Here is a 56,827-nt window from a genome sequence, read left to right on the forward strand (position 1 = left end):
GAATCGAACCCGCATCATCAGCTTGGAAGGCTGAGGTAATAGCCATTATACGATGTACGCACATCGTCTTAACGAGAGTGATAATGCCACATCTAACTGAAAACGAAACCTTTTTCTTTCATTTTTATTCTAAGTGCTCGCATAACCACCACTCCGCTAGTTTTTCAATCATGTTCGGCGTTTTAAGAGTGAATAAAATGTGACTGAACTCTCGTTAAACGGAGGGCGAGAAACAATGGAAAATCCCCCGCTATTTCTGTGACAAATTCGGTTTGATTTATAAACCAGTTTGTTGGTGTTAGCTTGTCATAAAACCCATACAAATTAAGGAATTTGGAGTGTTAACATAAACTGATTTTTAATCGTGTTTTGGCGTCCATTAATAACAATCTGAATGCATAAATTTAACTTATTAGTCGGTCAAAACATTCAGTAAACTAATCCAAAATGAGTAGAGTTATAGAGACTTCTAAGCCTTTGCAGAAAAAAGTAACGAGTTCAGTTGATAATTCACGCAAAAGCCTCGTCATTCCGTCTGTCGTTTGGTACATTTGCCGCACATTTTGTCTCCCCTAAAATACCCATGCCTTCTCAGTTCCGAATTAACAAAATTGTTGAAATTGGTGATACTCTTCACCGCAGTGGTTGCGCTCCGTATAAGCTTGAAAAATATACACAATATTATGCTAAAAAGCATGGTGTGGATGTGATGATCCAAGCAACGCCAACCGCGATTAATTATCAGTTTCCAGACGATAACAACGCTGTGATTCTAAAGCGTCTAAAGCCTGCGTCGATTAATCTGAGTTTGTTGGCCAATACGATCATTCGTATTAACCAACCGAGTAGTGAGCCTGTACCAGAGCCTGTCGGTTACTCTAAATTCGTGACTGCACTTGCCAATATGGGTATTCCGCCTGCTTATTTGATGCTGGTGGGCAGTACGTTGGAAGCGGTGGGCTTTTCTGCGTTATTGGGTTTGATGGTGTGGGTATGTCAGCAAGTTCTTCATTCACGTCGTGCTATCGCGGTTGAGTTCATCTCGGCACTGCTAACCGGTATCTTCGTGGCGTTTCTGGCGAGCACAGGGTTGCCGATTCCGGTGTGGGCGTTGTGTATCGCCTCGATTGTCTTGTTTGTCCCCGGGTTATCCATAGCTAACGCATTAGAATGTTTGGCGTTTAATGACTTGGTTTCTGGTACCAGCTTGCTAGGGCAGAGCGCCTTAACCCTGATTAAGCTGTTTGTCGGGATTATCATGGGGCTCAACATCGGTGAAGCGATATGGGGACAAGCGGTCTCCATCGACTATACCAACGCGGTACCGATGTGGATGCACATATCTGGCTTGGTGCTGATCTCTGTGTCTATCGGTGTGATGTTCAATGCTCGCCCTAAAGACATCTTACTTGGTTTGCCAGTTGCCGTTCTCGGTATGTGGGGCCCATTCTATCTAGGTTTTGATAGTGGTTGGGTTGTCGGCACTTGGGTGACGACGGTTCTTATTACTTTGTACGGAACTTGGATTGCCAAGAAGATGGAGCTCACGGGTTCTATTTATATCGTGCAAGGGATCATCATCTTGGTTCCGGGTAGCCGAGTATTAGTGAGTGCCAGCCAGTCGGTGTTTGAACAATCGATTTTGCCTATCCCGAGTATTGGTTTATCGGCGTTATTCATGTTCTCGGCAATCGTGGCAGGGCAAATTACCGCTTACTCGATTTACTCACCAAAAGTCGAACGTTAAGCCGTTCCGCTTTTCAAACCTTTAAACAAACACAGCTTAGCGGCTGTGTTTGTTCGTTTTAGGTGCTGCTCTTTTTTTAAAGACAATGAGCTCTCCGTAAAACTTGTTAGATTTATGCTCGCTAAGCCTGACAAGAGCCATTAAAATGGAACAAATTCTATTTAAATTAAGTATTAACGTATGTCTCTACCTCCTTGCCCGCAATGCCAATCTGAATATGTTTACCCAGACCAAAACAACCTAATCTGCCCTGAGTGCGCCTACGAATGGAACCCAGAAGAAGAGCGTTTAGAAAGAGAAGCCGCGCGTGTTAAGGACGTGAATGGCGTTGTATTGGAAAGTGGCGATAAAGTTACCTTCATTAAAGATCTAAAAATTAAAGGCAGTTCTAGCGTATTGAAAATTGGTACTAAAGCTGTGATTCGACGCATCAATGAAGGCAAAGATCACCAACTAGATTGCAAGCTGGATGGTGGCGGTGAAATGCTGGTTACGGCGAAGTACGTTAAGAAGCAGTAGTCGATAATAGGTCAAAATTGCGAGTCGCTCCTGAACTAAATAGCGTAGAAGCCGTTGGAGAATCAACATCATATGGACATGGTTAAAGCTGCTATTTCACATTCAACGGCCTTTCATTACTATGTGAACGCTTGCGCTGAGGATGGGGTAGATATTTACACGGGGATTTCCGATGGCAGTGATGCCTATTTAGAAAGACGAATTGCTTATTCAAAAGGCGAGGGTTTGCCAGAAGGGTGGACGCCTGCTTCTACTTATTTTTGTTTCGAGTCTGGACGTATTCTTGGAGTGATAAGAGTTCGTCATGGCACCAGTCCGTACATTCACGATGTCATCGGACATATCGGCTACGAGACTTTGCCACAAGCGAGAGGGCGGGGTATCGCAAGTCATATGTTGTCTTGGGTTCAACGGTACGTATTGTCCGAAAGCGCTATTATTACGTGTGAGAGGGGCAATATAGCTTCGCAAAAGGTCATTGAGAAGTGCGGTGGACAATTCCTGAGTACCTTTTATTCAGAGCAAGATAAACACGAAGTCTTACGTTACCAACTAGAACCAAAATGAACATTTAAGCGTGGCATCTTTTGGTTTGATCGGGGTTACTATGTCCCGGTTTAAACGAAAATGAAGCCATAGCCAATTATTGTTGGAGGTATTTTGAAGTATTCAACAAGACCTGCTCAGTCATCAGATTATGAATTTCTGTTCGAGCTTAAGAAGGCCGCTGAGTTTGAACCAATCAAGGCCGTATTTGGCTGGGATGAACAAATTCAACGAGATATACACGCCGAAGAGTGGGCAGAAGAACGCCCTGAAATCATTGAATATCAAGGTAAAGCGATTGGTAGTGTGTTGTTGCAAGACAAAGGCGAGCACTTCTATTTTTGCCGATTCTTTCTACTGCCTGAATATCATGGCAAAGGTATTGGCAGCCAAGTTTTAACGGATTGCTTAGCTCAAGCAGCCAAACTCAATAAGCCTGTGGAGTTGTGTTATTTACAAGGTAATCGAGTTGGGGAGTTGTATTTAAGGTTTGGCTTCGAAATCACCTCGCAAAACGATCAGTTTGTCTATATGTGGCGTGAATAGACACTCATTCAAAATGATCACACCGTGTCGGTAACTTGATAGGCACCTGACACTTATCTAACGTAAAACCTTGTAAAGCTCCCTATGCTTGATGACTAAGCGATTACACTTAGAAAAGATCGAGCGTAAGGGAGTGTGCAATGAATTATTACCCGACTTCAAAAATCGTGGGTGAACAAAGGTTTGGCTTTGGGCCAAAACTAGGTCAAACAACCTATTATTCTCCTGTAGAACAGTTGGATAAAAAGCCATTCGTTCACCAAGCTATACAAGACTTACCGAGTACTGAATCTACTCTGATTAAAGTAGGAGAGAATCGTGTACAACGAATGAAGGCCAAGGGTGACGAACAACAGATGCAAGCCACGAAGAAAGAAGCGCAGTCTTTTCTTCGAACGCAGTATCGACAACAAGCTCAAGCTCGCCACCTACAAAGTGTTGAAACTCCTTATGGTTTTCAAGAGCGCATCATTCAGTTTTGGAGCAATCACTTCGCCATCTCGGTCGATAATCGAAAACTGATGCCCTTGGCCGCCAGCATTGAAAACGATGTGGTTCGCCAGCATTGGAATGGTAACTTTGGCGAGATGCTGATGGCTTCTTCTAAACATCCTGCGATGCTTCTGTATCTCGATAATCAACTCTCGATTGGTCCCAATTCAAAAGTCGGAAAGCGCCGTAATAAGGGGCTCAATGAGAACCTCGCTCGTGAGATCTTAGAACTCCACACTCTTGGCGTTGACGGTTCTTATACTCAGCAAGATGTTATTGCTTTAGCAAAAGGCATTTCAGGCTGGGGCATTAAATTCAAATCTCCTGATGCTGGTTTTCGATTCGCTAATAATCTGCATGAACCCGGAAGTATCACACTGCTTGGCAAGTCCTATTCTCAATCCGGCGTCTCGCAAGGAGAGTCGTGTTTACAAACCTTAGCGACCCACAAAGACACTGCTAAGCATTTAGTTGATAAGCTTTGTCAGCACTTCATTGGCGACATACCTAAAGAACTCTCAGAGCAAATGGTTGCTGAATATCTGAAAGGCGAGGGAGATTTACTGCCTATTTATCGCTTGTTATTGAACAGCGCTGAGGCGAGTAAACCTAACCCCAATCGTTTTAGACCACCGAAGGAGTGGCTGTTTGCCGTCCTTCGTAGTGCCGATATTTCTTTAAACGAGAAACAGGCATTCAATGCACTCAACAATTTAGGGCAGCCTCCTTTTAAACCGGGTTCACCTGCAGGGTGGTCGGATCAAGACAGAGACTACAATAGCCCTTCGGCGTTGACTCAACGTATGCAAGTTGCGAATAGGCTTGCGTCTGCTGCAATAAAATCGGCTAAAGCGTCAGGAGTTAAGCCGAAAGCGGTAGTGGATAAAGTGATCGCGGGTTTATATGGCGATGCTATTGATGAACACACCCAAATTGTATTGAACAAAGCCGACAGCGCTGCAATGCAACTTTCCCTGTTGTGGCTAAGCCCTCAGTTTCAATATCGTTAGGAGTGGGTATGAAAAAGCCAGATTGTTCTCAGAATAAAGCGCCACATAGTATTAACCGCCGCCAGTTCATGGGTATTGCGGCGGCTGTTGGCGTCAATGCGATGCTGCCATTTCCAAGCTTTGCCAAAACAGGTTCAGACAATATCTTCATTTGGGTATCACTGCGTGGCGCGATGGATGGTTTAAATGTTGTAGTGCCGCATGCCGATCCTGATTACTCTAATTTGAGACCCAACATCGGATTGAAACCAGAACAGCTACTCAAGTTGGATGATTTCTTTGGGCTCCATCCGTCTCTAAAGCAGTGCCATCAATGGTATAAAAGTAACGAACTCAGCTTTGTACACGCTTGTTCAACCGCTTATCGCGAGCGTTCACATTTTGATGGACAGAAGATATTGGAGAATGGCACTTCCGACCCGTTTAACACCGTAGGGTGGATTAACCGTTTACTCACGTTGAGCTCAGAAAAATACGATGGAATCGCAATTGATTCGGGCTTACCACTCATCATGCAGGGCGAATCGACCGTGGCAAGTTGGTACCCAAACCGCTTAAAAACACGAGATAAACAAACGGAACTGCTGGAACAGTTGTTTCAAAGTGACCAAATGCTGTCTTCAAACTTTGAAAGCGTCATGAAGATAGATCAATTGGTAGGCGACCAAGGTGTCGGCAAACAGTTTAAATCATTGATGGGTAAAACAGGCGACATATTGTCGGCTGATAACGGACCAAACATCGCAGCGTTAGAACTTGGTGGGTGGGACACTCACGCCAATCAAGGCAACGTAAATGGTAGGTTGAGTAATCAACTTAAAACTTTGGATGTTGGGTTAGCGGCTCTCAAGGCGTCACTAGGTGATCGTTGGCAGAAGACAGTGATCATCGCGGCCAGTGAATTTGGTCGAACAGTAAAAGAAAACGGCACTAAAGGCACCGACCATGGCACCGGCAACGTCATGTTTGTTGCGGGTGGTGCGCTGCCATCGTTGAAAGGATCGGGTGGTAAGGTTATTGCTAATTGGCCGGGCTTGAGCCAAAGCCAACGATATGAAGGCCGAGACCTTAATCCAACGATTGATATGCGTTCGGTTATCAAGGGCGTGCTCAACCAACATTTATCGGTAGAAGTGAAACAACTCAACACTATCTTCCCTGATAGTGCCGATATTAGACCGATGAATCTTGTTTAGAGTTTTACCAAGACCCTGTTAGATGCGATTCAGTCGTTTGAATCGCTTTCTATTTGTGACTCGCTTGTTTACGATTTAATCGCCAACAGTGCTCCGAACGTCACTAAGCCAAATCCACATGCTTGATTAAGCCTTTTCTTTGCTCTCAATAGATGCTTTTGCAATGTATTCGAAGTAAACAGCATAGCGACAACGCCAAACCATAAACCGTGAAGAACGATCATGTAAAGCCCATAGCCGAGCGCGACATGCTGGTTTTCTGCATCAGGTGAGATGACTTGGCTGAAGATGCTCAAAAAGAACAACATGGTTTTTGGGTTGAGCACGTTACATAAGAAGCCTTGGGCTAAATAGCTCCAAACACTGGTGCTTTGCTTTGCATCTTCCATCGGTGCAAGCTTGTTGTCCGCACTCAAGATACCTTTTAGCCCTAGATAAATAAGGTAGGTTGCACCTGCGTATCTAATCATGTCAAACAGCTGCTCATTCTGTGAGATTAAATAACTGATCCCAAGCATTGAATAACTGATGTGAGCACAAATCGCTAAACTCACACCGATTGCAGTCCAAATCCCTGCTTGTCTTCCTTGGTTGACACTGTTTTTCAAAACTAAAACGAAATCAGCGCCTGGGCTGATAACAATCAATAGTCCCAATACTGCTAGGATTAACCACTCCATAATGACTCCAACTCTTTATATTTGATGAGCCAGCATTGTATGGTTTTTTATTGCTGCCTATAATCGAAATGAATGCCACCTATCTGTGAGAAAAAATCACACATGAGACATTTGAAAGCATTTCATATTTTCCACGTAGCAGCGCATTCGAGTAGTTACAGTGAAGCGGCGGATAAACTCAATATCACACATGGCGCGGTGAGTAAGCAGATCAAGGTATTGGAAAATCACTTATCTCACGCCTTGTTCTATAAACAGGGCAGGAATGTGTGTCTCACCAAAGAGGGGGAATTACTCAAAGGTTACACAGAGCAAGCGTTCCAAGCCTTGGAAACTGGAGTCCATAAGCTTAATCAGCTGAATCATCAAGCGTTGGAGGTTTCATGCGAACCCACATTGACCATGCGCTGGTTAATGCCTCGACTCGGTGATTTCTATAACGAATCCGGAATTGATGTTCGATTGTCTACCGCAGGTGGGCCTGTGACATTAGGCGCAACTGGATTAGATATGGCCATTCGCCGAGACGACTTCAACGTAACCGAGCATTACAAACAGATACCGTTAGTTGAAGAGTGGGTTGGCCCTGTGTTCTCGCCTGATTACTGGCAACAGGTCAAAGACAAGCTAGCCGATGTAAAATTACTGCACAGCAGCACGCGACCAAACGCTTGGAGCCACTGGGCATCCATCACCAAAGATAGTGAATTTGATCGCCGATTGGTGTCACAAACTATATCAAACCAGACCTTTGCACACTTCTATTTCTGCTTTCAAGCGGCTGTTGATGGGCTAGGAGCGGCTCTTGGTTCTTATCCATTGGTGGTTGATGATTTGAATAGAGGCAACTTAATCGCACCGTTCGGCTTTGTGCCTTCCGGTCATCAGTACATATTGCTCACACAAGATAACAAGCGCGATGAGCCAGAAAGCCCGTTTGTGGTTTGGCTGAAAAATGAGTTATCGCAGTGTGTTCCAACCTTAAAGGAATGACAGTCTTCGACCTAGAAGTTTACTTGTCTTATGTCAGACTCTAGTTCGTTATTGTGGAAATCACTCAATAGGTAAAGACAGCACGCCGCCATTGAGTTCGACTTGGTTTAACCATTCTGTTGGAATCGCTCCGGCTTCTTCATAGAAGCAAGCCGCTAATACCGCGCCAATCACGATCGCACGCCCGCAGCTATCGCCCCCACATAAAATGTTGTCGCGGATACCTTGTTTAAAGCTCTGAGCGCCAGCAATGATGCGAATCAGCAGCGGGAACGCGGCACTCAATTCGCAATGCAACCCGAACTTTTTCGCGGCATCTGTTATTGAAAGCTCAGGCGCTGAGAGGGCTTCATCGATTTGATCGTGTATAAACTTGCTGCAGGTTTGTCGTACCATCTCTACTGATTGTAATGGTGAATTGCCTTGTATCGCGGCTTGAATCAGTAGGGTGATGGCTTGTGCCCACTCTACCGCTTTATCATTATTATTAGTGACTCGTACCGCACTCTCTACCATTGCAGGTAAGGTGTGAGAGGTGTAAGTACACGCCACTAATGGAATGATCTTTGAGACTGCGGGGAGCTGTGTATCATCCGCGCCACAGGCAGTAATCGGGGCATTTGCCAATTCTAATTGATGGATGTTCAACAAGCTCATACGAGTCGCTTTATCAATATAGCCTCGCCAACTACCACCAAAATCAAACCAGAATCGGAAGTGCTTGATGTAGCTCGCTTCATCGTACTGTTGGTTGTCGACTAAACTGTCGACCATCGCCAATAGCTGAGCACCATACTGTGATTGTTCACCTGCGGTTTTACCTTGGTGAGCAAAGTAGCCCTTGTCTTGATAATCGAACTGATTCGGTGAGCGAAATTCTGGCTCAAAACCTGCTACGTGTAAGATCCTCTCTTGGTCATATAGCCAGTGCAGCCCCATTGAAGCAGCGTCTCCAACTAATGCGCCGACAACGGCGTAAAAAGCTCTTTCTTTATGATTGTCCATGCTGAGTGAAGTCCTTGAGAAGATCCAATGGAATTTGATACTTCAAGTATAGTGACTAAATGATGGGTTTGCTGTGTTTCAGTAGAGAGTTTTCAAGCAATTAATCCTGATTGGTCAATGAGTTAAACCAATCAGGGTAAGTGGATGAATATTATGACTTAGGTGGCTATGTTGACATCTAACAGACGCTTGAATACACGTCTAAATAAACAATGACACTAGCGGTTAAGGTAAACACTCGAGCGTTGTTCAATGACTTTGAAAATACGTGAAAGGGTGAAACATAACGCGAAGTAAACCGCACCAACAATCAGCCAGATCTCGAAGATCAAACCGGAAGAGTTCGCCATTTCAGTGCCAACAAATGTCATCTCTTGAATCGAAATCAGGGATACAATCGAGGTATCTTTTACTAGAGAAATTGCCTGACCTGCTAAAGGCGGTGTGATGGCCGTTAATACTTGCGGGCCAACCACAAATCGATACTTAGACAACGCCGATAAGCCGAGTGAATCGGCCGCTTCCCATTGCCCTTTAGGAATACTTTCTAAGCCAGCTCGAATCACTTCTGCGATGTAAGCCGAAGAGAGCAAACCAATACAGATAACACCAGACGCCAAGTTTTCCCAAAGGTTAGCAGGACCAAACAGAAAGGCTTGAACAGCGTTAATCTCGCCGTTGTGTTCACGTAAGATACTTTCCAAACCAAGTAATGGAATCAGTTGGTTAGAAACGAAGAAATAGAATATGAAGACAAAAACCAGTGGTGGAATATTTCGAACCAGTTGGATAAAAATCAGTGCAGGCGTACGAAAGAAAGTGATTTTAGAGTGCCTTGCAACGCCAAGTAATGTACCAAAAGAGAGTGCTAACACCATACTCCAAACACTCAAGCGCAGTGTCGCGATCAAGCCTTGGAAAAAGTAAGGAATATTGCCTTGAGAAGGCGGAATGAAAATCAGGGTAAACGCATCTTCCCAGCGCCACTGGTAGTTAATACCAACAGCGGAACGATAATAAAGCCAGCCTGCAAACACACAAATGACAGCTAGTAACACGCCATCTAAAAGGTTAAGGCGTTGATACCAAGGCTTCATATGAACGTTGGGCTTAGGTGTTGTTAATGCGCTAGTACTACTCACGTCATTCCTGTTTAAACGATAATAATTGATGTGTTGTGAGAGGTGGCTATGAGGTCATAGCTATCTCGTTGTTTTTAACAAGGCAGCGCAAACAATGCACTGCCTCGATTCACTAGCAAAAGTTCTGATTACTGACCTTGAGCAATCTGGTCTTGCCAATCTAGAGTAGAGAACCAGTACTCGTAACGCTCTTTCAACCAACCGTCTTCAGTACGTGCTTTGATCCACTCGTTGAAGAATTCTGTCTTGTCAGTTTCACCTAGGCGAACTGCAAATGCTTCATTACCTTTTGATAGGCGTTCTTCGAATGGAATAAATAGCGTGTCTGCGTTTTTAATCGTTTCGTGTTCTGGTTTCGGGCTAGACGCGATAACCGCGTGTGCGTTGCCGTTTAATACTTCTTGGAATGCTTGAGCATCGTCATCGAACTGTAGAACTTTCGCTTTAGGGAAGGTTTCACGAGCTACTTGCACTGTGAATGCACCACGACGCGCTGCAATTTTTACACGGCGAGAATCAAAATCAGAGATTTGTGTAAAACCTTTTGCTAGCTCTTTATTCGCTGCCAGTTGAACGCCAGAGTGCGAGTAAGGTTCAGTGAACAATACGCTTTTAGCGCGAGCTTCAGTGATAGACATACCGCCAATGATTACATCAAACTTGTTCGAAAGTAGAGAAGGAATAATGCCATCCCATGCCGTCGGTACGAATTCAACTTTCCAGCCAGAATCTTCAGCAAGACGTTTTGCTACATCGATTTCAAAGCCAACAAGATCGCCTTGTTTGTTACGCATCGCCCAAGGAACAAATGTCGACATACCAACGCGTAGAGAGCCACGTTCGTTTATTTTGTCTAGGTTAGGCGTTTCAGAAGCAAGTGCAGGCAAACTGACGGCAAGCGCAAGTAGGGCTGTAATTGCGGTTTTAAATAGCTTCATGCTGATAAATCCTTATTGTGTTCGCCAGTTAGCTCCGAGCTTATGCTCAAGCCAAGCTGCAACGGCAGAAAGTGAAAGTGTAAGTGCAAGGTAAATGATCGCCACAGAGAACCAAATCTCAAATGGCATCGCGGTTTCAGAAACTATGTTTCTGGCTTCGGTTGTTAGGTCAAAGATAGCCATGACACTCACAATCGAAGAGTTTTTGATAAGAGAGATCACTTCATTAGTCAAAGGTGGCAAGGTGCGTTGCACCACCTGAGGAAGAATCACATCCCAGTAAGTATAGGTCTTTGATAAACCCAAAGATTGAGCTGCTTCAAATTGTCCTCTCGCAATACCATTTAAACCAGCACGGAAGATTTCGGCGGTGTAAGCACCTTGGAAAAGTGCCAAGGCCAAAACGGCAGTGCTAAAACGATCCAGCCCTAACACGGGGCCAAACACAAAATAGAGCAAATAAATTTGTACTAATAACGGCGTGTTACGAATCAACTCAACATAGCTGGTGGCCAAGGTGCGTCCAACCACAGAGTTTGAGTTTCTCAATAGCGCCGTCGTTAAGCCGATGATCAGTGTCGCGACCAAAGAAATCAGAGAGATATTGATGGTAACCAGTAGCCCTTCAACTAACTCTGCAGGCCACCATTCGCCATCTTCATAGAAAGCAATATAGTCCGGCACGCGCTCCCATTGCCAGCTGTATCCCATGGTTTGTGCGCCAGAATCGAGAATCCAGACAACAGCGGCCACTAGTACAACAATTTGTATTAGAGCGGAAAGGGCTGGTTTAATAATTCGAATCAACATCAATAAGTCAGGATCTGATTTAGGAACGCTTGAGTACGTTCATGTTGAGGGTTTTCAAAGAGCGCTTGTGGGGTATTCGATTCCACAATTTGTCCTTCATCCATGAAGATAACGCGGTCGGCCACTTGTTTTGCAAAGCCCATTTCGTGGGTGACACACACCATGGTGATGCCTTCGCTCGCCAGTTCAACCATCACATCGAGTACTTCGTTGATCATCTCCGGATCAAGCGCTGAAGTGGGTTCATCGAACAAGAGTAATTCCGGCTTCATACACAGAGAACGGGCGATAGCCACACGTTGTTGCTGGCCGCCAGAAAGTTGCACTGGGTATTTGTTGGCTTGTTCTGCAATGTGCACACGCTCGAGATAGTGCATTGCTATCTTTTCGGCTTCTTGTTTGCTTTTTTTAAGCGTACGAATTGGAGAAAGAGTAAGGTTCTCAAGCACGGTAAGATGGGGGAATAAATGAAAGTGCTGAAACACCATTCCGACTTGGCCCGGTGTGTTGAACTTACTCGGGAGCACTTGTTCTAGCACGGAAAGTTCGCCACTTTCGAAAGGTTCTAGCTGATTGATGCAACGGATCAAGGTTGATTTACCCGAACCAGACGGCCCGCAAATCACCACTATCTCTCCTTGTTCAATATTTAAATCGATACCCTTTAGGGCATGAAAATCACCATACCACTTGTTAAGTGACTTAAACTTAACCATTTCCTTGAGATTGTTCAAATCGTTGTTCATACCTAGTAAAGAGACAGGTTTACCTTAACAATATAGAAATATGATTGCACATAAAATTAGGGACTTATGAGAATTTAATAGCATCTTGTAGGGCAAATTAAAAAGCAGCGCTCAAAATGAACGCTGCTTCTGTTGTACGAAAGAAAAAAGTAATGGGTTCAGTCAGATGTGAAAATTCATCGTTGTATGACCACTATCTTTACTTTCTCTCTATTTTCCCGATTCTTAGTGAATCGCAGACTCTAGAATCTCACGTGTTTTCTCTGGCGTGATTGCTTGATTCTCACCAAGTTGTAGGTAGCCGTGTGATTCAAGTTGAGCGACAACATTGTCAATCGCCGTTGCTTTGTTTGTTTCGTAGCCGTCAAACATGGTTGCTACGTCTAGGCTGTGGTAGAACGCTTCGATTGCAGCGATTGTGCGTTCTGCTAAATCAGCACCCGCTTCTAGGCCAAATACGTTACGACCCATTTGCTCTAGCTTGCCACGTTTTGCTTCGATTTGGTTACGAAGTAGTGAAGGTTGAACAATCGCAAGCGAACGTGCGTGGTCTACGTGCCATAGTGCTGTGAATTCGTGGCCAATCATGTGAGTTGCCCAATCTTGAGGAACGCCAGTACCAATCAGGCCGTTAAGCGCTTGGTTTGCAGTCCACATTAGGTTTGCACGCCAAGCGTCGTTGTCACGCTCGTCGTATTGCTTACCCAGTACAAGTAGGTTCTTAAGCAGTGTTTCTGCGTAACCGTCTTGAACCATCGCGTCTGTTGGCATTGTGATGTATTGCTCACATACGTGAACCCACGCATCAACTAAGCCGTTGATCAGTTGGCGTTCAGGTAGAGACTTCATTACATCTGGATCCATAACCGCGAACTTAGGTTGTACTGCAGGGTTCATGAACGCCAGTTTCTCTTGAGTCTCTTTACGAGTGATTACAGCACCCATGTTAGATTCAGAACCTGTCGCAGGAAGTGTCAGTACCGCACCAATAGGAGTTGCTTCAGTAACTTGGTGTTTGCCCGCTAGGATATCCCAACCGTCGCCGTCGTATTTAGCCGCTGCAGCAACGTATTTAGAACCGTCGATTACTGAACCACCGCCAACGGCGATAATGAATTCTACGTTTTCTTCTTTAACAAGAGCGACGGCTTTATCTAGCGTCTCTTTCGTTGGGTTAGCTTCAACACCAGCGAACTCGATCCAAGCGTGATCCTTGAGAGAAGCGACAACTTGGTCGTAAACACCGTTGCTTTTGATTGAACCGCCACCGTAGATGACTAGTACTTTCTTCGAAGTATCAACCGCTTGGCTGATAGCGTTGATTTGGCCTTGGCCGAAGTGGATAACTGTAGGGTTAACGTAAGTGAATTGCATTAGAGATTCCTTGTGTAAAGCTCAATTTGTTATTTTATTTGATTGCTCAATTTCTATATTTGCATATTAGTACAGTAATCTAGGGTGATGAAGAGCTGATCCTCCAAATAAATTGCCTATTTCTACAAAATTGATATTCTTTCTCTGCTTTAGCTTACTTACTCTTAGCACTTGGAATGGAAAGTCGCCACTTATGAAAACACTCGCTCAGTTATTACAGTCTTATGTTGAACACAAAGGTTGGGATGACCTTGAAGGGATCAGAGAAACTGAAATTAGCGGTGTGTGGTTGTATCGAAGCAGTGGCGGGAATCAGCGTCAGCCATTTACTTACCAGTCTGGCATTATCATGCTCGGACAGGGCAAAAAGAACATCTACATTGGTGAAAGGCCAGTGACTTACGCTGCAGGTGATTATCTTGTGGTGGGTGTGCCAATGCCGTTAGAGTGCGAAGCCTTGCCTGTTAATGGCGAACCATTGCTTGGTTTGTCGATAAGCATTGATTCTCAACGTTTGCATAGCTTAGTCAAAAAGCTCGAAGACCAAGGCTTTCTAGAGAGCTACTGCAACAAGCATAAACAGAACTCGAGTGGCTTAGAATCGACGCCGATGGAAGAGCAAATGCTAGAGAGCTTTACCCGGTTGGTGAAAACGCTGCATTGCGACATTGAAGCCAATATATTGGGCGATGCGATGGTGACAGAGATTGTCTACCGCGCATTAACCGGTTCAGAAGGGCGTGTGCTGTTTGATTTAGCTCATCATGATGGCCATTACGCACGTGTCGCTAAAGCGCTGTCTAAAGTGCATGAAGAATACGACCAAACCATCACTGTTCAATCGCTGGCTGACGAAGCCAACATGAGCGTGTCTGCCTTCCACTATGCATTCCGTAATGTCACTTTTGAATCACCACTGCAATATTTGAAGAAGGTTAGGCTCAACAAAGCGAAAGAGCTGATTCAACTAGAAGGCCTTCGTATTAGTGATGCTGCACGTCGAGTCGGTTACTCCAGCCCATCTCAATTTAGCCGCGAATTTAAGCGCCACTTCAATACTACTCCAAGAGCGGTTTAGTTCTTCTTTCAACGAAACTATGTGTTGAGAGCTATAATGCCAAAAGCTATGGTGACGATTGCTCATATTTGTTGAATTATATGAGTAAATGTATCTAATCATAGGCATTGTCAGATTGTAGGTATTTGATTCTCGAATATATTATTAACGTACTTATATAAAATAAGCTCTCGAAAATAATTAATTAAATAGCCTAAGAGTTTATGCACAGGTATAGGGGAGAAACTCACTAACTTAGCTATTAACGAAGTTTTAGTGTGAACAACCTATCAAACTGCATCTAAATTTCGTAAATTACTTATCACACTACTTGAGAGAGTATTCAGGATTATTGAATAGTTTAAAAATTAAAGAGAATTTAGCAGTTGATAAAGCCAAATGTGACGGATATTTAGTCGTGTGATGACTAATTATTCTGTAACTTGCTGATTTATAGTCACCTTAGAGTCTGACGGGTATCACGTTTACCCTAAAATAATTCACTTAACATGGCGCTACTTTAATCATTCTTCCAAATACGATTGTTAAATATAAATACGTATACCTATTTTATTAAAAGGATAATACCGATGAGTAGCGATATCATTAAAATTTCAAGAAACACTGAAAACGCACCAATTAATTCTGTATCTACACAAACGGTCGCTTTTTCTCATTATAATAACTTTTCTGCTCAACTTCCGATTGACCCTAAAACGGGTGAAATAGTCATCGGTGATATTAAAGATCAAGCAGCACAATGTTTGAATAATATTAAAGCGATTGTTGAAAGCATCGACCATGTTATGGATGATGTCGTGAAGATTAATGTTTTCGTTAAGAATATTTCTGATATCGATGCTATTGATGAAGTTTACAAAAACTTCTTCCACAACAGCCTTCCAACACGCACTGTCGTGGGTGTCACTGCACTGCCAAGCAGCGATGCGCTGGTTCAAATGGATGCTCTCATTTCTAACGGTGAAGGCACTAAACCACAAGCTCCTTGCGCGCTAATTAAGGTCTCAAGAAATACGGATAACGCACCTCAAAGTGCTGTGTCTACGCAGACTGCAGCCTTTTCTCACTACAACAATCTTTCAGCTCAGTTGCCTATAGATGTAGCCACAGGTGAGTTGGTTGATGGTGGTATCAAAGCGCAAACAGCGCAATGTCTATCAAACATCAAAGCTATTCTAGAAAGTATCGGTCATGTCATGAATGATGTGGTTAAAACGACTATCTACCTAAAAAATATCGCAGATGCGGAAGTGGTAAATGAAGTATGTGCTAAATTCTTCCCAAGCTACGTTCCTGCTCGTACTGTTGTTAACGCAGCTGAATTACCAATGGGTGCTTTAATTCAAATTGATACATCCATTTCACATGGCGACGGTACACCGCCGCAATTACCAGAAGACACTCGCTTACTGGTTATTGAAACCAATAATACTGTTTCTGCACCATTCATGCCTTATTCGCATACTGTTGCTTTCTCTCACTACAATCATATTTCAGCCCAATTACCTTTAGATCCGAAAACAAATGAAATCGTTGCTGGCGGGGTAAAAGAACAAGCGGAACAATGTTTAAACAATATTAAGGCGATAATTGAAAGCGTTGACCATAGCATGGACGATACGGTGAAAATTAATATTCAACTTAAGGATATTTCAGATATTGATGTGGTAAACGAAGTCTACACCACATTCTTTAATGCTGAGTTGCCTGCAAGAACGGTAGTCGGGGTTTCAGAAATCCCAATGAATGCTTTAGTACAAATTGATGCTGTCGTTTCTAACTGTGAAGGGACACCTCCACAAGACGTTGTTGCATAAATCAATTGAACCCTTCTCGATAATATCGATCAGATCTCGGTTTAGCTTCCAAATAGGGAGCAAACTCAACAGGCCGAGATCTGATCCGTCACTTCATTACTCAAGTCCATCGAAGCGACACACCTAAGCTTATCCCGTAAACATGGTATTTATAAGGTTGAAGTGTTTTAATATGAAAAACAGACGCTTAACGTAATAAAGAAAACCAGTTTATGCAATTTCGAGCCATTTTACTGCTATGCCTTACCCTAATAGGGTGTTCGTCCAATCAAGAGTTGGTAGCCGACCCAACAACCATCACGCTATTTTATGGTGATACATCCATCGCCGCAGGTGTTTTAGAGGATAAAACATTCAATTCAGTCCTTGCCGATAGGGTTGAAAGCGTTACGTTTTCGGGCTCAATATCAAAGAAAGACTCTGGCTATTTTGTCGATATGTTAGTGATTCGAGAAACAAAAGAGCCACGTTCAACACGACAGCTTAACACCTCGCTTCTAATGAAACCGGGAGAGTTAGTAGATGTTGGCGGCGTGAATAACGATGTGTTCAGGGTAATCCTCGAGTAACAAAAATAAAGTGTTCAATTAATCTGATTTTTTGCTTTACCTCAACCTAACTTCAAGTCTTAAGCTTCTCTTACTGATTAAGAAGGAGCTTATTATGCAAAATAACTACGTAAAAGAACTCGCCGTTAAAACTTACCAAGAAGACCTTCAAAAAGAGTACGTTAGATCTAAAGCTCAGCCATTCCACGCCCCAAGTTTTATCGGTGGGGTGCTGTTGTCAGTTGTGCTGGTGGGACTGTTTTAATTTATGCAGAATTTCTGATCCATTGCCAACTCTCAACATATCTATTTGCTGCACTTTAATGCTTACGGCACAATCTCTTAGGTTGAATTGTGACGCTAATGTCGAGAGGAAGTGAAGTATGGCAAGTCCAAGAGTATTAAAGTCACAGATTACTGATATTACCTGTGGCGAGAATGTCACTATCATCGAGCCAAGTAACGTTTATGGCTGTGAGCTTAAAGATGATGTGTTCGTTGGCCCCTTTGTTGAGATTCAAAAGAACACCGTGATAGGTGCGAGAAGCAAGATTCAATCTCACACCTTTATCTGTGAGTATGTGACCATTGGAAGTGACTGCTTTGTTGGTCACGGAGTCATGTTTGCCAACGACTTATTCAAAGAGGGCAAGCCAGATCCTAATCCTGAAAGTTGGGGGCGTACCTTGATAGCTGACAACGTCACGATCGGTTCTAACGCTACGGTTCTGTCTGTCAGCATTTGCGAAGGTGCAGTAATCGGCGCGGGCAGTGTGGTAACGAAAGACATCACCGAAAAAGGTATCTACGCAGGTAACCCAGCCAAGAAATTGAGAGGTTTACCGTAACCGTATTAATAAGCCGTGGTTCATGAATCATAAGGTGCGGCTTTTTAGGGAAACATTAGAGTATTTGTCATGGATGTATTTTTACACTTACTTCAACCGAATGACGCGAGTGCGCTTTTGGATTTTGAGGTCGAAAATCGAGAGTGGTTTGAGCAATTTATTCCAGTTAGGGGTGATAGCTTCTATTCAAATGCAGGTGTGACCGAGCAAATCACCAGCTTTCTAACTGAATACGAGAATGGTGAGATGATTCCTATGTTGATCAAAGATGCCAATGGCACTGTCTGTGGAAGAATCAACATCCGCGATATCGACCAGATCGCCCATAGTGGAGAGCTAGGGTATCGAGTAGGTCGTTCCTTTGCTTCAAAAGGCATTGCGTCTAACGCAGTAAAGCAGTTTCTACTCTATTTGGAGGAACAGACCAACCTTAAATATGTTGATGCCTATGCGTTAGTGGACAATATCGGTTCCAACAAAATCTTATCCAATACCGGTTTTGAATTGGTCGAGTATGTTGAGAGCTACGCGGTGTTTAAAGGAGAACATCAAGATGCTCATTATTATCGTAAGGTTTTAGCTGACTAGGTGACTATCAGTGCCTTATACATTAGAAGCTGGCAGCGTCCTTCTAGCCAGCTTCGAGCCTTTATTTTCAAGGTTTAAGGTTACTTCTAGGGTTATGGCCACTTCTAGTTATACAGTTACTTCTGAGGTTTATTGCGTTCGATTACGCTAATTGCGATTGCCAAAAACAGGATGTCTTTCACTAGGAAGAAGTTAGTGACTAAGATGCCATCCGATACTTTCCAAGCGTTTGGCGTTGTAATCAGGAAGCTGAGTGTCACAACAAAGATAGCCGCTGCAGCAATGCCTGAGTAGAAGGCAACTGTCGGTTTCTTAAATCCAACGATCAGTCCAATCGCGACAATGATCTCCGCGCCACCCACCATGTTAGACACAGCTTGGACTGAGAACAGATTGTAAAGCCAGTTCATTGCAGGATGGTTTGCGATTAAAGGCTCGATAAGCATTGCTTCGGTTGGCGTAAACTTGTAAATACCAATCCAAGCTAACACCAACGCTACGCCAATCACGCCTAGGTTATATCCCACATTACTCTGTTTTAAATCATAGGTTTGAACATGCATAAAAGTACTCAATTTAATAAACTCCCTGAATATGACCGCAATAGCTCAGATTAAATTTCGCATTGAGAATAATAATTAATATATTTATCTAAAAACTTAATAGGTAGCGACTTATTGTCTCGATAGGAACTCAAAGGCTAGTGATGTTGAGAACCAAAGCAATGGGTAGGCGATAGTGCTGTTCAAAAGGTAACGCGAGCTTTCTAATTTTTGTTTTCAATATTCATGATTTGGATTAGATTACGCTGATGTTCACCCTAATTATAAGAAGAGTATAACCAGTGAAAATTCATAGAATTAACCCGACCAAACGTTGGTCTGATGTAACTGTTTTTAACGGTATTGCAAGCTTTGTGGAAGTGGCAGAGACGGATACAACAGCAGGAATTAAGAGTCAGGTTCAGCAAATCTTCGAACAAGCCGAAGAAATGATGAGTTTGGTAGACAGCGACAAATCTCGCGTATTGTCAGTGACTATTTATCTCACGGATTTCGCTAACTTTGATGCACTCAATGAAGTTTGGGAAGCGTGGTTCCCTGAAGGCTGCGCGCCAAGCCGTGCATGCGTGAAAGCAGAACTTGCTAATCCTGAGCTACTGGTTGAGATGTCGTTTATGGTTGCTGCGGGTGAAAAGTTTCAATAAGCCGAACTATCGATTGAAATAAGCTTCGTAGATAGAAGTAACGAACAGATAAAACAAAGCCACTCAGGTGAATCACTTGAGTGGCTTTTTAGTGTTCTACGCTACCCGAAACTAAATCGGGTCAGGTATTAAGCGATACCTTGATCTCTTGCCATCTGCTTCGCGATCTTCGGCGCGTGCCATAGACACGGGAGCAAGATAAACGATACCGGAACCGCTGTGATTACAATGAACGACTGTAGAGCGGAGATGCCGCCTGAACCCATTGAGATAAGTGCGATCGCTACCGCACCCATGATGATACCCCAGAAAGTACGTACCGCTGCGTTTGGCTCTGTCGTACCCGTCATTACCACACTGATGGTGTAAGTCATTGAGTCACCTGTTGTCACGATGAACGTGGTCGTCAGGATCAGGAACAGAATTGCAATCAGAGTTGGGAACGGCAGTTGCGCGGTAATTGCTAGAAGAACCGCCGGAAGGTTGAAGCCTTCGAACGCACTAGAAATCACACCTGGGTTCTCTAATTCAAACGCTAGACCACTACCACCAACGATGCTGAACCAGAAACACGTTACAAGCGGTGCAACGATGCTAATAGAAACGATCATTTGGCGAATAGTACGGCCACGTGAGATACGAGCAATGAAGATCGCCATCATTGGGCCATAACCTAAGAACCAACCCCAGAAGAACACAGTCCAGCCACCTAGCCATGCTGTATCTTGGCGGTATAGCGCCATTGGGATGAAGTTATCAACCATTTCGCCCATACCTTGCAGGTAGCCATCAACGATGAAGCTCGTTGGGCCAACAAGAAGGATGTAGCCGATTAGACACACAGACAAGATGATGTTGTAACGGCTTACCAGTTGGATACCTTTGTTCACGCCGCTCAAAGCAGAAAGCGTGTACATTGCGATAGCAAAGATAATAACAACACTTTGAGTTGCAAAGCTGTCTGAAATGCCAAACAGTTCGCTCAGTGCGTAGCTGATTTGTAGGCCAAGGAAGCCGATAGGGCCGATAGTACCTGCGGCTACAGCCACGATGCTGCATGCGTCGACAACGTTACCAACCCAACTGTTAATCGCTTTGTCGCCAAGTACTGGGTAAAGCAGAGTGCGAGGCTTAAGAGGAAGGCCTTTGTCGTAATGCAAGTGCATTAACACGATGGAAGACAAACCACCTAAGATTGCCCATGCAAGGAAACCCCAGTGCATGAAAGATTGTGATAGAGCATTGAACGCCATCGCTTGAGGATCTGCGTTGCCATACAGTGGCGGAGCTGAAACAAAGTGAGCGATAGGCTCTGCGGCTGCCCAGAACACACCACCGCCGGCTAGCAGCGTACATAGGACGATAGACATCCATTTAAAGGTGGTCATTTCAGGTAGGGCAAGCGTTCCTAAGCGAACGTGGCCGGTGCGACCTAGTGCAAGCACTAAACCGATAATGAAGTTGAGAAGTAGTAGGACTTGCCAGAAAGCACCGAACCACTTAGTTGAATAACTAAAGCCGATGTTTACAAGTTCGGACAACACGGAGGTGTTGGTGAAGGCTAGGATGACAAAGAGGGTTAAAAAACTGCCACTAAGCCAAAAGACTGGGTTTCCGAGTTCCAGTTTTTCACCCAAAGATTGAGCTTTATTGAAATCGATAGAAGTAGATTCTGCGTTGATGTTTTCGTTGGCGACTTGCGTCAAGTTGGACATTATTTCTTCGCTATATTTGGCTCTTTCGAGCCTATGTATTTCTCCCACACTTGCATTGGAAATGTGAGGTTCGTCAAAAAAATCCGCGATACTACCACAATTGTTAAGAAAAAGTGGGCAAATTTAGAAAAGAAATCAGTTCTACGGCGAAATCAATCCCTTTTGGTTAGTTTTAAAACGAAATTTCAGAACGAACAAATAAAGCAGATATGAATAGAGTTTTGTAATTAAGGATACGAATTAGGCGATATTTTTTAGCGTACCGAAATAAATTTAATATTAGTTGTTCGTGCAAAATAAGTGTCGACTCATTGCATGCTATAAACAAATTAATGCGAGTCATTTTATAAATATCGAATATTTTAGGTGTTAAATTGGCACTGTTACCTACAGTTGTTTTGCGAAGAGATTTAAGTGATGAGAAATATGACACTTAAATTAAGCATCTTGAAACAATAACTTAAGGGACAGCTAACATGCACCTAAACCAAGGAAGAGTGGCCAAGAAAGTTTTTACACTCAGTACTCTCACCGCGTCATGCTTAATGGCGTTCAACAGCTACGCGGCTGTGGATTGTTCAACGTTAGAAGCGTGGGATTCCGCCACGGTGTACACCGGTGGTGATCAGGTTTCACATGACGGCAGCGCGTACTCAGCGAATTACTGGAATCAAAATAACAACCCGAGCCAATTTGAGGGTGACTATGCACAATGGAAAAAGATTGATGTGTGTAGTGGTGGCGGAGGTGGCGGTACGCCAAATGAAGTACCAACGGCTTCATTAACGGCACCCTCTGCTTCTGACGTGATTACTGAAGGCGATAATGTTGTATTGAGTGCAACAGCACTAGATTCTGATGGCAGTGTGGCTTCGGTTGAGTTCTTTGTTGATGGCGCATCTGTTGCGGTAGTCACAGCGGCACCTTTCGAAGCGACTTGGGCTGCAACGTCGGGTAATCATCAGGTTTCTGTTGTTGCAACGGATAATGAAGGCGCAGCAAGTGTTGCAAGTGCGGTTTCTGTTTCTGTTGATTCAGCACAACCAGGGAATGAAGCACCGACAGTTTCAGTTGCACTTTCAGTGACATCTGTTGATGTTGGTGGTGTAGTCACACTGACAGCAACGGCAGCAGATAGCGATGGCACGGTTGATAAGGTTGATTTCTACGTAGCGGGTGCTCTTGTGGGCACTGCTGCAACGAGCCCTTACACGTTAGATTACACAACAACTCAAGCGGGTTCTTTAGCGGTTTACGCGAAAGCAACAGACGACCAAGGTGCGACTGCAGATTCTGCGTTGGCATCTTTGACCGTGAACGGCGCTCCAACAGTGAGCACATGTCGCCCTGATGGCTTATATCAAACTCAAGGTGTCGATGTTCCTTACTGTACAATTTACGATGATGAAGGCCGTGAGAAAATGGGCGCAGACCATCCCCGTCGTGTCATTGGTTACTTCACAAGTTGGCGTGCAGGGGATGACCCACAAGCAGCTTACCTAGTAAATGATATTCCTTGGGAACAACTCACACACATTAACTACGCTTTCGTGAGCATCGGTTCAGATGGCAAAGTAAACGTCGGTGATGTAAACGATCCAAATAACGCAGCGGTTGGTAAAGAGTGGCCGGGTGTGGAAGTTGATCCGGCATTAGGCTTCAAAGGTCACTTCGGTGCATTAGCGACAGCGAAGAAAAAACACGGCGTGAAAACGTTAATCTCAATCGGTGGTTGGGCTGAAACAGGTGGTCACTTCGCGACTGATGGCAGCCGCGTGGCTGATGGTGGTTTCTACACCATGACGACCAATGCTGATGGTTCTATCAACCATCAAGGTATCGAAACATTCGCGACTTCAGCGGTCGAAATGCTGCGTAAGTACCAGTTCGATGGTCTAGATATCGATTACGAATACCCAACTTCTATGGCTGGCGCAGGTAACCCATACGACAAAGACTTCATGGAGCCGCGTCGTCAATACCTGTGGGCGTCGTACCAAGTGTTGATGAAAGTGCTACGTGAGAAGCTCGATGCGGCGTCTGCGCAAGATGGCAATCACTACATGTTAACGATCGCAGCGCCTTCTTCTGGTTACCTATTACGCGGTATGGAAACATTCGATGTAACCAAGTACCTCGATTACGTAAACATCATGTCTTACGACCTTCACGGTGCGTGGAACGATCACGTAGGTCATAACGCAGCCTTGTTTGATACGGGTAAAGATTCAGAGCTAGCGCAGTGGAACGTATACGACACGGCGGCTTACGGTGGTATTGGTTATCTGAACACGGATTGGGCTTACCATTACTTCCGTGGTTCTATGCCAGCAGGCCGTATTAACATCGGTGTGCCTTACTACACTCGTGGTTGGCAAGGCGTAACGGGTGGTGAGAATGGTCTTTGGGGCCGAGCAGCACTGCCAAACCAATCTGAATGTTCAGCGGGTACGGGTGAAGGCGAGAAAAACAACTGTGGCCATGGCGCTATTGGTATCGACAACATGTGGCACGATACCGATCCAAAAGGTAACGAAATGGGCGCGGGTTCTAACCCTATGTGGCACGCGAAGAACCTAGAGAAGGGTATTTGGGGCTCTTACGCTGAAGCTTACAAGCTTGATCCTGTGAATGATCCTTCAGATGTTCTAACGGGCACTTACACGAGAAACTACGACAGTGTGGCGGTTGCCCCTTGGTTGTGGAACGCAGAGAAGGGCGTATTCCTTTCAACAGAAGATAAACAGTCTATCGACGTGAAAGCGGACTACGTTATCGACAAAGAGATCGGCGGCATTATGTTCTGGGAACTAGCAGGGGATTATAACTGTTATGTTCTCGATGCGAATGGCAACCGAAGCTCTATCGATACGACTGAGCAAGCGTGTAACAGCGGTAACGGTGAGTTCCACATGGGTAACACCATGACGAAAGCTATCTACGATAAGTTTAAGTCTGCAACACCATATGGAAACAAAGTAGCGACGGGTGCTATTCCAACAGAAGCGCTAGATATCGCGGTATCGGTTGGTGGCTTCAAAGTCGGTGACCAAAACTACCCAATCAACCCTAAGATCACGTTCACGAACAACACAGGGCAAGCTCTTCCGGGTGGAACTGAGTTCCAATTCGATATCCCAGTATCTGCACCTGATAACGCGAAAGATCAATCGGGTGGTGGTTTGACCGTGATTGCTTCAGGTCATACTCGCGCGGATAACATCGGTGGACTAGATGGAACCATGCACCGAGTGGCGTTTACGTTGCCGACATGGGAAGAGCTTCCTGCTGGCGGTGTGTATGAGTTAGACATGGTGTATTACTTGCCAATTTCTGGCCCTGCTAACTACGCGGTGAATGTCGGTGGCGTTGATTACGCGTTTAGCTTCGAGCAGCCAGATCTACCATTAGGTGATATCAGTTCAGGTGGCGGTAACCCTGGCGATGGTGGCACCAATCCAGGTACATGTGATACGGCAGGTTTAGCGGTTTACCCAGACTTACCTCAGAAAGATTGGGCAGGTAACCCAAGCCATGCAAACACAGGAGACCAAGTGGTTCACAACGGTAGTGTTTACCAAGCAAACTGGTGGACAAGTTCTGAACCGGGTAGCGATGGTAGCTGGACTCAAGTTTGTTCTTAATTTAATGCTAAGCAAACTATTTATAGACAATAGAGTGTAGTAATAGGTAATAAACACAAATGCTTTTAAGTCTATTTATCAGGAATTAGTATCAATTAAGTAATCAATCTAGACGTAAAATCAAAAAGCCGAACTGAATCCAGTTCGGCGTTTTTGTTATAAGTCACAGATTACGTATAGAAACCCTTAAAAATATCGACACTCGTTCAGTAAAAAATAAAAACATGATATAAAACAGTCTGTATATAAGAGAAGTCACAGCGTTACCTGAAATTATAAATCTACGGGGTAATCTTGAAAGTCAGACGTAAATACATTCTTAGTTTCTCAATTGTGCTGGCCGTAGTTTCTCTGATCCTCTCTGCTGTTCAATTCAACCGGACGAAAGAATCATTATTAGATTCCAACCAATTCTTCTTTCGTACTATTGTGAACGCGAGTTACGACATCGTAGACACCACAGTCAACGAAGCGATCAAAACCTATCTAAAAGGTGTGACTGATACCGTCGCCTCTCACGCACTGCGTGTCTCTCCAGAACAAGAAGTTGAAGAAGTCATTCGAATTGCCAACGAATTGGTGATTGGAGAGTCTGGTTATATCTACCTGATGTCACCACAAGGTATTCATCTATATCACCCGTTTTTACAAGGGAAAAATCGCGCGCATTTAACCCATATTCAACAACAACTGAGCTTACAGTCTGGAATGACCCAATACTCGCACGCCAATCCACATGAAGTTGGCAAGCGTGCGAAGGTCGCATATTCAGTGAGGCTACCGAGTGGCAATACATTGGTGGCGACCACCTATAAAGATGAACTGATGTACCTGGTTGATCTCGAAGCACTTAAAGACAAATTGAGAAAGTACTCGTATGGCGATAGTGGCTATGTATATATCGTTGATTTACAAGGCACGTTAGTCCTTCAACCTAACTTTGAACACGAGCACTTAAAAACCTTGATTGATGACTCTTCAGAGTTGCTTATCGATAAAGTCGTCGATGAACCTGAAGGTCACTTTAGTTACTCTATCTCTACGGCAGATGGCACGACGAGTAAAAACATCTTCTACAAGTTTTATCCGTATCTTAATTGGGTTATTTCTGCTGGTGTCTTAGAACAAGAGCTCAACAAGAACCACAGCTTATTGTTGGCAAGTTTGATGACGTTGGTTGTTAGTCTACTGAGTATCATTGTTGTTCTGGTGCTTTACCTGCGGCATCGTCATCTCAAAATATTGGATGTTGCGAGCCTCGATTACCTCACAGGCCTTCCTAGCCGACGGAGTTTTATCGAGCAGCTAAAACTGAAAATTACTCAAAGGTCGCCTTATCCGCTAACAAATGTCGGTGTCATTTTGCTGGATATTGACCATTTCAAGCGGGTGAACGATCAATATGGTCATGCTCAAGGCGATAGGGTTATCTGTGAGGTCGCAAAATCACTGAAGAGATTTGTTAACCGTCGTCGTTTGATTGCACGCTATGGCGGTGAAGAGTTTATTTTGGTGACGTTTGATTGTGATGAACATGAGTTATTCGAATTATCAGAGGCGTTACGGTTATGTGTTGAGCAACTTCAAGGCTTAGTGTCGCCAGTAACAATCAGCGCTGGTTGTTGCCATGCTCAAGCACTGACTGACATTGAAACCGCTATCGATAAAGCCGACAAAGCGCTTTATCAAGCAAAAGAGAGTGGACGTAACAACACTCAAGCGTATCGAGAGAACGAATATCACGTTGCTTACATGTGATCGGTTGAAAGCCTCATTGAATTGAAAAGTTTTGTTCACACAAATCGAGCTCTTGAGAACGACAAACACAAAAAAGCCCAAATAGATCGCTCTATTTGGGCTTTTTCAGAATTATTTGAAAGGCTAATCGTTAATTTAAGCTTTCGCTGCTTTCATCGCTTTCGTTTTTTTTTCCTTTTGCATTTTTGCAAGGAAGTAGATGTTTACACAAGCTATAAAGCCGTTGGTGGCTGCAACTGGCCATGCGTCAATCATGATGCCGTATGCTGTGAAGAGTGCACAGCCAATAAAGTTAAGGACACGCAGACGAACGATATCTTTCATTGTTAATGAAATTGCGACCATAATAGACGCAGCGTAACCTAAAATTTCAACCATATTGAATTCCATTGTTTGACCCTCTTAAATTTGCCGATACTTTGTCGGTACCAATTCTTCTCTTCATGAGATGATTGAGGAAGCTCCGTGCCTCGAATGGTCTGGTTTTGTTTAACGGGGAGAACTATACCAACTCTGTTTTTGTGATTAAACCCCCAAAACAGACAGAGGTGAAGGTTAGCGATTACGCAAACGTTTAATGACCTTTCTATTAACATAATTACTATTTATGTTGGAGGTTGAATTGATAGTTATTCTTATATAGGTAAGGAAGCCTCGAATGATAAAACGATCCATTTGTGCAACAAAAAGCATAAAAAAAGCAGCACTATTGGCTTTGATGGCTATTGGGCTGACCGCATGCTCTACGCAAGAAATACCACCCACACACAATTATGGTGTGGTCACTAGCGGTGACTTTGGTTTCATGAAACACGGCGTGATGACGTACTCCTGGCACCCTGAGTCAGAAAAGGTTTACCTTTCTCAAAAATACGATGAAACCGTGGTAACCGATTTAGTGCGTGATTCGATTCAAGAACAGCTCTCAAGTAAAGGTTATCAGTTAAAGCAGGATGGTGTCGGTGATGTTGTTGTAGGCTTTGGATTAGCGGAAGAATCGGAACTGAACGATGAGTCTATCTTCGATGCGATTAAGCTATCTACTGGTGTGCCATTTTACGATGGTGAAGGTAAAGTCGCGGAGAAAGGGTCGTTGTACATTGCGTTTTTCGTACCTAACTCAGAGGTCGTACAATGGCAAGCATTAGCACAGTCTGGCATCCAACCTGATTTAGAGCCAAGCGAGAGCAAACAGCGTATTACTGGCTTTGTTGAAATGTTATTTAGACGCATGCCTGAGCGATAGCATTAGGCGTTGAATGCATTCGTGGAGTAAATATTAGTTGTGGAAAATATGGTCAGATCGCAGATTATACTTTTTTATTTGTAACGAATGGTACAAATACGTAAAGCAACGTAAAGTTCGCGCTTCTTTTGCTAGCATTTGTCTATACTGCTCAAAACGTTAACTTAGGTTTGATTCAATGAAACTGTTTTCCAAATACTCTCTCCCTCTATTAAGTATATTCATTGTAAGTAACGCCGCGATGGTAAGTAATGCAGCTATCGCAGCACCTTCTATAGTACCAAGCCCACCTAGCCTAGGCGCAAAAGGGTATGTGTTAATTGATTTTAATTCTGGTGATGTGCTGGTAGAAAAAAACGCACATACGAAGTTAAACCCAGCAAGCTTGACCAAACTGATGACCAGTTATGTGGCAGGTCAAGAGATGAAGCGAGGCAACATCTCTGCTGATGATCAGGTACGAATCAGTGAGAACGCGTGGGCGAAGAACTTCCCAGACTCTTCAAAAATGTTCATCGAAGTAAACACCGATGTAGCAATGATGGATCTTTATCGTGGCTTGATTATTCAATCCGGTAATGATGCTAGCGTTGCGATTGCAGAGCATGTTGCAGGCTCACAAGATGCATTCGTTGACCTGATGAACTCTTGGGCTACCTCTCTGAAGCTAGAAAACACCCATTTTGCCAATGCACATGGTTTGGATGCAGACGACCTCTATTCGACTCCTTACGATATCGCGTTACTCGGTCGTGCCATTATTCGTGATTTACCGGATGTGTATGGCTTATACAGCGAACGCTCTTTCAGTTACAACGGCATCACTCAACATAACCGTAATGGCTTGTTGCGTGATAGAAGCTTAACCGTTGATGGCATGAAAACGGGCTACACCTCTGGTGCTGGCTACAGTTTGGCGAGTTCAGCGACACAAGGTGAGATGAGACTTATCGCGGTTGTGATGGGCGCATCAAGCGTTAAGAGCCGTGAATCAGACAGCAAACAGCTGTTGAGCTACGGTTTCCGTTTCTTCGATACACTAAACCCGCATAAAGGCGGCGATCAAGTGGCTGAAGAGAAGGTATGGTTTGGTGAGCAAGACACATTGAAATTAGGTGTGGCAGAAGACACGTTCATTACGTTGCCTAAGTCAGACAGTAAAAAGCTGACTGCATCTATCGAGCTTAACTCTGAACTGAAAGCGCCAATTGCAGAAGGTCAAACTCTAGGTGTGGTTCATTACACCGTTGATGGCGAAGATGTTCAAACTCAGCCTTTGATCGCGCTTGAAGCGGTTGAACAGGGCGGTTTGTTCAAACGTTTAATAGACTACGTTAAGCTGTTCTTCGCGAGCCTGTTCTAAATAGAGCCTGTGGCGATAAGCCGCGCTGAAAAGTCGAAATATTATGGGTGTTGTGAGTGAATCACAGCGCCCTTTGTTATTTCTACATCAATGAAAACGCCGCGCCGCACTATCTTTATTAGCCGTAGCGGGCGGTTTCGATTACTATACGCAAAATTTAGCAGTGTAGTCACTTATGACGATAGATATAAAGAACGTAACCGAACCCGAAGTAACCTGTGCAAATTGTCAGGCATGCTGTTGTCGTTTAGAGGTTATGATCATCACAGATACGGGCGTACCTGAAGAGCACATCGCTTATGATGAATGGGGCGGTGAAACCATGAAGCGCTTAGACGACGGCTGGTGTTCTGCGGTAGATAGAGAAACACTGATGTGTACTATCTACGAAAACCGACCATGGATCTGTCGCGAGTTCGAAATGGGCTCTTTCGAATGTGTTGACCAGCGCAAAGATGTGATGGGCTAGGCGTCTGCAGTATTGAACTCAGTAACTAAAGTACGCTAATGAACTGTGATAATCACATTAAAATTAAATATCAGGGTTCTATACCTTAAGCAGTTGTAGAACCTTGATGCGTTTTATGAGATCAAATATTGAGTGAGATAAGAGTCTTAGCTCGATAAGTTAGAGTTTAGAACTCGGAAGGCACTTCAAACTCCATCCATTCACCGGTTGTCGGGTGAATCAACTTTAAGTAGCCAGCGTGCAGGTGTAAGCGCTCGCGTTTGTATCCGTATAAGTCGTCACCACGAATAGGTACAGCAAGCCCTAATGGATGAGCACAGTGCACTCGCAGCTGGTGGGTTCGCCCTGTTTTAGGGTACAAGTGAACCTTGGTTTTGCCATTGTGAGTGCTAACCACTTGCCAATGGGTCTCTGCATTTCGGCCGTGTTGGTGACAAACCAGTTGTCTTGGTCTGTCCGTGATGTCGCCGCGCAAAGGAAGGCTGATATTGCCAGATTCGCCCGTTATCTCGCCATCTAACAAAGCGGTGTAGCGTTTCTCTACGGTTCTATTAATGAACTGCTTCTGAATATGCTTGTTTGATTCCGCCGTGAGCGCCAAGATCAACAAACCTGACGTCGACATATCCAACCTATGGATAATCAAAGGACCAGTCGCATCCGGGTAACGCGCTTTTATGCGGGTATAAACTGAATCTTCGATGAACTTACCGGGAACCGACAAGAACTCTTCTGGCTTATTGACGACTACGATTTCATCGTCTTCATAAACAATATTAAAAGACTTACCAACCGCAGGGTTCACGATAAGCGGGTTATCTTCTAGCTCTATGCCACTTAACTGGTGTTCGAGGATCTCAAAGCTTTTACTCTGACAAACAGGGTAGAGGTTTGCGTGTTGTCGAATGATGTCTGTAGGCGGTAATCCCCACCAAAATTCAGACAAAGCTAACGGCTTGAACCCGTGTTCAAAGGCGAAGTTAAGCAGCTTTGGTAGGCAGCAGTCACCAGAGCCTTCAAGCGCGTCTTTACCATCGAGCAACTCGAGTAAATTCTTAGATTGCTTGGCTTGATTGATAAAGCGATAGTGAGAGAGGCGTTGAGTTTCCAACTGTTGTGAAACTGCTTGGTGATCTTGCTTACGGTTTTTCAGTTCGCTTTCAATCAAATCAATTTGTGATTGGCGCTCTGCGATCTTCTGTTTCCACTCAATACGAAGTGCTTTTAGGTCACGTTTCTCTTGGCTACTTTGATTGCCCAGTTGTTTGAGCAAATTCGCCGCTGACTCTAGATTCCCTAATGCTTTTTCTTGATTGGCTTGTTCTCTGAGTTCGTTACGCTGAGCTTTGTTTGCGGCCATTGCTAACTGAAAGGCTTCGATAGCTTTTGCTGATTCGATTTTTAACCCTTCAAGCTCGGCCAATAATGTGTCTAGATTGTGCGACTGTTGCAGCTTTTCAATGTCGTCCGAGAGCTGCAATTGTCGAGCAAGGTTCGCACTGTTTTGAGATTGAAACTGTTTTGAATCGAAGGCTGGTGGAACAAAGTGAATGTTGTTTAACTGAGAGACCAAAGCCGGATCTAACTGCAAGCCTGAAAACGCAGAAAGGTAACCTAACCCTTGTGTGGTTGGATTCTGAACAAGAAGCACAGCGTAGAGATTACCTTGCGAGGTTTCATTCACACCACAGTCGACAAGTGATTGCTGAAGCTGCAGCATAGCGAATTCACACACAGGGTGCGGGGTATAGTAATACGGAAACGTAAAACGAGTCGGTAGCGCTAAATCGACATTCGTGTTTGCTAGGTGCAGAGGTGTGTATTGAGCGACGTTTGTTGGCATTAAGATCAAACTCTATGGCTGTTCAGTTAGAGTTCGGTATTGTTGTCGAAATGAAGACAAATGAGAAGCCAAAGCAGAAGATAAATCGGCTTTGGCTTCATTTAGTTTCTTGTGTTTACTCTAGCAAGCACGTGTTTGAGTGAAACTCGATCAGTTCGAGTGTTCTAGCTCTACTTGCTCAGCTTTTTGGTAAGCAGGGTGGCTCTTTAAAAGTTCACCGTATTTAGCGATGTTAGGGTAAAGCGCAGTTGCACCAAAGTTACCAACGATTTCTACGATGAACGACATCATAAAATCTGCACCTGTTAGTGTGTCTGCAACCAAGTAGGTTTTACCTTCAAGTGCATTATTCACGTAAGTTAAGATCTTTTGGTTTTCATCGTCTGCATAACCGCCTAGGAAGTTAGTTTCGCAGCCGTCCTTCATTACAAAGATCTTAAGCAGCATTGGCAAAATACCTGAACTCTCAGCGAAGTGAAGCCATTGCGAATACTCAACGTAGTTTGCGGTGCCGCGTGTAGGTGCGAACTTACCCTGACCGTATTTGTCGATTAGGTATTCCGTGATAGCACCAGACTCAGTGATCACGACGCCATCGTCTTCAATGACAGGAGATTTACCCAATGGGTGAATGGATTTGAGTTCTGGTGGTGCAAGAAAAGTGACACTGTCTCGTTGGTAGGGTTTGATTTGGTAATCTACCCCAAGCTCTTCCAATAGCCAGATGATGCGCTTTGAGCGCGACTTATTCAGGTGATGCAAAGTAATCATGATTCTACCTAGTTAACGGGTTCAGTTTATTGAATTTATTTAGCTTCGTTCGTTTTGATAACAAGCTTACCGAAGTTCTGACCTTCCAATAGGCCCATGAATGCTTGTGGCGCATTTTCTAGACCTTCAACCAGGTGCTCACGATAGTGCATCTTGCCTTGAGACAACCATTCTGTCATTTGAACAGCAAATTCGTTGTAACGGTGTGCGTAGTCATCAAAGATGATGAAACCTTGCATCTTAATTCTTTTAACAAGCAGCATACCCATCAGGCTAGACATACGATCTGGTCCTTCAGGCAGTGAAGTCGCATTGTATTGAGAGATAAGGCCACACACAGGAATACGAGCACCTGTGTTAAGCAGAGGCATTACTGCATCGAATACCTTGCCGCCAACGTTTTCAAAGTAAACGTCGATGCCGTTGTCACACGCTTTAGCCAATTGCTCCGCGAAGTCGTCAGCTTTGTGGTCGATGCATTCATCAAAGCCAAGAATCTCTTTCGCGTACTGACACTTCTCTTGACCGCCTGCAACGCCGATAACACGACAGCCTTTTAGTTTGCCGATTTGTCCAACGGTTGCGCCTACAGCACCTGTTGCTGCTGCAACGACTAGCGTGTCGCCTTCTTTAGGTTGGCCGATATCAAGCAAGCCCATGTAAGCAGTAAAACCAGGCATACCCATGATGCCAAGCGCGTAAGAAGGGTGCGTTGGTTCTTTACCTAGTTTGATAAGGCCTTCACCGTTAGACACACCAAGATCTTGCCAACCTGTGTAAGCCAGTACCCACTCGCCAATTTCGTAATCAGCGTGGTTTGATTCTTCAACCTGACATACGGTTGCGCCTACCATCACTTCATCAATCGCAACGGGATCTGCGTAGGATTTAGCATCGCTCATACGACCACGCATGTATGGGTCTAGAGAAAGGTAAACTGAGCGAAGTAACATCTCGCCGTCTTTGATGCTTGGCGCAGCTATTGTCTCTAAACGGAAGTTGTCTTGAGTCGGTGCGCCAACTGGGCGAGAAGCCAATACGATTCGGCGATTGTCTTGTTGAGTCATTGGATGTCCTTAATTGTGTATTTTATACATTTAGAATTAGACCAGTCGTCTAGTCTTGTTGTCTAAAAATCCCGCCGTCATCAAATTGATAAGAGGGCGGGTGATTTTTTTAAGTTAAAGCCAATAAAGCGCGCTGCGCGTTATTAGCTTTCACCTTTTAAAATTCGTTCGGTAAGGCTCAAAGCTGACTGTAAGCTATGTGAGCTTTGGCTCAGCTTGCTCAATAAGCTGGCGCCTAACCACATTGAGTATAGGTTCTGAGCTGCTTCTTGGCTCTCTTCAACCTTTATGGAGCCATCTTCAATACCGCCGACAATGCACTGTTCGATGGTATTCGTCACTTTTTCTGCACCCTTTAATAGCGCTTGGCGCATAGGATCAGAAAGATCAGAAACTTCCGCGCTGAGTTTAACGACCAAGCATTTATGAGCATTGCAGGTGCCGTTTTCAATCTGTGACCATCGAGTGAAATAACTGACAATTCTCTGGTAATGGTTGCCTTCACCATGAACCAAAATAGTTTCAACTCTGCTGATGTAGGTCTCAAAATAGTGCTGGATCAGAGCCTCGCCAAATTGCTCTTTCGATTTAAAGTAGTGGTAAAACGACCCTTTCGGCACGTCCGCTTCTTTAAGCAATTGCGATAAGCCAACGCCGTTAAAGCCGTTGTTCACTATTAATTGGTAGCCAACATCTAAAACATGCAGGCGTGTGTCATTCGTTTTTTCGTTCATGGGCGGTACTATAAGTTAAATTAGACCAGTCGTCTAGTGGTCGGTTTTCGAGGGTATATTTGGTCGTTGTTACAGTAGCTAAATAGCTAAATAGCTAAATAGCTAAATAGCTCAATATCTAAAGAGGCTTCAAATGTTCAGATATAAAAAAGCCCCGACATAGCGCGTATGTTGGGGCTTAAATCAGTAACTTCGATTATTTGATAGAGATGAGTTCTACATCAAAAATCAGAGTCGATGATGGTGGGATAGGGCCTGAACCGCCTTTACCGTAAGCTAGAGTGCTTGGAATAAATAGACGAACTTTTTGGCCTTCAACCATGTAAGTCAAACCTTCTTGCCAGCCTTTAATTACTTGCTTAAGAGCAAATGAGATTGGCTCGCCGCGCTCAACAGAGCTGTCGAAAACAGTGCCGTCGATTAGCGTACCGTGGTAGTGAACCGTTACTTTGCTGTTCTTAGTTGGGTGCTCTGTGCCTGTACCTTCTTCAAGAATAAGGTATTGAAGACCGCTTTCAGTCGTAATCACGCCTTCTTTAGTGCCGTTTTCAATTAGAAATTGTTGGCCTTGTTCGAAGTTTTCTCCGCCAGACTTATGATTCGTCCAAGTACGGTAAATCATGAAACCCGCCAAAAGAAAGACAATGACCGGGATGACAAATTTAGACATAGTAAAACCTATTTATATTGAGTGCTGAATTTCGTAGTTAATACAAAATGTGTTAATCAGTTGACTAAAGCCGTGATTATGGTTGAGTCAAAAGGTAGTTGATCGTTTTTGCAATGCCAGCAACGTCTTGGTGACCTGCTGTTAGTACTTGGTATTTACCGTTGATGATAAAGGTTGGTACTGAGTTGATCTGACCTTTTACTGAGATCTCTTCTGCTTGCTTAACGTAGTCGAAAAGAGCGACTTGCTGTTCTTTATTCAGCTGGTATGGGCTAACCAAACCACGAGAAGTAAACGCTGTCTCTAGTGCTTGTTGACGCTGCTCAGGTGTTGCATCTGCACCCATTTGAACGGCACCAAATAGGTCGTCCATGAATGCGTGGTCAGGCGTCGCATCAAGCTGCATCACTGCTGTGTAGTAGATCATTGCGCTGATTTGAGCGCTTTCGTTGAACGTCACGTGCATCTTGCCAATAGTTTGGTCTGTTAGAGATTCAATCTCTGGAATGGCACTTTCCATTTGACGGCAGTGACCACAGTTAAGAGAGAAGATTTCAGTGATCGGAGACAAGTTAAATTCTGTTAGAGCAGTAGGAAGCGCTTCGTATTGAACGCCTTTTTGTGGCTCGTCTGTTTCACTACAACCCGCGATAATGAGTACGGCAGCGAGTGCTGTGATGAATTTAGTAAATGGTTTAAACATAATGTTTGCTCTAGCGTTGAGAAGTCGTGAGATTCTAACTATTTAGTACGAATTGGAAAACAATTATAAGGTAAATAAATGCAAACAGTTCGAACTAGCGGCTGAAGACAAGCTAGTAGACGGTTAACTGTGATCAACAGCACTTTTTTGGGTTCTGCTTTCTTTTCGTCTAAAGTTTTTCCCTCGGTGCCGATATAGACATTAGTGAATGGTTTATCTGCATGAGTGGTTGGTGAAGTAATGAGATATTTAGCGATAATGTTAAGCATAGCTTTGGCTGGGTGTGAAGCCACGTCACCAACTGACTTACTTGGCGGTGACATGCTAGAGACTGCACCACAAACCGATTACGACTTGATGCATCCTGAATGGGGTGTGGTTCAAACGACTCATGTAGCAAGTAATCGTGGCTACTCGATTCAGAGCAGCACTCATCAACACAGAACCATCACGACCAACTACGGACGTGGCGTTTCGACTAACGATCCACTGGAAGTCTTTTTAAGACAAAACCGTATCGATTTTGAAGTGTTGCCGGGCAACCATGTGATGGTAAAGCTTGAGCAGCACGTGAACTTTAAAACAGGTTCAGCATTCCCTGAGCCAGCTTATAATCAATGGCTAGATACGCTAGGCAGCTACCTTGCTCAGCGCCAAGATATTGATGTGGTGATTGAAGGGCACACCGATAACACGGGCACAGATCGAATCAATGATCCGCTTTCAGATCAACGAGCAAAAGAAGTGAAGGCTCGATTAGAGAGTAACTATGTGTCGAGTCGTTCTATTTATACTCGTGGCTTCGGTGAGTATGTTCCAGCTTGTACGAACGCTTCTGCGCAAGGCAAGGCGTGTAACCGCCGTGTGGAATTGATGCTGATTGTAGCGAAGTAGTCGTTTGAGTTTTCGCTCCCAATTTGAAGCGATTAACGCCAAATAACAGACATAAAAAATCCCTCACATTCGAGGGATTTTTTGTATCTGACTTTTGTTGCTTTATTGCTTATGCAAACTGCTTTTCTAAGTAAGTCACGATATCTGAAGATTCGTACATCCACTCAGTTTTACCGTCTTTTTCGATACGTAGACAAGGCACTTTCACACGACCGCCGCCAGCTTCAAGCTCAGCACGGTGTTGCTCGTTGTTTTTTGCATCACGAAGTTCAAATTGAACCGACTGACGTTTCATCGCGCGGCGCACCTTCACACAAAATGGGCACGCTTCGAATTGGTATAACGTGTGCGTTTTTGCTTGCTCATTTACTTTGCTTTGTTCTTCTTGAGAACGCTTCACACCACGTGGGCTGAAAACAAAATTCAATAACAAGATGACACGACCTAAGAACCAACGGATAAACTTCATAACTCTCTCTACATATTTAAAATTAGCGTTACAATTTGCAGCATTATATACACAAGTTTTGTCAGATGCTCGCAACAAACCGCTAATATCTATTTTGTCCGTTCGATCGTATGAGACTTAGCCACATTTAGCCCTAAACGCTTAGACAGTCGAGTCAGATTTGCTCGGTCTGTTTTCAGAACTCGCCCTGCTTGTGCCCAGTTAAAGTTGGCATCTTCCAACACCTCAGTAATGATACTGCGTTGAAAATCGTCCGTTGCACCACGTAGCCCTGCAGAAAGGTCGATCGTTGGTGTCGATAATGGTGTGTTTTTCACCTGAGTCGTCGCAATTGGCTGATCTTGGTCTAGAGGACCACAATCTTCCTTGGTGATTGTCACCAGGTTTTTATTGGTGCTGCGCGCTAACGCTTTCAATGCGGAACGACTGATCACATGCTCAAGTTCACGCACGTTACCCGGCCAACCATAACGGTTTAGGAAAGAAAGAACGTCGGAGCGGAACTTAACTTGGTTGATACCAAGCTTACGACGCGCTTGTTCTAAGAAGAAACCCGCTAATAGGCTGATGTCGTCACCACGATCTTTCAGTGCTGGCACCGCGATAGGATACACACTCAATCGGTGGTACAAATCGGCTCTGAATCGACCGTCTTCAACTTCTTGTTTTAGATCTCGGTTTGTCGCTGCCAATACTCGCACATCAATGGTTTGAATGTTGTCTTGGCCAACCGGTTGGATTTCGTTGTTTTGCAGCGCACGTAGGAGCTTACTTTGAGCGGCCAAAGGCAATTCACCAATCTCATCAAGGAACAGTGTGCCACCATCGGCTAAAGCAAATTTACCTAAGCGGTTTTTGTCTGCGCCAGTGAACGCGCCACGAACGTGACCAAACAGTTCACTCTCTACTAAGTTTTCAGAAATTGCAGCACAGTTTACGTAGACGAGTGGGTTACGTTTACGTTGAGATTGGTGGTGCAGGGTGCGAGCCACAAGCTCTTTACCAACCCCGGTGTCACCATGAATCAAGATATTAAACTCAGATGGAGCTACAACAGCGATGTCGTTCTTAAGCGCGACCATGGTGTCACTGTTACCAATCAACTCACCGCCGTCACGTTCCCACGCTTCTACGTTCAATTCTTCGAGTAATTGCTTTGACTGTTTTGCTTGATGCTCAAGTTGCGAGAAGGTCAGTGCCATCTGCATGGTTGAGGCTGCAATAGCTGCCAGTACTTCAAGGTTCCGCGCCGGAATATTCGCGAAGACATCAGGTTTCAAGCTATCTAGAGTCAGAATGCCCAATAACTTGTCGCCAAATAGCAAAGGCAAGCCCATACAAGCATGCATTGGTAAATCGCCATCATGGTCAATAAGCAAACCATCGAAAGGATCGGGTAGGGAGCTGTCAGCATCGAAACGAACAGGAGAGCGAGACGCGCAGATCTCTTCAAATCGTGGGTGTTCTGAAATGATAAAGCGACGACCGAATGTATCTCGGCTGAGCCCTTGCATTGCGATAGGTACTAGCGTGTCGCCTTGAAGGCTTAAAAGCGCGACACAATCACACGTTATGGTTTTGCGAATGGCATCGATCAGGCGATTGAAACGATCTTGATCGTTGACACCACTTGCGAGGCCAATGGTCATTTCCATGAGGGTAGATGCGGAGATATCTTGCATAAAAAACTCTAACTGTGTGTTTATCTACATAATAGAGTCTTATTGACTTAAAAAAAAGGTCTTTTTGACATTTTTATAAGATGAGTTTTGAGAAGAAAACCAGTAATGACGGGGATTGATAAAGTTGGCACTGATTGTGCATAAGATACAGAGAAGCCCAATTATAGCGCTGATTAAACAGACTATTCTTGATCTCAATCAATCAGGTTGCATTAATCAGGTTTCGCGATTTTTTGAAATGAAAACGAGTCAAAATAACTCAGTTTCTAAAAATAACTAAGGTTTCAGAAAATCGATAAGTCATTCTTAATTTTTAGTAGTCAAAATGACATATAGGTCATAAGGCTCAGTGTTCGGAGTAAATTCATGCTTAACAATGCACATATCGAAATCATCAAATCTACTATTCCTCTACTTGAGAGCGCAGGCCCAGCTTTAACTCAGCATTTTTATCAACGTATGTTCACGCATAACCCTGAGTTGAAAGATATCTTCAATATGACTCACCAAAGAACAGGTCGCCAAGGCGTAGCACTGTTTGAAGCTATCGCGGCATATGCAAAGAACATTGAAAATCTAGCAGCGTTAACAACTGCCGTTGAACGTATTGCTCAGAAACACACAAGCTTTAACATTCAACCAGAGCACTACCAAATTGTTGGTTTGCACCTGATTGAGACATTACGTGAACTAGCTGCTGACGCCTTTACTCCAGAAGTGGAAGAAGCATGGACAGCCGCTTACCTATTCTTGGCGCAAGTATTCATCGATCGTGAAGCTGAACTTTACCTACAGCGTAAGCAAGCTGTTGGTGGTTGGGAAGCAGCGCGTGCGTTTGTGATTGCAGACAAAATCGAAGAGTCAGCGCTAGTAACAAGCTTTATCCTTCAGCCAAAAGACGGCGGTGAAGTTCTGGATTACACACCAGGTCAATACATCGGTATCGAAGTGAAACCAGAAGGCTCTCAATACAGCGAGATTCGTCAATACTCACTGTCTGATAAGCCAAACGGCAAGCAATACCGTATTTCTGTTAAACGTGAAGGACAAGGCCAAGAGACACAAGGCGTTGTATCTAACCACCTACACGATACGGTTGCTGTTGGTGATGAGGTTAGCCTATACGCACCAGCGGGTGACTTCATGTATCAAGAGCGCAGCAAGCCAGTAACACTTATCTCTGCAGGTGTTGGTGTAACGCCAATGCAGTCTATGCTTGAGTTCCTAAACACGGAAGATAAAAACGAGCCAGTACTTTACCTTCACGCTTGTGAGAACGTAGGCCAACACTCTTTCACGACTCGTGTTAAAGATATTGTTGCCGACAAAGGTTGGGAAGCGAAAACGTGGTACATGAACAAAGATGAATCTGCATGTGAAAACACGCATCAAGGTCAAATGGATCTAGCGTCTATCTCTGATACTAAAGGCTTTGAAGAGAGCGATTTCTACATCTGTGGTCCTGTTGGTTTCATGAAGAATATCGTAGAGCAGCTAGATGCAATGAAAGTTGACCGTTCACGCGTTCACTACGAAGTATTCGGCCCTCACGCTAACTTCTAATAGGTCTCGGCATTTCTAGTAACACTCGCCTGAACTATTAATACCTTGCCTATTCAAAGGCCTCACAGTGTGAGGCCTTTTTGGGTTTGGTTGGTTTTGTCTGACATCATCGACTACTGCAGAACACGATGGTTCAGCTAAGATCTTTTCGCTTCTATCTAAGAACGTTTCATCTTCTTGGACATGTAGTCGGAATCGAAAAACTCAGGCCAGTACATTTTTACGTAACCACCGGCAACCCAAATCACTAGAATGGTGGCGATGGTTAGCTCAAAGAAACCAAACTTGTGTAGCCAATACCATTGTGGGTATTCCGCGCCGAAAAATGTAGTTAGACGATGCATGGCAATAGCGCTGATCACAGATGGGAAGGTGACGGCAGCAATCGAAGGTTGGAACTTCAAACGCATCAGGCGGATGTAACACAAGTAAATCAACAAAGTCATGGTGATGGCAATGCCCGCCAATGCACCTGTTAGAATCGGGTCTGGGTTGTCGAAGTTAACCAAGTAAGCGGCTAAAGATAAGTTAACCGGAGCTGCCATGATAGCGAGTGTTGGTCTTGCTCGGCGAGGAAGATTGCCTTCGAACACCAAGCGGTACAACACCACTGGCAACATAAGGAAATAGATACCAATACAAGTGACCGCAAGTGTTTCTGAAAATACGGTGTGCCCGAACTGTGTGCCAGCTAAGGAACTGCTGATCAAACCGACCGGATACAGAAACCAACTCGGTACAATGTTCGACATTTTGAAGTTGATGATCTGAAAACTGAAGAACAACACCATCATGGTAAAGTGCAGCAATAGCGCGCAGAACCAAACTGGGTAGGCGATAGCTGGCGATATCTCGGCTAAATAGTCGCACAGAATCAGTAAAGCCATGCTCATTGGTGCCATCAAGCTTCCGCTTAACGGGTGGCGAATATCATTAAGGAAGGTATTAAAGCTCGTTAAATAGCGCAGTAAAACAGGCAGCAATAATAGCGCGCCGAATGCAGCGAGGTAGGGACGAATTATCTCACCAATGCCCGGGATATATAACGCCCAAGCTTGTCCTAACCCAATAACGCCAAGTGCTAAAGACGCCTGAGATGGCGGCACATTTTTTACTTGGGTTAATCTTCTCCAGTTCAACGACTTGCTCCGACTTAGTTAATTACAGAATATTGGACTATTTGCCTTAGTTAGAGTGTGTAGGTCTTCCATCAATAGATTTTGAGGGCACTCAACTAATTTTGAGTGGATGATACCAAGTTTAACGTTTGCTTTTTTGATTTTGATACGGAATCGGGAGATTAAGCACGTTGAATGTGTGCTTTTGTTTCATGAGTCATTTGTAATTAACGTACTTCCTCTTGTTGAGGGAGATCTTGTTGTCTTAGTTTTTCGTTTTTCAGCGTACGGTTAAGCAGTTGACTGTAAATTGGCTGCCCACCTAACATTTGAGCAATGATTACCGCACCTAAGCAGGTGATGATCAACGGCAGGATCAGGTAGTAGTTATTGGTCATTTCGATAACCAACAGTATGCCAGTGATAGGCGCTCGCACGGTGGCGGCAAATAATGCTCCCATGCCAGCAATTGCAAACATACCCGGTTCAATATTCAGTTCGGGAAAGAATGCCGCTGCGATAAGCCCGAACGCATAACCAAAGAGTGTTCCTAGCGCAAGCATTGGTGCAAAGATACCGCCTGGCGCACCAGAGCCGAAACAAAGCAGGGTAGTGAGGACTCGGCCTAAGAAAATCAACAACAACACATTGGCGCTGTAGCTGCCATTCGTGATGTTCGGGATGATACCAATACCACCACCAGTTAATTCAGGTATATAAAGGAGCAACAAGCCAAAGCAACCGCCAAGTAGGGTGCCTGTCATCAAGTAGCGTTTACGGTCATTCTTGTGGATCGCCACAAACAGGTCTTGGGAAAGCGTAATCAGTTTATTGAAAATCACACCAAACAGGCCGAACAACACACCTAATAATAAGAATAACCAAAGTGCGTCGAGTTCAGGCGGCTGGTACTGAGGCATTGTGATAACGGCAGATTGGCCATTGATAGAACGAAATACAATGTTGGCTGAAACTGCTGAGATGATGACAGCTTTGATTGATATGAGTGAGTAGCGAAACTGTGGTCTCATCTCCTCAACCACAAACATGATTCCTGCCAGTGGTGCGTTAAATGCGGCGGCTAAGCCACCAGCGGCACCTGAAGCCAACAGTGAGTGGCGAGTGTCATCGTCTTTGACTCGAAAGATATCAGTGACCATACGACCGATACTGCCGCCCATTTGAACGGTTGGCCCTTCACGGCCTAAAACCATACCAGAGCCTAACGCGCCCATGCCGCCAAAGAATTTTACGGGTAATACTCTCCACCATCGAACAGGGCGCATGCCGTCCATTGCACCTTCGATTTCAGGGATACCTGAACCGGCAGCCTCTGGAGCAAAGCGGTGAACGAGGAAGTAACCAATAAAGGCAAATGCAGCACTAATAAGGAAAGCGGCCAACCAAAGGGGTAAATAGCTACCGATTTCATCTTTAAGCCAATCGGTACGAGTTTCTGTGATGAAATGAACCGCGACTTCGAAATAGGTACCCACTACGCCAGCAAGTACACCTACAATACAAGAAAGAAAGAGAACGGAAGCGGGTGTCTTATCTCTTGAGAGAAATTGATTAATAGCATCCCTTGGCATTTTGGCTAATAAGGATTGCTTAATTTTCTCTCTTCTGATCATAAAGATAAGTTTCCTGAATGAGTTAAGGCGGGGTTGCATTAAATTATACGCTTCCTCTGCATATCCTATAGCAACAAAGTTGAAAAGTTGAATTTCATTTATGGAATGTACGTGTTACATAAATAGAATATATGCTCAATAGTGGAATCACCGTCACAGTTTTGATCGATTCTCTGGCGGCGGCTTGAATATCCCCAAAAATGAACCATAGTTAAATCGTAAAGCAACATAACGAACCGCAAGGAGAAGTGAGGTTTTACACACAATTTGGATGGATTCAGAAACAAAGTTTTAGTTCCTCGTTAAATGTTCAGGTCGATATTTAAGGCTTCCTGATTCGCGAACTCACGATTGAGTAACGAGGGTGAGGCGTACTGAGTAAGTACGCCTTTAGTTCGTCTGGAGCATCCCATTTCCACATTCTGCCTCTACTGTTTATCTCTTCTGATTATTTTCGCGCCAACCTCTATTAACGAATCTCAGTGTAAACAATCGATTGGGGTCAACTTTTTGGTGATTGAGTATATACTCCCTTAAAAAGGAGAACTGATATGACTAAAAAAGTTCCTACGAACATCATTACGGGTTTCTTGGGTGTTGGTAAAACGACAGCCATCTTGAACCTGCTAAAAAATAAACCTGAGAATGAAAACTGGGCTGTTCTGGTTAATGAGTTCGGGGAAATCGGTATTGACGGTGCATTAATGACAGATCAAGGCGCTTTGATTAAAGAAGTGCCGGGTGGATGCATGTGCTGTACTGCGGGCGTGCCTATGTCAGTGGGTATTAATGCCTTACTTCGCCAAAAGCCAGACCGTTTATTGATTGAGCCGACAGGGCTTGGTCACCCTAAACAGGTTATAGCGACACTGACTTCCGATCAGTACACACCATATGTCGATTTAAAAGCGACGCTTGGTTTGGTTGACCCACGAAATCTGTCTAATGAAAAGTACACCTCGAATCAGAGTTTTAATGATCAACTAAATAGTGCAGATGTGATTCTTGGTACTAAGGTTGACCTTGTTCATTCTGAAGACATCGATGTGTTCAATGATTGGGTGACGGATCAAACGCCAGCAAAAGTCTTCCATAAGCTAATTCACGATGGTGAAGTGCCATTGGAAGTGTTAGACATTGAAAGAGTATACGGCAGTGCTTCCTCTCATATTGAAGCGCATCATCACGATCACGCTGAACAAGAGCCTCAATTCCAACTTCCTCCTGGTGAAGCTTTCATCCGTAAAGAGAATAAAGGACAGGGCTATTTCAGTTGTGGTTGGTTGTTTGGCGCAGAGCATAAGTTCGACTTCGATGCGCTATTCTCTATGTTGTCGGATCTAACGGCCGAGCGTGTAAAAGCCGTCGTGAACACCGACCAAGGTTGCTACGCATTCAATGTGGCGAATCAAGTCGTGTCTGTGAACGAAATTACACTGGATGGCTTTGAATCTCGATTGGAAGTGATCGACTCGCAGCTCATGCCATGGGGCGATCTAGAGCAGATTCTACTCAAGCTGTGTGGCATCAAATAGCCCAGTTTTTGCTGTTTGAACCAAGGATCTTGGTGTTTACTTCGTTGAAGGCGGGATAAACACCAGATTAAATGAGAAAGTTTGCGTTATATCACGATAAATGTGAGATAAATCACTCTAATTACTTTATAGTGCTCGGCTGAAATAAGAATGTAGGCTGTCTGCTTAAGGAACCCGTAACAATGTCATTTTCCTCTCAAGGTTTTGCTCCTGAATTAGTCAAAGCGTTGACTGAGTGTGGTTATGAAAAACTCACTCCAATTCAACAAAAAGCGATTCCAATGGCTCGTAAAGGCCATGATATTTTTGCTACTGCTCAAACCGGCACGGGTAAAACAGCGGCATTTTCATTGCCTGTTATTCAACACCTTTTGAACAGCGGTAAAAAAGCGTCTAGAGGAACGGCTCGCGGCCTTATTCTTGCTCCAACTCGTGAGCTTGCTGCGCAGATCGCTCAAAACATTAAAGACTACGTTAAATACACGGATCTAAGCGTTTCTGCGGTTTACGGTGGTAACAAGATGTCTTCACAAGTTCGTCAACTAGAACTGGGTGTGGATATTTTGGTTGCAACCCCTGGCCGTTTAGAAGAGCACTTAGAAGCGGGTAACGTGTCTATTGCTAACCTAGAATTCCTAGTATTTGATGAAGCTGACCGTATCCTTGATATGGGCTTTATCAATGCCGTTCGTAAGATCATGTTGGATGTAGAAACATCACCGCAAATCATGATGTTCTCTGCAACGACTTCTACTCAGTTAAACCAACTGTCTGTTGATATTCTGCGTAAACCAAAACGTATTAGTGTTGAGCGCGAAAACTCTACGGCTGCTACTGTTGGTCACGTGGTTTACCCAGTGGATCAAGAACGTAAAACTGAACTGCTTTCTGAGCTTATTGGCCGTAAAAACTGGCGCCAAGTGCTTGTGTTCGTGAACTATAAAGAAACAGCGAATGATGTAGTTAAAGAGCTTAAGCTTGACGGTATTAAAGCGGTACTTTGTCACGGTGATAAAGCGCAAAGTGCTCGTCGTCGTGCTTTGGATGATTTCAAAGAAGGTAGAGCACGTGTGATGGTAGCAACCGACGTTGCAGCTCGTGGTCTTGATATCGAAGACTTACCACACGTAATTAACTACGACATGCCTTTCCTAGCAGAAGACTATGTTCACCGTATTGGCCGTACAGGTCGTGCAGGTAAGCAAGGTCACGCTGTCTCTTTCGTTAACCGCGAAGAAGAGCTGACTGTCGTTCAAGTTGAAAAACTGATTCAACAGCGCATTCGTCGTGTTGAACAACCGGGTTATGAACCGAAGAAACGTGATGCTTACATCGAGAAGCTGAACACTAAATCGGCTTACAAAAACCGTCAGGGTCGTAAGAACAACGCGAACGAAGAGCCACAAGATCAAGCAAGCGCTGAACGTCGTTTGACTATGATGAAGCGAATTAAAAACCGTCGTAAGTAATTACGGTTGGTGATTGAAAAGAGCCACTGTTATGTGGCTCTTTTTGTTTGTATTGATCGCAATATTGTTTATTGTCATTACTGCTTCGTTTCAACCTCGCTTCATTTCAAGCCCGATCAAGAAACAAGAACTAATAAATAAAAACAAGTCGATAAGGTAATAATATGGATAGCGCACTACTTTGGGCTTTTATTCCCACGTTTTTCTTCGTGTCAATCACGCCCGGTATGTGTATGACTTTGGCGTTGACACTTGGAATGAGTGTTGGATACAAGCGTACATTATGGATGATGATCGGTGAACTGGCTGGTGTCGCTGTGGTTTCTATTGCCGCGGTATTGGGTATCGCTTCGATCATGTTGAATTACCCATGGCTATTTACGGGCTTTAAATTTGTTGGTGCGGGTTACCTGTTTTATTTAGGCGTTCAGATGTGGCGTTCGAGAGGCAAACTGGCGATCAGTACTGACAACCAAACAACAAAAGTCAGCAATGATTGGGACTTGGTGGTTCAAGGTTTTGTCACTGCAATTGCGAACCCAAAAGGCTGGGCGTTTATGATTTCTTTGCTGCCTCCTTTTATTAACAGCAATAAAGACTTAGCACCGCAGTTGTTCATTCTCGTGTCAATCATTCTGGTTTCTGAGTTTGTTTGCATGACCTTATACGCGACAGGCGGAAAGAGCTTAAAGCATATGCTGGGCAAAGCCGACAATGTTAAGTTGATGAACCGCATTGCAGGTACGTTGATGATGGGCGTTGGTGTTTGGTTGTTCGTGAGCTAATTCTGGTTAGCCTACAACGAGCAGAGATCCCCGACTCAGTCGTTCCTCCTTCTCGAGGGTGACGCGTACGTGGGATGATGACGACTTAGGATTACGGTGAGTTTTGAAAATTCGGATTCTTACTTAAACCGAAGAATGCATAGAATATAAAAAGAGCGATAGGGCATTTGGCCTTATCGCTCTTTTTGATTTTACTTAGCTAGCGAACAGAGACTAGATAACAGAAATGTTTCTGATCTTAGCCTGCGTTGTATATTTAAACCGCGATTTCACCGCCGTCTTCTCGACGAATCACAACCGTAGATGCTCTTGGGCGGACTTTGCCTTGAGTTTGTGCGGTTGCATCTTCAGACGATGGCCAGTTTGCCGGGTGTTGAATGTTCACAAACAGTGACTTGAAATCTGGGCTGATGGTAAAGCCAGTCACTTCACAACCGTTTGGACCCACAAAGAAGCGTTTAAGCTGTGCTTGGTTGTTTGCATCAATCACCGCACTGTTGCCGTTGTCATCCGTTAACTGAGATGGAACCACTGCCAGCATTTGGTCATTGGTGTAGCCAGTTACTTCGTCTGCGCCGTTATCTGTCTGAATCCACAAGATGCCACGAGCATCAAACGCTAAGCCGTCAGGGCTCGCGAACTGGTTCATGTCTGTTAGACCAGAGCGGTTAATAGACTTGTCTTCCACTGCTGGTGAACCAAATACGAAGATATCCCAATCGAACTCGCCTGCCGTTTTGCCTTCATCCCAACGGATAACATGACCGAACTTGTTGTCTACGCGAGGGTTCGCAGAGTTCGCTTCTTTACGCTTGTTGTTATTAGTCAGCGTTAGGTAAGCCGTACCCGTCATTGGGTCAACAGAGCACCATTCAGGGCGATCCATTGGCGTTGCACCAACAAGGTCGGCAGCGCCCGCTGTATTGATGATAAGCGCTGCTTGAGAGTCAAATGAATCACCTAGCTTGCCGCCGTTTGTAGTCTTGCTGCCCAACGTTAGTGGTAGCCACGTACCTGAACCGTCATCGTTGAACTTAGCCACATACAGCGTGCCTTTATCCATGTACTTGTCACCCGCACTTAGGCGATTACTCGGTTCTGCGTCACGCGGGTCCCATTTCTCTTCAGAAACAAATTTGTATAGGTATTCAAAGCGAGAATCGTGACCAGAGTAGAATACGATTGGCTCGCCTTCGGTCAACTTACCAAACGTACAGCCTTCGTGACGGAAACAACCCAGTGCAGAACGTTTCTTAGCGCGAGAGTTTGCTGTGTATGGGTCTATTTCAACAATGTAGCCGTGACCGTGTGCTTCGTTACGGTAATCGTCCATTGCTGACTCACCTGTTGGTGTTACGTCAAAGCGAGCAAATTCGTCTAGGCGTTCTTGTTTGTTACCTGAAAGCGTGTCCCAACCGTAACGTGTTTTGTCAGTAGCGATACCAATACGTTCTTGCGCTGGTGTTGTCTCGCCTTTGTTAACGAAATAACCCGGCCAGTTTTCTTCACACGTTAGGTAAGTGCCCCATGGTGTGTAGCCATTACCACAGTTGTTCAACGTGCCACGAGCTTGGCTGCCGTCTTGTGAGAACTTGGTTTTGGTAAATTCACTGTGTGCAACAGGACCAGACAGATCCATTACGGTCGCGCCTGTGTAGCGGCGGTTCAGAGGATCGTTATCGACCATCACCCATTGGTTGCCTTCAAGTTTTACACGAACCACACTCACGCCGTGTGCGTTGATCTCTTTACGTACTTCATCAAGGCTAGGGCGGTTGCCTTCATCGTATGTAGGACCATTAGCGTGCAGTGCTTTTTGGTCGATGTATTCGTGATTAATCACCAACAAACCGTCGTTGCTGTTGCCATTAAGCGGGAAGAAGTGCATGCCGTCGTGGTGCATGCCCAGTGAGTTTGCTTGATCTTGTGCGTTGTTGGTTCCATCTTTTAACCAAGCATTGCCTTGCTTGTTAAGTGGAGTACCCCAAGGAACCAATACTTGTGCTGTATAGCCTTTTGGCACAACGACACTGTCTGTCAGTGAGCCTTTAACCGATTCGAATGCAAGTGTAGCAGTGCTTTTTTGCGGTGCGCTAGATGATGCTGTCGCCGCGTGCGCTGTGCTGTGGCCTGCTAAACCAAAAGCACCAAACGCCGTCATTGCACTGATGCCTAAACCGCCTTTGAGAACATTTCTTCTTGAAAGGTTCGCATCTAAAACTTCTTCGAAGGGTTTGTTTTTGCTCTTATTAAAACGAGTGCTATCAAATGTTTCCTTGCTCATCTTTACTGCTTCCTATTGGCTGATTTTATTATTCGTTATTCATGAAGTACCCACCTACTAACTAATTGGTTAATAAGTTGGGTCAATGTGTGACTAATCGTGAAGCAGTTAAGTGACAGATTTTTATAGATTTGATTAAGGTTTTGTTTCTGTAGCACGATTTTTGCCATTAACACCCTTGTGTAATACAAAACTCTTGGGGATTGATGTGGAACTGTGTATAAATGCTTTATCAAACGAAAAGAGAGGCAGTTATGAAATTAGATAAAATCGAAAACAAAAATCGTCGCCTACGCAAAAAGCTATACCTAGGTGAATTCGCGATTCTGGGTTTTGAAGTAAGCTGCAAGACATCGATTACTGATTTTGATCAATACGATGTGTTCATTGATGAGTTCATTGATTTCATCGACAGCATCGGTCTGTGCTTTGGTGGCGGCGGCCTTGAGCTGTTTGAAGGTTTCTTATGCTCAATTGAGCGCTACCGTTCAGTAACAGAAGCAGAACAACTGCAAGTTGCTCAATGGCTTGAAGCTCGTGCTGAAGTAAGCAAAGTGGAAGTTAGCGAACTGATTGACGCAAACTACGCGTTCTAATTTGATGTTGTGTTGTTAGCTCGATTGAAAGGCCAAATACGGCTTAGGAAAGAGTAACAACAGTACGCTAGAATAAAGGCCGAATCGTTAAATCGATTCGGCCTTTTTGCGTTTTATTCGTTCCATTTCTATTCTTTATCTTCTTTTCTATCCCTTCTGACGTAAATGATAAATTGATATTTTTCGATTAAATATTAGTACTTTATCGCTATTTTTATTTGCAGTAATAAGTTTGGATAAACTTGTGAGAGTTTTATGAGAATTCAATGAAGTTGCTGATAGATTTGATCGTCATTCTTAGAGTCAACAACACCACAGTTCGTTCTGGCAAAGGTAACGGTATATCGCTGTTATTCGTTTTGTTGGCAACGATAGGACTCGATAAAGGATGGAATCAAAATGAATAAACGTACTCAAATCAGCTTAGTGATCAGCTCGGCTATGTTGGCCTTCGGAGCGGCTCAAGTTCAGGCTGCTGAGCTTGAAGTCACTGTCACTAATGCAACGAAAGGGATCTACTTTACGCCTATCTTAGCGGCGGCTCATGACTCAAGCTTGTTCATGTTTAGAACGGGTGAAACGGCTTCTTCGGAACTAGAGTCCATGGCCGAAGGAGGCGATATTTCAGGTTTATCTGGTGTCATTGCCAACGCGGGAGGCGTGGTGGTTGAGAACCCAGCGGCCGGCATCCTCAATCCAGGCGTCGCAACTACGTTTGATATCAGTACTGGTGATTTAGAGTACCTATCATTGGGTGCAATGTTGCTGCCGACAAACGACGGCTTTGTTGGTCTAGATAGCTGGAAGATCCCAACTCAAGCGGGCACCTACAAAGCGACTCTAAATGGTTATGACGCAGGCACAGAAGCCAATGATGAGCTGGCGGGCAGTATGCCGAACCCTCCATTCATTACCTTTGGCGCTGGTGGCACAGGTGTAGAAACGGCAGTATCAAACGCTAAGGTTCATATTCATCCAGGTAACATTGGTGATGGTGATGCGGCGGGCGGCATCAGTGACCTCGATAGCAGTAGCCATCGATGGTTAAACCCTGTTGCAACTATCACCATTGTTGTGAAGTAAGGGGGATGTATGAAAGCTAGAATTCTATTTATCGCTGCATCAGTAGCTGTGTTAGCGGGTTGTCCGGACGATGACGACGATTACTATCGCTATGATGTGAGTGTTACTAACCTCACCCCCAATCAACCAATGTCACCACTCGCGGTGTTGACTCACAATACGAATTTTGATCTGTTTGAAGTTGGGCAAAGTGCCTCTGTCGTTCTGGAATACTTGGCGGAAGGGGGTAGTAATGCACAATTGCTTGCGCTCAGTGACAGTGACGCCAATGTTTATCAAGGCATCTCAGGCAATGGACTGATTCTTTCAGGTGAGCAAGACACGGTGTCGATTCGTGTCGACCCAAATCAAGAAGGGTATATCTCAGTTGCTTCGATGTTGGTGAACACCAATGATGCGTTTGTCGGCGAATCCGGATTATCGCTCAAGTCATTAGCGGTGGGTGATACCTTTACCATGAACATGAATGTTTGGGATTCGGGAACTGAGCTGAACGATGAGCTTGCTGCAACCATTCCGGGACCAGCAGGCGGTGGTGAAGGTTTTAATACCACACGAGACGACACCGATATAGTGAGTTTTCACTCTGGCGTAATCAGCCAAGATGATGGCCTTACGACTTCTACTTTAAGTGCAAATCATCGTTTCCTTAACCCCGGTGCAAGAATCACCATTACTCGAACTCAGTAACAGGTTGAAAGCACGATGAAAGAATTCCTGCTCTGTTCCGGTCAATTGAAAGGTGGGCGGACTCAGAATAGAGCAGGGATCATGAATAGTGCTGCGGTAAATTTGATGGCAAACATATTGTTGGTTGAAGACGATGATGACTTGGCTGAACTGGTGCAGATGCATCTTAAGTTCCAAGGGCATAACGTAATCAGAGCTAATGTGATTGAAAAGGCTCAGGCGCTCTATAAAGAGGGTCATTTCGATTTGATCGTACTGGATCGTGGCTTACCAGACGGTGACGGACTCGATTTCTGTCGAATGTTGCGTCAGCAAGAGGATTGGACGCCAGTACTCATGCTAACCGCAAGAGACGCTGAGTTAGATAAGGTGTCAGGCTTAGAAGCCGGTGTTGATGACTACATAACGAAACCTTTCAGCGTTCTCGAGTTTCAAGCAAGAGTGAGGAATGTGCTTCGCCGTTTAAGCCATGTCGAATCAGCGACTCAAGAGGTTGTGACAGCAGAATCGATTATGAATTTTGGTGTGCTCACTATTCAACCTGAACGCCATCAGGTGTCACTCAATAACCAAGACGTACCGCTGACAGCTACCGAGTTTACCTTACTTCATTTCTTAGCAACCCGCCCGGGGCGTGTGTATAGCAAAGACGAGCTGCTCGATCATGTTTGGAATACTCATCACTCTGGCTATCACCATACCGTGTGTAGCACAGTCAACCGTCTAAGAACCAAGCTTGCGATGCCGAATAGTGATGATGATTTCATTAAAACCGTTTGGGGTGTTGGTTATAAGTTTGAGTCGAAAGCTTAGGCCTATGTGTCGCGTCCGAAGTTTACTAAAAGGCCAGTAAGACCTAAGAGCCATCGAGGAGAGAACATGAGTTTCAAATCGCGTTTAGTGTTGTTCACCAGTTTGTGGTTTCTGCTCGTGAGTGTGGTGATTGCTTATACCTATAATTGGCAAAAAGAGACCATAGAACAAAGAACTAAGCAGAGCTTACACAAAGAGCTCGCGGTTCATATGCGCGATGATAACCCTCTGATGATAGGGACTGACTACAACCCCAAAGCCCTTAAATCCATATTTCATACCTTGATGTTGATTGGTCCCGATTTCGACATTTATTTTCTCGACAGCCAAGGAAATATCACGACGCATGCTGCGCCAGAAGGCACTGTGTTGGCAAGCCAGATAGACTTAGCACCCATTAGACAATTTTTAAATGACGAGCCTTATCCGATTCTTGGCGAAGACCCTATCAATCCTGATTCTCGTAAGGTGTTTTCCGTTGCTGCGATTGAAGAGTTGGGTTCAACAGTTGGGTATCTGTATGTGTTGATTGGCAGTAATCGCCATACCGTGATTGCTAATTCGCAAGTCGACACACCTTATATGGCGCTAGCAGGACTTATGCTGATCTCTATCTTAGGTTTTGCGATTGGGGCTTACCTGCTCGTGAAGCGCAGCCTCTTAAACCCTATCGAAGAAGTTACAAACAAGCTGCAACAACAAGCAGAGCAAGATTTTCGATTGGACCCGAACTTCATTCATCAAGTACCAGAATTGGTGCCGATTGCACGCTCGTATCAGTTGATGGCGAAGCACATTCAACAGCAATTTTTGCAACTTGAATATCAGTCGTCATATCGAAGACAAAGCTTATTACAGCTCAGTCATGATTTGAAAACGCCATTGTCGAGTGTATTGGGGTATCTAGAAACGTGGAGGATTCAAAACCCACATTCGGATCCACTCATAGATGTGGCATATCGCAATGGCAACAAGTTATCTGAACAGCTCCATTCGCTGTTAGATAGCGCCAAGAAAGATAACCCGGTACCCACACATCAATACGCTTCAATCGATTTCAATGGGCTGATGAGCGAATGCTTAGAAACGATACAAAGCAAATATCGCCATAAAAATGTTGAGTTGAACATTAATATGCCTATTGGAATCAAGGCTGTGGGTGACAGTGATCTGCTTGAGAGGTTGATTTTGAATCTGTTAGATAATGCATTGAGGCATAGCCCAAGTGGCACTGTGGTGTCGTTAGATGTTGGTTTTGAAGCGGATTCCAAACGGGTGAAGGTGGTGATTCATAATGAGGTTGAACTGGAAGCGCCGAATGGTTCTTTGGGAATAGGAACCAAGATCGCGCAGTCGATACTGATGTTACATCACAGCGTGCTAGAAACAACAAAGGCAGAGAACTCCTTTCAGCAAAGCTTTTATTTGCCTTCGGTATAGCTCTGTCTGCCTTCGTTTAGCTCGATGTATACTTACGTAGAACTAACGTTAAGCGTCTTTACTGTCTTCGTTGCCTTCGTTCACTTTCGCGTAGAAGTGAAGTAGCTCAGTTAATTCTTTAACCCAGCCAAACGCATCTTTAGGTGCGTTCTTTAAGATCTTTTCTACTTTCTCACAGTGCACTTCGATTGCGATTGCTTCTTCAAGGTTGAAAGAAATTGAGTAGAAGTGCCAAAGCAGTAGGCGAGTCATTCGCTCGATGTTCTGTTGCGAGTTATCCGACTCTGAGAAGGCTAGGTTTACTTCACCAAGCGCGATAGCTGTCATTCGAAGCATTGCGTCAAATTTCGCTGATTGCATGCGTTCTTCGCTGGTGACTTCTTCTTGCTCGAACGTAAACAATTCCGTCATTGCATCTTCAGGTACAAGGCGATGAATCATTCTTAAACTAAATTCTTCTAGTTCATGGCGAGGCATGGTGATTAAGCAATTTAAGGTGTAGTCGCGTTGCATGGTGTTCTCTTGGATCTGCAAAAAGGTCGGACAGTTTAATGGAGAAGCGAGTTTAGAAAAAGCAGATTTTAGATAAGCCTGCGTTGGCAGGCTTATCTGTGTACTACAAGCCCTAAAATCGATGCTTAGGGGAACTGTATTTAGGTTTGAACGCAGTATCAGGCTTTGCTATGGCTTGGCGGTTGGTACTGCATCGACTGGTCGTTTCTCATGAATATGTTGCTCGCGACCAAACTGCCGATGCAAATAGAACCAAGGGCGAGCCAAGTCATCGCATCAGGAATCTCGTTGAATAGTGGGATCGCCAACAAGGTCGCCACTGCGGGTGTTGCACTGCCAAAAGCGGCAGAGCGTTCAGCCCCTAAGGTATTAACCGCATAAAGGTAAGTGAACGCAGCGATTAAACCCGCCCCAACGCCTTGCACTGTTGAATGAACGGCAAGCTCCGTGAAGGGCCAATTAGCGATTGGTGTGTCCATTAGGTGGCTTGGGAGGGTTCCAGTCAGGATTAGGACGAGTAAAAGCAAAGTAGAACAGAGAGAAATAAAACCGGCACTGACTAACGCATTAAGATTAGCGACACGGGCTGAGATGGTGAACATCGCCCACATTAAGCTTCCGCATAAAAACAACAAATGACCTTTGGTGTATTCGAAGTTGAAGCTGCTTAAGCTACTCCCTAAAAACAACAGTATGCCGAGCAAAACCAAACCTAAACCAACAACACGATGTCGGCTGAGTGGCTGCTTAAAAAAGAGTACCGCAATTCCTGTAACGAACAGAGGAAGCGTGCCCGGAACAAGAGCACTGCCATGAGATACCGGAACAAACTGCATGGCCGTTCCGGCAACAAGCAGATAAGGTAATCCGCTACCTACGAACATACCCGTTAGATACCGTTTAGGGACGACGGCAATTGCGCTGCGTGCTTTCCACATCAAAGGCAATAACACCAAAGCCGGTATGAGAAATCTTGTGAGAGCGATATCGGCAGGTGTTAAATCTGAATTTGCGCCGCCTTTAAGAGAAAGAAAAAAGCTCGCCCAAATGAGTAGGGTGACAGTAATAGATAAGTAGCCAAGATTCATAATATAGAAGGAGAGTGGGTGATGACTCATTATGGAACAGTTGGTGTGCCACAGGTTGGCAAGTTTTGGCTAAACTTGAACTGTCGTTGATGATTTCTGCTAATATTCACCAAATAATTAACGGATTTAACTAATGTTTGGCATTTACTATGGATAGAATTGATAGGCATCTTCTCGAACTGCTACAAAAAGATGGCAGGTTAACCACGGCTGAACTTGCTGATGAAGTGGGTTTATCACCTTCGCCTTGTGCAAGACGAGTCAAAAGGCTAGAAGAAAAGGGCATTATTGACGGTTATCGTGTGAGCTTGTCACGAGAACAAGTCGGCATCGCAATGAGTGTGTTTGTTGAGGTGAGCCTAAACAACCACCAAGAAGTGTCGATAGATAAGTTTGAGGCGGCTGTTGTAGAGATGGAAGAGGTGATCAGTTGCCACGTTGTATCTGGGGCTTATGACTATTTGCTAGAAGTGGTTAGCCCGAACTTGATGGCCTACGAGGCATTTACAAGAAAACTTCAAAGGCTCTCTAACGTGAAAGATATTCATACCCACCTTGCGATAAGACAAGTAAAAGGCAATGCACCACTGCCAATTTATACCGATTAAGCCAAACTCTGAGCAGTAACACGAAGGCAGAATGAGCTGAAAACGAAATGGTTTACTCCTGAAGTAGAAGCGCGGTCAATATCAAAAATCATCCATTAAGTGTCAGGCTTCAGGCAATAAAAAACGGAGCACCTCGTGAAAGGTACTCCGTATATGATAGGTGCAAAACTTAGTGATACTTAAAGTTAGAGATTGAACAATCCCCAGTTTGTGCATTAATTCTAAATGAAAAAGCATGTGAATGATAATCCACGCCGTCATTCCAAATTGTCTCTCCAAATATCTTACATAGCTCTAGCTCACTTACTGAACCGAACTCTTCCATGTGTTTAGCTACAGATAAAAGTTTACCTCTTATCTCTGCAGTCCATTCCGTGTTACTCAAGCAGTTGAAAGCCATAGTCTTTTGCATATTACCTAGCCCAAATGTTTCTTGTTATTAAGTTATATGAAGATTCATGATAACAATTTTCTGGGGTTTGTAAATCTATTTTGTGATGAATATCTCACATACTCGCTTGCATTGGTCGGAAATTGAACTTCATTGTTGATAGATAGCACATTACTTTTACAACCTATTGATAAAGCTTTGATTAACGAGTTCTTAGAATATTATGAATGGGATTGAGCATATTTATCGGAAAAGTCCAGTCGAACGAGTGAGAGAATCTAATGGTGATTTCAGTTTGATGCATCGTTTGCTGGTTGGTTTATGTGGCGCGCTTCATCAATCATCGTCGCTTCTCTGCG

At 44.3% G+C, this 56,827-nt stretch carries 56 protein-coding genes (1 of these 56 cut by a window edge); 31 read left to right on the plus strand and 25 right to left on the minus strand.

Going from position 1 to position 56,827, the window contains the following annotated elements; translation table 11 throughout:
• Nucleotides 1-583 precede the first annotated feature (583 nt).
• From AB6E54_RS13095 to AB6E54_RS13120, 6 genes are all read left to right on the plus strand, one after another.
• Entirely contained in the window at nucleotides 584-1,747 is a 1,164-nt protein-coding gene (locus AB6E54_RS13095; RefSeq protein ID WP_017058966.1) for a threonine/serine exporter family protein, read from the plus strand.
• Between the two features lie 180 nt (nucleotides 1,748-1,927).
• Nucleotides 1,928-2,266, plus strand: a complete 339-nt coding sequence (locus AB6E54_RS13100) for a zinc ribbon domain-containing protein YjdM (protein ID WP_004731484.1) — start codon at nucleotides 1,928-1,930, stop codon at nucleotides 2,264-2,266.
• A 72-nt stretch (nucleotides 2,267-2,338) separates the two neighbouring features.
• Complete coding sequence (locus AB6E54_RS13105; protein ID WP_372106078.1) at nucleotides 2,339-2,833, plus strand: GNAT family N-acetyltransferase; 495 nt, start codon at nucleotides 2,339-2,341, stop codon at nucleotides 2,831-2,833.
• A gap of 93 nt (nucleotides 2,834-2,926) precedes the next feature.
• On the plus strand, nucleotides 2,927-3,358 hold the full coding sequence (locus AB6E54_RS13110; protein ID WP_017081499.1) for a GNAT family N-acetyltransferase: 432 nt from the start codon (nucleotides 2,927-2,929) through the stop codon (nucleotides 3,356-3,358).
• Nucleotides 3,359-3,498: 140 nt separating this feature from the next.
• Entirely contained in the window at nucleotides 3,499-4,860 is a 1,362-nt protein-coding gene (locus AB6E54_RS13115) for a DUF1800 family protein (protein ID WP_372106080.1), read from the plus strand.
• Nucleotides 4,861-4,868: 8 nt separating this feature from the next.
• The gene (locus AB6E54_RS13120; RefSeq protein ID WP_372106082.1) at nucleotides 4,869-6,056 is read left to right on the plus strand and encodes a DUF1501 domain-containing protein; all 1,188 of its coding nucleotides are present in this window, start codon (nucleotides 4,869-4,871) and stop codon (nucleotides 6,054-6,056) included.
• 68 nt (nucleotides 6,057-6,124) lie between these two features.
• On the opposite strand, the gene AB6E54_RS13125 is transcribed toward AB6E54_RS13120, so the two are convergent.
• Nucleotides 6,125-6,736, minus strand: coding sequence for a LysE family translocator (locus tag AB6E54_RS13125; protein ID WP_372106084.1), 612 nt, complete (start codon nucleotides 6,734-6,736; stop codon nucleotides 6,125-6,127).
• A gap of 102 nt (nucleotides 6,737-6,838) precedes the next feature.
• Between AB6E54_RS13125 and AB6E54_RS13130 the strand changes: the two genes are divergently transcribed.
• Nucleotides 6,839-7,729, plus strand: a complete 891-nt coding sequence (locus AB6E54_RS13130) for a LysR family transcriptional regulator (RefSeq protein ID WP_372106086.1) — start codon at nucleotides 6,839-6,841, stop codon at nucleotides 7,727-7,729.
• A gap of 60 nt (nucleotides 7,730-7,789) precedes the next feature.
• Here AB6E54_RS13130 and AB6E54_RS13135 read toward each other — a convergent pair whose 3' ends face one another.
• The 6 genes from AB6E54_RS13135 to AB6E54_RS13160 all read right to left on the minus strand — a co-directional run bounded on the left by AB6E54_RS13135 (nucleotide 7,790) and on the right by AB6E54_RS13160 (nucleotide 13,744).
• Nucleotides 7,790-8,734: an ADP-ribosylglycohydrolase family protein gene (locus AB6E54_RS13135; protein ID WP_229647857.1), complete on the minus strand. Its 945-nt coding sequence runs from the start codon at nucleotides 8,732-8,734 to the stop codon at nucleotides 7,790-7,792.
• A gap of 218 nt (nucleotides 8,735-8,952) precedes the next feature.
• Entirely contained in the window at nucleotides 8,953-9,876 is a 924-nt protein-coding gene (locus AB6E54_RS13140) for an amino acid ABC transporter permease (protein ID WP_136978171.1), read from the minus strand.
• Nucleotides 9,877-10,004: 128 nt separating this feature from the next.
• On the minus strand, nucleotides 10,005-10,814 hold the full coding sequence (locus tag AB6E54_RS13145) for a transporter substrate-binding domain-containing protein (RefSeq protein WP_372106088.1): 810 nt from the start codon (nucleotides 10,812-10,814) through the stop codon (nucleotides 10,005-10,007).
• Nucleotides 10,815-10,826: 12 nt separating this feature from the next.
• A complete protein-coding gene (locus AB6E54_RS13150; protein ID WP_017062664.1) occupies nucleotides 10,827-11,624 on the minus strand; it encodes an amino acid ABC transporter permease in 798 nt (265 codons plus the stop codon).
• Nucleotides 11,624-12,370, minus strand: a complete 747-nt coding sequence (locus AB6E54_RS13155; protein WP_029224268.1) for an amino acid ABC transporter ATP-binding protein — start codon at nucleotides 12,368-12,370, stop codon at nucleotides 11,624-11,626. The genes AB6E54_RS13150 and AB6E54_RS13155 overlap by 1 nt, the downstream gene beginning before the upstream one ends.
• 225 nt (nucleotides 12,371-12,595) lie before the next feature.
• Nucleotides 12,596-13,744, minus strand: a complete 1,149-nt coding sequence (locus AB6E54_RS13160) for an iron-containing alcohol dehydrogenase (protein WP_371725284.1) — start codon at nucleotides 13,742-13,744, stop codon at nucleotides 12,596-12,598.
• Nucleotides 13,745-13,937: 193 nt separating this feature from the next.
• Between AB6E54_RS13160 and AB6E54_RS13165 the strand changes: the two genes are divergently transcribed.
• The 6 genes from AB6E54_RS13165 to AB6E54_RS13190 all read left to right on the plus strand — a co-directional run bounded on the left by AB6E54_RS13165 (nucleotide 13,938) and on the right by AB6E54_RS13190 (nucleotide 18,623).
• A complete protein-coding gene (locus AB6E54_RS13165; RefSeq protein ID WP_017062661.1) occupies nucleotides 13,938-14,822 on the plus strand; it encodes an AraC family transcriptional regulator in 885 nt (294 codons plus the stop codon).
• A 569-nt stretch (nucleotides 14,823-15,391) separates the two neighbouring features.
• The gene (locus tag AB6E54_RS13170) at nucleotides 15,392-16,639 is read left to right on the plus strand and encodes a RidA family protein (protein ID WP_017064467.1); all 1,248 of its coding nucleotides are present in this window, start codon (nucleotides 15,392-15,394) and stop codon (nucleotides 16,637-16,639) included.
• Between the two features lie 212 nt (nucleotides 16,640-16,851).
• Nucleotides 16,852-17,208: a hypothetical protein gene (locus AB6E54_RS13175; protein ID WP_372106090.1), complete on the plus strand. Its 357-nt coding sequence runs from the start codon at nucleotides 16,852-16,854 to the stop codon at nucleotides 17,206-17,208.
• A gap of 94 nt (nucleotides 17,209-17,302) precedes the next feature.
• Nucleotides 17,303-17,452: a hypothetical protein gene (locus AB6E54_RS13180; RefSeq protein ID WP_017062658.1), complete on the plus strand. Its 150-nt coding sequence runs from the start codon at nucleotides 17,303-17,305 to the stop codon at nucleotides 17,450-17,452.
• A gap of 118 nt (nucleotides 17,453-17,570) precedes the next feature.
• Nucleotides 17,571-18,035, plus strand: coding sequence for an acyltransferase (locus AB6E54_RS13185; RefSeq protein ID WP_017062657.1), 465 nt, complete (start codon nucleotides 17,571-17,573; stop codon nucleotides 18,033-18,035).
• Between the two features lie 69 nt (nucleotides 18,036-18,104).
• Nucleotides 18,105-18,623 (plus strand): GNAT family N-acetyltransferase, encoded by a 519-nt coding sequence (locus AB6E54_RS13190; protein ID WP_102428561.1) that lies wholly within the window; start codon nucleotides 18,105-18,107, stop codon nucleotides 18,621-18,623.
• Between the two features lie 116 nt (nucleotides 18,624-18,739).
• Here the strand turns inward: AB6E54_RS13190 and AB6E54_RS13195 are convergent, their stop codons facing one another.
• The gene (locus tag AB6E54_RS13195) at nucleotides 18,740-19,186 is read right to left on the minus strand and encodes a DUF417 family protein (RefSeq protein ID WP_017108085.1); all 447 of its coding nucleotides are present in this window, start codon (nucleotides 19,184-19,186) and stop codon (nucleotides 18,740-18,742) included.
• 281 nt (nucleotides 19,187-19,467) lie between these two features.
• Between AB6E54_RS13195 and AB6E54_RS13200 the strand changes: the two genes are divergently transcribed.
• The gene (locus tag AB6E54_RS13200; protein ID WP_017062654.1) at nucleotides 19,468-19,830 is read left to right on the plus strand and encodes a RidA family protein; all 363 of its coding nucleotides are present in this window, start codon (nucleotides 19,468-19,470) and stop codon (nucleotides 19,828-19,830) included.
• Between the two features lie 128 nt (nucleotides 19,831-19,958).
• Here AB6E54_RS13200 and AB6E54_RS13205 read toward each other — a convergent pair whose 3' ends face one another.
• A complete protein-coding gene (locus AB6E54_RS13205; RefSeq protein WP_017072212.1) occupies nucleotides 19,959-21,545 on the minus strand; it encodes a BCCT family transporter in 1,587 nt (528 codons plus the stop codon).
• A 476-nt stretch (nucleotides 21,546-22,021) separates the two neighbouring features.
• Here AB6E54_RS13205 and AB6E54_RS13210 point away from each other — a divergent pair, with 476 nt between their 5' ends.
• Nucleotides 22,022-25,189, plus strand: a complete 3,168-nt coding sequence (locus AB6E54_RS13210; protein ID WP_017072213.1) for a chitinase C-terminal domain-containing protein — start codon at nucleotides 22,022-22,024, stop codon at nucleotides 25,187-25,189.
• Between the two features lie 294 nt (nucleotides 25,190-25,483).
• Complete coding sequence (locus AB6E54_RS13215; protein ID WP_102333489.1) at nucleotides 25,484-26,947, plus strand: sensor domain-containing diguanylate cyclase; 1,464 nt, start codon at nucleotides 25,484-25,486, stop codon at nucleotides 26,945-26,947.
• 135 nt (nucleotides 26,948-27,082) lie between these two features.
• On the opposite strand, the gene AB6E54_RS13220 is transcribed toward AB6E54_RS13215, so the two are convergent.
• Complete coding sequence (locus AB6E54_RS13220) at nucleotides 27,083-27,337, minus strand: YgjV family protein (protein WP_065583918.1); 255 nt, start codon at nucleotides 27,335-27,337, stop codon at nucleotides 27,083-27,085.
• Between the two features lie 268 nt (nucleotides 27,338-27,605).
• Here AB6E54_RS13220 and AB6E54_RS13225 point away from each other — a divergent pair, with 268 nt between their 5' ends.
• The 3 genes from AB6E54_RS13225 (at nucleotide 27,606) to AB6E54_RS13235 (ending at nucleotide 30,025) form a co-directional block, all read left to right on the plus strand.
• Nucleotides 27,606-28,193 (plus strand): DUF4136 domain-containing protein, encoded by a 588-nt coding sequence (locus AB6E54_RS13225; RefSeq protein ID WP_017064475.1) that lies wholly within the window; start codon nucleotides 27,606-27,608, stop codon nucleotides 28,191-28,193.
• A gap of 178 nt (nucleotides 28,194-28,371) precedes the next feature.
• On the plus strand, nucleotides 28,372-29,556 hold the full coding sequence (locus AB6E54_RS13230) for a D-alanyl-D-alanine carboxypeptidase family protein (RefSeq protein WP_017064476.1): 1,185 nt from the start codon (nucleotides 28,372-28,374) through the stop codon (nucleotides 29,554-29,556).
• A gap of 175 nt (nucleotides 29,557-29,731) precedes the next feature.
• On the plus strand, nucleotides 29,732-30,025 hold the full coding sequence (locus AB6E54_RS13235) for a YkgJ family cysteine cluster protein (protein WP_080582263.1): 294 nt from the start codon (nucleotides 29,732-29,734) through the stop codon (nucleotides 30,023-30,025).
• Nucleotides 30,026-30,191: 166 nt separating this feature from the next.
• Here the strand turns inward: AB6E54_RS13235 and AB6E54_RS13240 are convergent, their stop codons facing one another.
• The 6 genes from AB6E54_RS13240 to AB6E54_RS13265 form a co-directional block, all read right to left on the minus strand.
• Nucleotides 30,192-31,868: an RluA family pseudouridine synthase gene (locus AB6E54_RS13240; protein WP_102333491.1), complete on the minus strand. Its 1,677-nt coding sequence runs from the start codon at nucleotides 31,866-31,868 to the stop codon at nucleotides 30,192-30,194.
• Between the two features lie 150 nt (nucleotides 31,869-32,018).
• Nucleotides 32,019-32,639 (minus strand): glutathione S-transferase family protein, encoded by a 621-nt coding sequence (locus tag AB6E54_RS13245; protein WP_017064479.1) that lies wholly within the window; start codon nucleotides 32,637-32,639, stop codon nucleotides 32,019-32,021.
• A 35-nt stretch (nucleotides 32,640-32,674) separates the two neighbouring features.
• A complete protein-coding gene (locus AB6E54_RS13250; RefSeq protein ID WP_017062644.1) occupies nucleotides 32,675-33,706 on the minus strand; it encodes an NADP-dependent oxidoreductase in 1,032 nt (343 codons plus the stop codon).
• A 143-nt stretch (nucleotides 33,707-33,849) separates the two neighbouring features.
• Nucleotides 33,850-34,440, minus strand: a complete 591-nt coding sequence (locus AB6E54_RS13255; RefSeq protein ID WP_017062643.1) for a TetR/AcrR family transcriptional regulator — start codon at nucleotides 34,438-34,440, stop codon at nucleotides 33,850-33,852.
• Between the two features lie 196 nt (nucleotides 34,441-34,636).
• Nucleotides 34,637-35,110 carry an FKBP-type peptidyl-prolyl cis-trans isomerase gene (locus AB6E54_RS13260; RefSeq protein ID WP_372106092.1) on the minus strand — a complete coding sequence of 158 codons (474 nt, stop codon included), beginning with the start codon at nucleotides 35,108-35,110 and terminating at the stop codon, nucleotides 34,637-34,639.
• A 76-nt stretch (nucleotides 35,111-35,186) separates the two neighbouring features.
• Complete coding sequence (locus AB6E54_RS13265) at nucleotides 35,187-35,813, minus strand: thioredoxin domain-containing protein (RefSeq protein WP_017062641.1); 627 nt, start codon at nucleotides 35,811-35,813, stop codon at nucleotides 35,187-35,189.
• 258 nt (nucleotides 35,814-36,071) lie between these two features.
• Between AB6E54_RS13265 and AB6E54_RS13270 the strand changes: the two genes are divergently transcribed.
• On the plus strand, nucleotides 36,072-36,707 hold the full coding sequence (locus AB6E54_RS13270; protein ID WP_102333492.1) for an OmpA family protein: 636 nt from the start codon (nucleotides 36,072-36,074) through the stop codon (nucleotides 36,705-36,707).
• Nucleotides 36,708-36,816: 109 nt separating this feature from the next.
• Here AB6E54_RS13270 and AB6E54_RS13275 read toward each other — a convergent pair whose 3' ends face one another.
• Both AB6E54_RS13275 and norR read right to left on the minus strand, forming a co-directional pair.
• Nucleotides 36,817-37,176 (minus strand): glutaredoxin, encoded by a 360-nt coding sequence (locus AB6E54_RS13275; RefSeq protein WP_017062638.1) that lies wholly within the window; start codon nucleotides 37,174-37,176, stop codon nucleotides 36,817-36,819.
• A gap of 89 nt (nucleotides 37,177-37,265) precedes the next feature.
• Nucleotides 37,266-38,858, minus strand: a complete 1,593-nt coding sequence (norR, locus tag AB6E54_RS13280) for a nitric oxide reductase transcriptional regulator NorR (RefSeq protein WP_017062637.1) — start codon at nucleotides 38,856-38,858, stop codon at nucleotides 37,266-37,268.
• A 366-nt stretch (nucleotides 38,859-39,224) separates the two neighbouring features.
• On the opposite strand from norR, the gene hmpA reads away from it, so the two are divergent.
• On the plus strand, nucleotides 39,225-40,421 hold the full coding sequence (hmpA, locus tag AB6E54_RS13285) for an NO-inducible flavohemoprotein (RefSeq protein ID WP_017062636.1): 1,197 nt from the start codon (nucleotides 39,225-39,227) through the stop codon (nucleotides 40,419-40,421).
• Nucleotides 40,422-40,579: 158 nt separating this feature from the next.
• Here the strand turns inward: hmpA and AB6E54_RS13290 are convergent, their stop codons facing one another.
• Nucleotides 40,580-41,560, minus strand: coding sequence for a TDT family transporter (locus tag AB6E54_RS13290; RefSeq protein ID WP_104216296.1), 981 nt, complete (start codon nucleotides 41,558-41,560; stop codon nucleotides 40,580-40,582).
• Nucleotides 41,561-41,766: 206 nt separating this feature from the next.
• Nucleotides 41,767-43,173 carry a H(+)/Cl(-) exchange transporter ClcA gene (clcA, locus tag AB6E54_RS13295; protein ID WP_102333494.1) on the minus strand — a complete coding sequence of 469 codons (1,407 nt, stop codon included), beginning with the start codon at nucleotides 43,171-43,173 and terminating at the stop codon, nucleotides 41,767-41,769.
• A gap of 551 nt (nucleotides 43,174-43,724) precedes the next feature.
• Here clcA and AB6E54_RS13300 point away from each other — a divergent pair.
• From AB6E54_RS13300 to AB6E54_RS13310, 3 genes are all read left to right on the plus strand, one after another.
• The gene (locus tag AB6E54_RS13300; protein WP_102333495.1) at nucleotides 43,725-44,708 is read left to right on the plus strand and encodes a GTP-binding protein; all 984 of its coding nucleotides are present in this window, start codon (nucleotides 43,725-43,727) and stop codon (nucleotides 44,706-44,708) included.
• Nucleotides 44,709-44,890: 182 nt separating this feature from the next.
• Nucleotides 44,891-46,177, plus strand: coding sequence for a DEAD/DEAH box helicase (locus AB6E54_RS13305; protein WP_372106094.1), 1,287 nt, complete (start codon nucleotides 44,891-44,893; stop codon nucleotides 46,175-46,177).
• A gap of 164 nt (nucleotides 46,178-46,341) precedes the next feature.
• On the plus strand, nucleotides 46,342-46,962 hold the full coding sequence (locus AB6E54_RS13310; RefSeq protein WP_017064486.1) for a LysE family translocator: 621 nt from the start codon (nucleotides 46,342-46,344) through the stop codon (nucleotides 46,960-46,962).
• Between the two features lie 256 nt (nucleotides 46,963-47,218).
• Here the strand turns inward: AB6E54_RS13310 and AB6E54_RS13315 are convergent, their stop codons facing one another.
• Entirely contained in the window at nucleotides 47,219-49,246 is a 2,028-nt protein-coding gene (locus tag AB6E54_RS13315; protein WP_102428558.1) for a PhoX family phosphatase, read from the minus strand.
• Between the two features lie 254 nt (nucleotides 49,247-49,500).
• Here AB6E54_RS13315 and AB6E54_RS13320 point away from each other — a divergent pair, with 254 nt between their 5' ends.
• The 6 genes from AB6E54_RS13320 (at nucleotide 49,501) to AB6E54_RS13345 (ending at nucleotide 53,868) form a co-directional block, all read left to right on the plus strand.
• Entirely contained in the window at nucleotides 49,501-49,842 is a 342-nt protein-coding gene (locus AB6E54_RS13320; protein ID WP_017062629.1) for a YggL family protein, read from the plus strand.
• Between the two features lie 266 nt (nucleotides 49,843-50,108).
• Nucleotides 50,109-50,249, plus strand: a complete 141-nt coding sequence (locus AB6E54_RS13325) for a hypothetical protein (protein WP_017067451.1) — start codon at nucleotides 50,109-50,111, stop codon at nucleotides 50,247-50,249.
• Nucleotides 50,242-50,925 (plus strand): spondin domain-containing protein, encoded by a 684-nt coding sequence (locus AB6E54_RS13330; protein ID WP_065583911.1) that lies wholly within the window; start codon nucleotides 50,242-50,244, stop codon nucleotides 50,923-50,925. The genes AB6E54_RS13325 and AB6E54_RS13330 overlap by 8 nt, the downstream gene beginning before the upstream one ends.
• Before the next feature lie 9 nt (nucleotides 50,926-50,934).
• A complete protein-coding gene (locus tag AB6E54_RS13335; protein WP_372106096.1) occupies nucleotides 50,935-51,615 on the plus strand; it encodes a spondin domain-containing protein in 681 nt (226 codons plus the stop codon).
• Between the two features lie 81 nt (nucleotides 51,616-51,696).
• Complete coding sequence (locus AB6E54_RS13340; protein ID WP_017067448.1) at nucleotides 51,697-52,428, plus strand: response regulator transcription factor; 732 nt, start codon at nucleotides 51,697-51,699, stop codon at nucleotides 52,426-52,428.
• Between the two features lie 66 nt (nucleotides 52,429-52,494).
• Nucleotides 52,495-53,868: a sensor histidine kinase gene (locus AB6E54_RS13345; protein WP_372106098.1), complete on the plus strand. Its 1,374-nt coding sequence runs from the start codon at nucleotides 52,495-52,497 to the stop codon at nucleotides 53,866-53,868.
• 48 nt (nucleotides 53,869-53,916) lie between these two features.
• Here AB6E54_RS13345 and AB6E54_RS13350 read toward each other — a convergent pair whose 3' ends face one another.
• Nucleotides 53,917-54,381, minus strand: a complete 465-nt coding sequence (locus AB6E54_RS13350; protein ID WP_017062624.1) for a hypothetical protein — start codon at nucleotides 54,379-54,381, stop codon at nucleotides 53,917-53,919.
• A gap of 158 nt (nucleotides 54,382-54,539) precedes the next feature.
• Nucleotides 54,540-55,469, minus strand: coding sequence for a DMT family transporter (locus AB6E54_RS13355; protein ID WP_017064490.1), 930 nt, complete (start codon nucleotides 55,467-55,469; stop codon nucleotides 54,540-54,542).
• 149 nt (nucleotides 55,470-55,618) lie between these two features.
• On the opposite strand from AB6E54_RS13355, the gene AB6E54_RS13360 reads away from it, so the two are divergent.
• Complete coding sequence (locus AB6E54_RS13360) at nucleotides 55,619-56,077, plus strand: Lrp/AsnC family transcriptional regulator (RefSeq protein ID WP_017062622.1); 459 nt, start codon at nucleotides 55,619-55,621, stop codon at nucleotides 56,075-56,077.
• A 169-nt stretch (nucleotides 56,078-56,246) separates the two neighbouring features.
• On the opposite strand, the gene AB6E54_RS13365 is transcribed toward AB6E54_RS13360, so the two are convergent.
• Both AB6E54_RS13365 and AB6E54_RS13370 read right to left on the minus strand, forming a co-directional pair.
• Nucleotides 56,247-56,489, minus strand: coding sequence for a hypothetical protein (locus tag AB6E54_RS13365; protein WP_017062621.1), 243 nt, complete (start codon nucleotides 56,487-56,489; stop codon nucleotides 56,247-56,249).
• 269 nt (nucleotides 56,490-56,758) lie between these two features.
• Nucleotides 56,759-56,827, minus strand: partial view of a hypothetical protein gene (locus AB6E54_RS13370; protein ID WP_102394558.1) — the final stretch only. It continues 507 nt past the right edge of the window; the window shows 69 of its 576 coding nt (coding positions 508-576); its start codon lies beyond the right edge, outside the window — the gene reads right to left on this strand; its stop codon occupies nucleotides 56,759-56,761.

It is taken from the genome of Vibrio sp. 10N.247.311.49, from assembly GCF_041467655.1.
In the GTDB taxonomy this organism is placed as follows: Bacteria; Pseudomonadota; Gammaproteobacteria; order Enterobacterales; family Vibrionaceae; genus Vibrio; species Vibrio crassostreae_C.

Excerpts from the sequence above, each read along its gene's own strand:
- AB6E54_RS13360 (WP_017062622.1), top strand. The coding sequence starts at position 55,619 with ATGGATAGAATTGATAGGCATCTTCTCGAACTGCTACAAAAAGATGGC.
- AB6E54_RS13150 (WP_017062664.1), bottom strand. The coding sequence starts at position 11,624 with ATGTTGATTCGAATTATTAAACCAGCCCTTTCCGCTCTAATACAAATT.
- AB6E54_RS13230 (WP_017064476.1), top strand. The coding sequence starts at position 28,372 with ATGAAACTGTTTTCCAAATACTCTCTCCCTCTATTAAGTATATTCATT.
- AB6E54_RS13315 (WP_102428558.1), bottom strand. The coding sequence starts at position 49,246 with ATGAGCAAGGAAACATTTGATAGCACTCGTTTTAATAAGAGCAAAAAC.
- AB6E54_RS13125 (WP_372106084.1), bottom strand. The coding sequence starts at position 6,736 with ATGGAGTGGTTAATCCTAGCAGTATTGGGACTATTGATTGTTATCAGC.
- AB6E54_RS13195 (WP_017108085.1), bottom strand. The coding sequence starts at position 19,186 with ATGCATGTTCAAACCTATGATTTAAAACAGAGTAATGTGGGATATAAC.
- AB6E54_RS13210 (WP_017072213.1), top strand. The coding sequence starts at position 22,022 with ATGCACCTAAACCAAGGAAGAGTGGCCAAGAAAGTTTTTACACTCAGT.
- AB6E54_RS13275 (WP_017062638.1), bottom strand. The coding sequence starts at position 37,176 with ATGAAGTTTATCCGTTGGTTCTTAGGTCGTGTCATCTTGTTATTGAAT.
- AB6E54_RS13135 (WP_229647857.1), bottom strand. The coding sequence starts at position 8,734 with ATGGACAATCATAAAGAAAGAGCTTTTTACGCCGTTGTCGGCGCATTA.
- norR (WP_017062637.1), bottom strand. The coding sequence starts at position 38,858 with ATGCAAGATATCTCCGCATCTACCCTCATGGAAATGACCATTGGCCTC.
- AB6E54_RS13330 (WP_065583911.1), top strand. The coding sequence starts at position 50,242 with ATGAATAAACGTACTCAAATCAGCTTAGTGATCAGCTCGGCTATGTTG.
- AB6E54_RS13335 (WP_372106096.1), top strand. The coding sequence starts at position 50,935 with ATGAAAGCTAGAATTCTATTTATCGCTGCATCAGTAGCTGTGTTAGCG.
- hmpA (WP_017062636.1), top strand. The coding sequence starts at position 39,225 with ATGCTTAACAATGCACATATCGAAATCATCAAATCTACTATTCCTCTA.
- AB6E54_RS13155 (WP_029224268.1), bottom strand. The coding sequence starts at position 12,370 with ATGAACAACGATTTGAACAATCTCAAGGAAATGGTTAAGTTTAAGTCA.
- AB6E54_RS13145 (WP_372106088.1), bottom strand. The coding sequence starts at position 10,814 with ATGAAGCTATTTAAAACCGCAATTACAGCCCTACTTGCGCTTGCCGTC.
- AB6E54_RS13240 (WP_102333491.1), bottom strand. The coding sequence starts at position 31,868 with ATGCCAACAAACGTCGCTCAATACACACCTCTGCACCTAGCAAACACG.
- AB6E54_RS13340 (WP_017067448.1), top strand. The coding sequence starts at position 51,697 with ATGAATAGTGCTGCGGTAAATTTGATGGCAAACATATTGTTGGTTGAA.
- AB6E54_RS13310 (WP_017064486.1), top strand. The coding sequence starts at position 46,342 with ATGGATAGCGCACTACTTTGGGCTTTTATTCCCACGTTTTTCTTCGTG.
- AB6E54_RS13180 (WP_017062658.1), top strand. The coding sequence starts at position 17,303 with ATGCAAAATAACTACGTAAAAGAACTCGCCGTTAAAACTTACCAAGAA.
- AB6E54_RS13095 (WP_017058966.1), top strand. The coding sequence starts at position 584 with ATGCCTTCTCAGTTCCGAATTAACAAAATTGTTGAAATTGGTGATACT.
- AB6E54_RS13325 (WP_017067451.1), top strand. The coding sequence starts at position 50,109 with ATGAAGTTGCTGATAGATTTGATCGTCATTCTTAGAGTCAACAACACC.
- AB6E54_RS13320 (WP_017062629.1), top strand. The coding sequence starts at position 49,501 with ATGAAATTAGATAAAATCGAAAACAAAAATCGTCGCCTACGCAAAAAG.
- AB6E54_RS13175 (WP_372106090.1), top strand. The coding sequence starts at position 16,852 with ATGCAATTTCGAGCCATTTTACTGCTATGCCTTACCCTAATAGGGTGT.
- AB6E54_RS13190 (WP_102428561.1), top strand. The coding sequence starts at position 18,105 with ATGGATGTATTTTTACACTTACTTCAACCGAATGACGCGAGTGCGCTT.
- AB6E54_RS13300 (WP_102333495.1), top strand. The coding sequence starts at position 43,725 with ATGACTAAAAAAGTTCCTACGAACATCATTACGGGTTTCTTGGGTGTT.
- AB6E54_RS13350 (WP_017062624.1), bottom strand. The coding sequence starts at position 54,381 with ATGCAACGCGACTACACCTTAAATTGCTTAATCACCATGCCTCGCCAT.
- AB6E54_RS13115 (WP_372106080.1), top strand. The coding sequence starts at position 3,499 with ATGAATTATTACCCGACTTCAAAAATCGTGGGTGAACAAAGGTTTGGC.
- AB6E54_RS13130 (WP_372106086.1), top strand. The coding sequence starts at position 6,839 with ATGAGACATTTGAAAGCATTTCATATTTTCCACGTAGCAGCGCATTCG.
- AB6E54_RS13120 (WP_372106082.1), top strand. The coding sequence starts at position 4,869 with ATGAAAAAGCCAGATTGTTCTCAGAATAAAGCGCCACATAGTATTAAC.
- AB6E54_RS13185 (WP_017062657.1), top strand. The coding sequence starts at position 17,571 with ATGGCAAGTCCAAGAGTATTAAAGTCACAGATTACTGATATTACCTGT.
- AB6E54_RS13260 (WP_372106092.1), bottom strand. The coding sequence starts at position 35,110 with ATGTCTAAATTTGTCATCCCGGTCATTGTCTTTCTTTTGGCGGGTTTC.
- AB6E54_RS13305 (WP_372106094.1), top strand. The coding sequence starts at position 44,891 with ATGTCATTTTCCTCTCAAGGTTTTGCTCCTGAATTAGTCAAAGCGTTG.
- AB6E54_RS13270 (WP_102333492.1), top strand. The coding sequence starts at position 36,072 with ATGTTAAGCATAGCTTTGGCTGGGTGTGAAGCCACGTCACCAACTGAC.
- AB6E54_RS13160 (WP_371725284.1), bottom strand. The coding sequence starts at position 13,744 with ATGCAATTCACTTACGTTAACCCTACAGTTATCCACTTCGGCCAAGGC.
- AB6E54_RS13250 (WP_017062644.1), bottom strand. The coding sequence starts at position 33,706 with ATGACTCAACAAGACAATCGCCGAATCGTATTGGCTTCTCGCCCAGTT.
- AB6E54_RS13100 (WP_004731484.1), top strand. The coding sequence starts at position 1,928 with ATGTCTCTACCTCCTTGCCCGCAATGCCAATCTGAATATGTTTACCCA.
- AB6E54_RS13235 (WP_080582263.1), top strand. The coding sequence starts at position 29,732 with ATGACGATAGATATAAAGAACGTAACCGAACCCGAAGTAACCTGTGCA.
- AB6E54_RS13220 (WP_065583918.1), bottom strand. The coding sequence starts at position 27,337 with ATGGAATTCAATATGGTTGAAATTTTAGGTTACGCTGCGTCTATTATG.
- AB6E54_RS13170 (WP_017064467.1), top strand. The coding sequence starts at position 15,392 with ATGAGTAGCGATATCATTAAAATTTCAAGAAACACTGAAAACGCACCA.
- AB6E54_RS13365 (WP_017062621.1), bottom strand. The coding sequence starts at position 56,489 with ATGCAAAAGACTATGGCTTTCAACTGCTTGAGTAACACGGAATGGACT.
- AB6E54_RS13245 (WP_017064479.1), bottom strand. The coding sequence starts at position 32,639 with ATGATTACTTTGCATCACCTGAATAAGTCGCGCTCAAAGCGCATCATC.
- AB6E54_RS13165 (WP_017062661.1), top strand. The coding sequence starts at position 13,938 with ATGAAAACACTCGCTCAGTTATTACAGTCTTATGTTGAACACAAAGGT.
- AB6E54_RS13225 (WP_017064475.1), top strand. The coding sequence starts at position 27,606 with ATGATAAAACGATCCATTTGTGCAACAAAAAGCATAAAAAAAGCAGCA.
- AB6E54_RS13265 (WP_017062641.1), bottom strand. The coding sequence starts at position 35,813 with ATGTTTAAACCATTTACTAAATTCATCACAGCACTCGCTGCCGTACTC.
- AB6E54_RS13205 (WP_017072212.1), bottom strand. The coding sequence starts at position 21,545 with ATGTCCAACTTGACGCAAGTCGCCAACGAAAACATCAACGCAGAATCT.
- AB6E54_RS13345 (WP_372106098.1), top strand. The coding sequence starts at position 52,495 with ATGAGTTTCAAATCGCGTTTAGTGTTGTTCACCAGTTTGTGGTTTCTG.
- AB6E54_RS13355 (WP_017064490.1), bottom strand. The coding sequence starts at position 55,469 with ATGAATCTTGGCTACTTATCTATTACTGTCACCCTACTCATTTGGGCG.
- AB6E54_RS13255 (WP_017062643.1), bottom strand. The coding sequence starts at position 34,440 with ATGAACGAAAAAACGAATGACACACGCCTGCATGTTTTAGATGTTGGC.
- AB6E54_RS13105 (WP_372106078.1), top strand. The coding sequence starts at position 2,339 with ATGGACATGGTTAAAGCTGCTATTTCACATTCAACGGCCTTTCATTAC.
- clcA (WP_102333494.1), bottom strand. The coding sequence starts at position 43,173 with ATGATCAGAAGAGAGAAAATTAAGCAATCCTTATTAGCCAAAATGCCA.